Annotated in this window: 43 protein-coding genes and 4 pseudogenes (2 of these 47 cut by a window edge); 19 read left to right on the top strand and 28 right to left on the bottom strand. The window is 72.3% G+C overall.

The annotated features are described in order from the left end of the window. Window positions 1–382, top strand: partial view of a DUF2254 domain-containing protein gene (locus DC008_RS28900; protein WP_108709470.1) — the 3' end only. 953 nt of this gene lie to the left of the window's left edge; only the last 382 of its 1,335 coding nucleotides appear in the window; its start codon lies off the left edge, out of view; its stop codon occupies window positions 380–382. A 190-nt stretch (window positions 383–572) separates the two neighbouring features. Here the strand turns inward: DC008_RS28900 and DC008_RS28895 are convergent, their stop codons facing one another. From DC008_RS28895 to sucC, 3 genes are all read right to left on the bottom strand, one after another. Beyond that, window positions 573–2,114, bottom strand: coding sequence for an aldehyde dehydrogenase family protein (locus DC008_RS28895; protein WP_108709469.1), 1,542 nt, complete (start codon window positions 2,112–2,114; stop codon window positions 573–575). 109 nt (window positions 2,115–2,223) lie between these two features. Continuing rightward, the gene (gene sucD / locus DC008_RS28890; RefSeq protein ID WP_108709468.1) at window positions 2,224–3,108 is read right to left on the bottom strand and encodes a succinate--CoA ligase subunit alpha; all 885 of its coding nucleotides are present in this window, start codon (window positions 3,106–3,108) and stop codon (window positions 2,224–2,226) included. 14 nt (window positions 3,109–3,122) lie between these two features. After that, window positions 3,123–4,256: an ADP-forming succinate--CoA ligase subunit beta gene (sucC, locus tag DC008_RS28885; RefSeq protein ID WP_108709467.1), complete on the bottom strand. Its 1,134-nt coding sequence runs from the start codon at window positions 4,254–4,256 to the stop codon at window positions 3,123–3,125. Window positions 4,257–4,401: 145 nt separating this feature from the next. Between sucC and DC008_RS28880 the strand changes: the two genes are divergently transcribed. From DC008_RS28880 to DC008_RS28865, 4 genes are all read left to right on the top strand, one after another. After that, window positions 4,402–6,084 (top strand): thiamine pyrophosphate-binding protein, encoded by a 1,683-nt coding sequence (locus DC008_RS28880; protein WP_108709466.1) that lies wholly within the window; start codon window positions 4,402–4,404, stop codon window positions 6,082–6,084. A gap of 10 nt (window positions 6,085–6,094) precedes the next feature. Beyond that, window positions 6,095–7,345: a formyl-CoA transferase gene (gene frc / locus DC008_RS28875; RefSeq protein WP_108710915.1), complete on the top strand. Its 1,251-nt coding sequence runs from the start codon at window positions 6,095–6,097 to the stop codon at window positions 7,343–7,345. A 4-nt stretch (window positions 7,346–7,349) separates the two neighbouring features. Next, complete coding sequence (locus DC008_RS28870) at window positions 7,350–9,494, top strand: acetate--CoA ligase family protein (RefSeq protein WP_108710914.1); 2,145 nt, start codon at window positions 7,350–7,352, stop codon at window positions 9,492–9,494. Window positions 9,495–9,615: 121 nt separating this feature from the next. After that, window positions 9,616–10,995 (top strand): OFA family MFS transporter, encoded by a 1,380-nt coding sequence (locus DC008_RS28865; RefSeq protein WP_164492392.1) that lies wholly within the window; start codon window positions 9,616–9,618, stop codon window positions 10,993–10,995. Between the two features lie 86 nt (window positions 10,996–11,081). Here DC008_RS28865 and DC008_RS28860 read toward each other — a convergent pair whose 3' ends face one another. The 19 genes and pseudogenes from DC008_RS28860 to DC008_RS28775 form a co-directional block, all read right to left on the bottom strand. Next, window positions 11,082–12,287 (bottom strand): sugar phosphate isomerase/epimerase family protein, encoded by a 1,206-nt coding sequence (locus DC008_RS28860; RefSeq protein WP_374207385.1) that lies wholly within the window; start codon window positions 12,285–12,287, stop codon window positions 11,082–11,084. Window positions 12,288–12,402: 115 nt separating this feature from the next. Continuing rightward, window positions 12,403–13,833, bottom strand: a complete 1,431-nt coding sequence (locus DC008_RS28855; RefSeq protein ID WP_108709465.1) for an alkaline phosphatase family protein — start codon at window positions 13,831–13,833, stop codon at window positions 12,403–12,405. Further along, window positions 13,830–14,999 (bottom strand): metabolite traffic protein EboE, encoded by a 1,170-nt coding sequence (gene eboE / locus DC008_RS28850; protein ID WP_108709464.1) that lies wholly within the window; start codon window positions 14,997–14,999, stop codon window positions 13,830–13,832. The genes DC008_RS28855 and eboE overlap by 4 nt, the downstream gene beginning before the upstream one ends. Before the next feature lie 3 nt (window positions 15,000–15,002). Next, entirely contained in the window at window positions 15,003–15,923 is a 921-nt protein-coding gene (locus DC008_RS28845) for a TatD family hydrolase (protein ID WP_108709463.1), read from the bottom strand. A gap of 25 nt (window positions 15,924–15,948) precedes the next feature. After that, the gene (locus DC008_RS28840) at window positions 15,949–16,737 is read right to left on the bottom strand and encodes an EboA domain-containing protein (protein ID WP_108709462.1); all 789 of its coding nucleotides are present in this window, start codon (window positions 16,735–16,737) and stop codon (window positions 15,949–15,951) included. After that, window positions 16,734–17,753, bottom strand: a complete 1,020-nt coding sequence (locus DC008_RS28835; RefSeq protein ID WP_108709461.1) for a sugar phosphate isomerase/epimerase family protein — start codon at window positions 17,751–17,753, stop codon at window positions 16,734–16,736. The genes DC008_RS28840 and DC008_RS28835 overlap by 4 nt, the downstream gene beginning before the upstream one ends. After that, on the bottom strand, window positions 17,750–18,688 hold the full coding sequence (locus DC008_RS28830; RefSeq protein WP_108709460.1) for an SCO3242 family prenyltransferase: 939 nt from the start codon (window positions 18,686–18,688) through the stop codon (window positions 17,750–17,752). The genes DC008_RS28835 and DC008_RS28830 overlap by 4 nt, the downstream gene beginning before the upstream one ends. After that, window positions 18,685–19,982: pseudogene (locus DC008_RS28825) on the bottom strand (inositol-3-phosphate synthase). Before DC008_RS28825 ends, DC008_RS28830 begins: the two are co-directional and overlap by 4 nt. An 86-nt stretch (window positions 19,983–20,068) precedes the next feature. Next, window positions 20,069–23,745, bottom strand: a pseudogene (locus DC008_RS28820) (ThuA domain-containing protein). 312 nt (window positions 23,746–24,057) lie between these two features. Further along, complete coding sequence (locus DC008_RS28815) at window positions 24,058–25,056, bottom strand: sugar phosphate isomerase/epimerase family protein (protein ID WP_108709459.1); 999 nt, start codon at window positions 25,054–25,056, stop codon at window positions 24,058–24,060. Window positions 25,057–25,070: 14 nt separating this feature from the next. Continuing rightward, window positions 25,071–26,303 (bottom strand): Gfo/Idh/MocA family protein, encoded by a 1,233-nt coding sequence (locus DC008_RS28810; RefSeq protein ID WP_108709458.1) that lies wholly within the window; start codon window positions 26,301–26,303, stop codon window positions 25,071–25,073. Window positions 26,304–26,505: 202 nt separating this feature from the next. Continuing rightward, complete coding sequence (locus DC008_RS28805; protein WP_108709457.1) at window positions 26,506–27,543, bottom strand: substrate-binding domain-containing protein; 1,038 nt, start codon at window positions 27,541–27,543, stop codon at window positions 26,506–26,508. A 17-nt stretch (window positions 27,544–27,560) separates the two neighbouring features. Continuing rightward, window positions 27,561–28,580, bottom strand: coding sequence for an ABC transporter permease (locus DC008_RS28800; RefSeq protein WP_108709456.1), 1,020 nt, complete (start codon window positions 28,578–28,580; stop codon window positions 27,561–27,563). Continuing rightward, window positions 28,577–30,097 carry a sugar ABC transporter ATP-binding protein gene (locus DC008_RS28795; protein ID WP_108709455.1) on the bottom strand — a complete coding sequence of 507 codons (1,521 nt, stop codon included), beginning with the start codon at window positions 30,095–30,097 and terminating at the stop codon, window positions 28,577–28,579. Before DC008_RS28795 ends, DC008_RS28800 begins: the two co-directional genes overlap by 4 nt. Window positions 30,098–30,393: 296 nt before the next feature. Continuing rightward, window positions 30,394–31,575 (bottom strand): ROK family protein, encoded by a 1,182-nt coding sequence (locus tag DC008_RS28790; protein WP_055619298.1) that lies wholly within the window; start codon window positions 31,573–31,575, stop codon window positions 30,394–30,396. 279 nt (window positions 31,576–31,854) lie between these two features. Beyond that, a complete protein-coding gene (locus DC008_RS28785; RefSeq protein ID WP_108709454.1) occupies window positions 31,855–32,529 on the bottom strand; it encodes a GntR family transcriptional regulator in 675 nt (224 codons plus the stop codon). Between the two features lie 142 nt (window positions 32,530–32,671). Further along, the gene (locus DC008_RS28780) at window positions 32,672–33,610 is read right to left on the bottom strand and encodes a beta-ketoacyl-ACP synthase III (protein ID WP_108709453.1); all 939 of its coding nucleotides are present in this window, start codon (window positions 33,608–33,610) and stop codon (window positions 32,672–32,674) included. Window positions 33,611–33,808: 198 nt separating this feature from the next. Beyond that, window positions 33,809–33,937, bottom strand: a complete 129-nt coding sequence (locus tag DC008_RS36295) for an MFS transporter small subunit (protein ID WP_258873026.1) — start codon at window positions 33,935–33,937, stop codon at window positions 33,809–33,811. Continuing rightward, entirely contained in the window at window positions 33,927–35,249 is a 1,323-nt protein-coding gene (locus DC008_RS28775; RefSeq protein WP_108709452.1) for an OFA family MFS transporter, read from the bottom strand. Before DC008_RS28775 ends, DC008_RS36295 begins: the two co-directional genes overlap by 11 nt. A gap of 271 nt (window positions 35,250–35,520) precedes the next feature. Here DC008_RS28775 and DC008_RS28770 point away from each other — a divergent pair, with 271 nt between their 5' ends. The 6 genes from DC008_RS28770 to DC008_RS28745 all read left to right on the top strand — a co-directional run bounded on the left by DC008_RS28770 (window position 35,521) and on the right by DC008_RS28745 (window position 43,397). Further along, the gene (locus DC008_RS28770) at window positions 35,521–36,492 is read left to right on the top strand and encodes a 2-dehydropantoate 2-reductase (protein WP_108709451.1); all 972 of its coding nucleotides are present in this window, start codon (window positions 35,521–35,523) and stop codon (window positions 36,490–36,492) included. After that, a complete protein-coding gene (locus DC008_RS28765) occupies window positions 36,489–38,483 on the top strand; it encodes a molybdopterin oxidoreductase family protein (RefSeq protein ID WP_244221435.1) in 1,995 nt (664 codons plus the stop codon). The genes DC008_RS28770 and DC008_RS28765 overlap by 4 nt, the downstream gene beginning before the upstream one ends. Before the next feature lie 5 nt (window positions 38,484–38,488). Continuing rightward, window positions 38,489–40,312 (top strand): NADH-ubiquinone oxidoreductase-F iron-sulfur binding region domain-containing protein, encoded by a 1,824-nt coding sequence (locus DC008_RS28760; protein ID WP_108709450.1) that lies wholly within the window; start codon window positions 38,489–38,491, stop codon window positions 40,310–40,312. Further along, window positions 40,309–41,169, top strand: coding sequence for a 2Fe-2S iron-sulfur cluster-binding protein (locus DC008_RS28755; RefSeq protein ID WP_108709449.1), 861 nt, complete (start codon window positions 40,309–40,311; stop codon window positions 41,167–41,169). The genes DC008_RS28760 and DC008_RS28755 overlap by 4 nt, the downstream gene beginning before the upstream one ends. A gap of 16 nt (window positions 41,170–41,185) precedes the next feature. Next, the gene (fdhD, locus tag DC008_RS28750) at window positions 41,186–42,034 is read left to right on the top strand and encodes a formate dehydrogenase accessory sulfurtransferase FdhD (RefSeq protein WP_108709448.1); all 849 of its coding nucleotides are present in this window, start codon (window positions 41,186–41,188) and stop codon (window positions 42,032–42,034) included. 127 nt (window positions 42,035–42,161) lie between these two features. Further along, entirely contained in the window at window positions 42,162–43,397 is a 1,236-nt protein-coding gene (locus tag DC008_RS28745) for a DUF4185 domain-containing protein (protein ID WP_108709447.1), read from the top strand. On the opposite strand, the gene DC008_RS28740 is transcribed toward DC008_RS28745, so the two are convergent. Then, entirely contained in the window at window positions 43,333–44,394 is a 1,062-nt protein-coding gene (locus tag DC008_RS28740; protein WP_108709446.1) for a bile acid:sodium symporter family protein, read from the bottom strand. The genes DC008_RS28745 and DC008_RS28740 overlap by 65 nt on opposite strands. Window positions 44,395–44,556: 162 nt before the next feature. On the opposite strand from DC008_RS28740, the gene DC008_RS28735 reads away from it, so the two are divergent. The 3 genes from DC008_RS28735 to DC008_RS28725 all read left to right on the top strand — a co-directional run bounded on the left by DC008_RS28735 (window position 44,557) and on the right by DC008_RS28725 (window position 48,503). Next, a complete protein-coding gene (locus DC008_RS28735; RefSeq protein WP_108709445.1) occupies window positions 44,557–45,420 on the top strand; it encodes a LysR substrate-binding domain-containing protein in 864 nt (287 codons plus the stop codon). Between the two features lie 329 nt (window positions 45,421–45,749). Next, window positions 45,750–47,576, top strand: coding sequence for an AMP-dependent synthetase/ligase (locus DC008_RS28730; protein ID WP_108709444.1), 1,827 nt, complete (start codon window positions 45,750–45,752; stop codon window positions 47,574–47,576). Window positions 47,577–47,669: 93 nt separating this feature from the next. After that, complete coding sequence (locus tag DC008_RS28725; protein ID WP_108709443.1) at window positions 47,670–48,503, top strand: aldo/keto reductase; 834 nt, start codon at window positions 47,670–47,672, stop codon at window positions 48,501–48,503. Between the two features lie 80 nt (window positions 48,504–48,583). Here the strand turns inward: DC008_RS28725 and DC008_RS28720 are convergent, their stop codons facing one another. The 4 genes from DC008_RS28720 to DC008_RS28705 all read right to left on the bottom strand — a co-directional run bounded on the left by DC008_RS28720 (window position 48,584) and on the right by DC008_RS28705 (window position 51,294). Next, window positions 48,584–49,285, bottom strand: a complete 702-nt coding sequence (locus tag DC008_RS28720; protein ID WP_108709442.1) for an SDR family oxidoreductase — start codon at window positions 49,283–49,285, stop codon at window positions 48,584–48,586. A gap of 88 nt (window positions 49,286–49,373) precedes the next feature. Next, on the bottom strand, window positions 49,374–50,240 hold the full coding sequence (locus DC008_RS28715) for a class I SAM-dependent methyltransferase (protein ID WP_108709441.1): 867 nt from the start codon (window positions 50,238–50,240) through the stop codon (window positions 49,374–49,376). 5 nt (window positions 50,241–50,245) lie between these two features. Continuing rightward, on the bottom strand, window positions 50,246–50,986 hold the full coding sequence (locus tag DC008_RS28710; protein ID WP_108710910.1) for a class I SAM-dependent methyltransferase: 741 nt from the start codon (window positions 50,984–50,986) through the stop codon (window positions 50,246–50,248). A gap of 5 nt (window positions 50,987–50,991) precedes the next feature. Continuing rightward, on the bottom strand, window positions 50,992–51,294 hold the full coding sequence (locus DC008_RS28705; RefSeq protein ID WP_055619313.1) for a 4a-hydroxytetrahydrobiopterin dehydratase: 303 nt from the start codon (window positions 51,292–51,294) through the stop codon (window positions 50,992–50,994). 118 nt (window positions 51,295–51,412) lie between these two features. Here DC008_RS28705 and DC008_RS28700 point away from each other — a divergent pair, with 118 nt between their 5' ends. After that, the gene (locus tag DC008_RS28700) at window positions 51,413–52,234 is read left to right on the top strand and encodes a helix-turn-helix domain-containing protein (RefSeq protein WP_108710909.1); all 822 of its coding nucleotides are present in this window, start codon (window positions 51,413–51,415) and stop codon (window positions 52,232–52,234) included. Here the strand turns inward: DC008_RS28700 and DC008_RS28695 are convergent. Further along, window positions 52,216–52,641, bottom strand: a complete 426-nt coding sequence (locus DC008_RS28695) for a hypothetical protein (protein ID WP_108709440.1) — start codon at window positions 52,639–52,641, stop codon at window positions 52,216–52,218. The two genes, DC008_RS28700 and DC008_RS28695, sit on opposite strands and share 19 nt — an antisense overlap. 249 nt (window positions 52,642–52,890) lie before the next feature. Between DC008_RS28695 and DC008_RS28690 the strand changes: the two genes are divergently transcribed. The 4 genes and pseudogenes from DC008_RS28690 to DC008_RS28675 form a co-directional block, all read left to right on the top strand. Further along, entirely contained in the window at window positions 52,891–53,754 is an 864-nt protein-coding gene (locus tag DC008_RS28690) for a helix-turn-helix domain-containing protein (protein WP_108709439.1), read from the top strand. 38 nt (window positions 53,755–53,792) lie between these two features. Next, a complete protein-coding gene (locus DC008_RS28685; protein ID WP_108709438.1) occupies window positions 53,793–54,608 on the top strand; it encodes an SAM-dependent methyltransferase in 816 nt (271 codons plus the stop codon). A gap of 93 nt (window positions 54,609–54,701) precedes the next feature. Beyond that, window positions 54,702–57,333 (top strand): annotated as a pseudogene (locus tag DC008_RS28680) (molybdopterin-dependent oxidoreductase). Window positions 57,334–57,335: 2 nt separating this feature from the next. Then, window positions 57,336–57,671: pseudogene (locus DC008_RS28675) on the top strand (nitrate reductase subunit beta); its annotated part runs 657 nt beyond the window's last position; the annotation flags it as partial.

Raw genomic sequence — 57,671 nt, 5'->3', positions numbered from 1 at the left:
CCCGGCGGTGAACGACCCGACGACGGCCGTGCAGGCGCTCGACCGGATCGTGCAGTTCCTCGCGGCGCTGTCCCGGCGGCCGCTGGACGAGGCCGTGCACCGGGACCGGGGCGGGGCCGTGCGGCTGGTGCTGCCCGTGCCGGGGTGGAACGAGTTGGTGGATCTCGGGTTCGCTGAAGTGCGGGGGTGCGCGGTCGGGAGTCCACAGGTGTCGCGGCGGCTGCTGGCCGGCCTTGACGATTTGCTACTGCTCGCTCCCCCTGGGCGGCGGGAGCCTTTGCTGCGGCACCGGGAGCTGTTGCGGCAGGCGGTCGAGGAGGCCGCCCAGAGCGCCCCCGATCGGGAGTTCGCGCTGCGCCCGGACCGGCAGGGCATCAGCTGACCGTCACCGGATCCCCCGGCTCGCTGATGCCCCGGTCGGTGCGGGTGCCCTTGGTCAGGGGAGCAGCCGGTACTCCGGGGAGTTCCCGGCAGCCGCTCCCCCGCCCGCCCCGGTGCTCGTACTCAGGGGAGCAGCCGGTACTCCGGGGAGTTCCCGGCAGCCGCTCCCCCGCCCGCCCCGGTGCTCGTCCTCAGGGCAGCAGCTGGTACTCCGGGAAGTTGCCCGGCAGGCGCTCACCCTCCGGGCCGATCGTCACCGCGCGTACCAGCAGGTCGCCGCCGACGAACGCGCCGCGCCAGGACGCGCCGAATCCGCCGAACAGTTCGTCCCGGTCGCCGCGTGAGCGGGGTGTGCCGTGGCCGACCTTGAACGCGCGGATCTGCGGGGCCAACCGGTCGTAGGTCGCCCGGTCGTCGGTGGAGAGCGTGGCGACGAGCGCCCCGTTGGAGGCGTTCATGGCGGCCAGCAGTTCCGCCTCGGTGTCGACCAGGACGATCGTGTCGACCGGGCCGAAGGGTTCCGCGTGGTGCAGCGGGGAGGACCGCGGCGGGTTGAGGAGGGTGACGGGCTGCACGTATGCCGAGGTGTCCTGGCCGGGGAGGAAGCGGGTGTCGGAGAGCCGGCCGCGGTGCAGCGGGACGGCGCCCCGGTCGATCGCCTCGGCCACCTGGTCGTGGAGCTCCTTGGCCTTGGCGGCGTTGATCACCGGGCCGAAGTCCAGGCTGGGGAATGGGTCGTGGGGTTGTTCGACGGCCAGGGGGTGGCCCGTCCGCAGGGTGCGGACCGCCGGAAGGTAGGCGGCCAGGAAGTCGTCGAACAGCTCGCGCTGGACGACGAAGCGCGGGTAGGCCGTGCAGCGCTGTTTGCCGTAGTCGAAGAGCTTGGGGACGACCGAAGTGAGCGTGTCCCAGTCCGAGTAGTTCCAGATGCCCCAGGTGTTGAGTCCTTCCTGTTCGAGGATGTGGCGCTTGCCGAGGTCGGCGACGGCCGTGGCCACCGCCGCGCCGGTGTCGCGGCCGCCGACGAAGGACACGCAGCCGATCTCGGGCGCCCGCACCAGCGCCTGGGACAGCTCGCCCCCGCTGCCACTGACGAGGGTGACCGGGATCCCCTCGCGGGCGGCGAGCGCGCAGGCCAGGGTCAGACAGGCGACACCGCCGTCGGTCGGGGTCTTGGCGATGACCGCGTTGCCCGCCAGGGCCTGTACCAGCACTGCGTGGACGAGCACGCTCATCGGGTAGTTCCAGCTGGCGATGTTGGACACGGGTCCGTCGAGCGGGGTGCGGCCGGCGGTCATCGGTTCGATGCCGTCGACGTACCAGCGGACGCCGTCGATGGCGCGGTCGACGTCCGCCGTCGCGAGCCGCCAGGGCTTGCCGATCTCCCAGACGAGGAGCAGGGCGAGCAGGTCGCGGTGGTGGGCGAGGGCGTCGAGGGTGGCGGCGACACGGGCCCGCCGTTCGTCGAGGGGCACGTGCCGCCAGGCGCGGTGCTGGTCGAGCGAGGCGCGTACGGCCTGGTGGGCGGTGGCCCCGTCCAGGCGGGGCGGGCCGGCCACGGGGCTGCCGTCGACGGGGCTGGTGGCGGGCAGCGCGCGGCCGTCCGCCTGCCAGGAGCCGTTCCAGAGGTTGAGGACCCGGTCGTCCCGGAACGCCTCCGGGGCGACGGCGAGGCAGCGCTGCCAGGCGTCGGCCCAGGAGGTGCCGGTTTTGAGGGTGAGGGTGGTGGCCAAGGGTTCTCCGCTCTCGGTGCACAGTCGGGGGCGGTGGAGAGATGGCTGGGGGGACGCTAGCGAGGGGCGCGCGCACCCGTAAGTGAGCGCGCGTGGACTATGAGTGACGTCACGCGCCGGTGGTGAGCCGGTCCAGGACGAGGCGCGCGGTCTCGGTGGGGGTGCCGCCGACCCGTACGCCGACGGCCTCCAGGGCCTCCTTCTTCGCGGCGGCCGTACCGGAGGAGCCGGAGACGATCGCGCCGGCGTGTCCCATGGTCTTGCCCTCGGGGGCGGTGAATCCGGCGATGTAGCCGACGACGGGTTTGGTGACGTGGTCGCGGATGTGGGCGGCCGCGCGTTCCTCGGCGTCGCCGCCGATCTCCCCGATGAGCACGATCAGTTCGGTGTCGGGGTCGTCCTGGAACGCGGCGAGGCAGTCGATGTGGGTGGTGCCCACGACGGGGTCGCCGCCGATGCCGACGCAGGTGGAGAAGCCGATGTCCCGCAGTTCGTACATGAGCTGGTAGGTGAGGGTGCCGGACTTGGAGACCAGGCCGATCCGGCCGGGCTTGGTGATGTCGGGCGGGATGATGCCGGCGTTGGACTGGCCGGGGGTGATGAGGCCGGGGCAGTTGGGGCCGATGACCCGGGTGCCGCGTGCGGTGGCGTGGGTGGTGAAGGCGACGGTGTCGTGGACGGGGATGCCCTCGGTGATGACGACGGCGAGCTGGATGCCGGCGTCGGCGGCCTCGGTGACGGCCGCCTTGGCGAAGGCGGGCGGGACGAAGACGACGGTGACGTCGGCGCCGGTCGCGTCGATGCCCTCGGCGACGGAGCCGAAGACGGGGACGGCGCGGTCGTCGAAGTCGACGGTGTGGCCGGCCTTGCGCGGGTTGACGCCGCCGACGACATTCGTGCCGGCGGCGAGCATCCGCCGGGTGTGCTTCATGCCCTCGCCGCCGGTCATGCCCTGGACGAGGACCTTGCTCTCCTTGGTGAGATAGATGGCCATGTCGTCGTGTCTCCTCAGGCGGTGGTGGCGGCGAGTCGGGCGGCGCGCGCTGCGGCGCCGTCCATGGTGGTGGCCTGCTGGACCAGCGGGTGGGCGTGCTCGTCGAGGATGGCCCTGCCGCGGGCGGCGTTGTTGCCGTCGAGGCGGACGACGAGCGGTTTGGTCAACCGGACGGTGTCCAGGGCGCGGACGATGCCGTCGGCGACGGCGTCGCAGGCGGTGATGCCGCCGAAGACGTTGACGAGGACGGATTTCACGTCCGGGTCGGACAGGATGACGGAGAGGCCGTCGGCCATGATCTGGGCGGAGGCTCCGCCGCCGATGTCGAGGAAGTTGGCGGGCCGGGCGCCGCAGCCGGCGACGACGTCGAGGGTGGACATGACGAGGCCGGCGCCGTTGCCGATGATGCCGACCTCGCCGTCGAGCTTGACGTAGTTGAGGCCCTTGGCTGCGGCGGCGGCCTCCAGGGCGTCGTCGTGCTCGACGCCGTCGGCGCCCCAGCGGGCCTGCCGGAAGCGGGCGTTGTCGTCGAGGGTGACCTTGCCGTCGAGGGCGAGGATCTGCCCTTGCGCGGTGCGCACGAGCGGGTTGACCTCGACGAGGAGGGCGTCCTCGCGGACCAGTACCTCCCAGAGGCGGACGAGGACGTCGACGGTCTGCGGCGGCAGTCCGGCGGCCTCGGCGATCTCGCCGGCCTTCGCGGAGGTGACGCCCTCGGCGGGGTCGACGGGGATGCGTGCGACGGCCTCCGGCCGGGTGGCGGCGACCTCCTCGATCTCCATGCCGCCCTCGGCGGAGGCAATGGCGAGGAAGTGGCCGGCCGCGCGGTCGAGGACGTAGGACACGTAGAACTCGGCCTCGATGTCGACGGGTTCGGCCAGCATGATCGTGCCGACGGTGTGGCCCTTGATGTCCATGCCGAGGATCTGACGGGCGGTGAGTTCGGCGGCCGCGGGGTCCGCGGCGAGCTTCACACCGCCCGCCTTGCCCCGGCCGCCGGTCTTCACCTGTGCCTTGACGACGACTCGGCCGCCGAGCCGGCGGGCGATGTCGCGGGCTTCCTTGGACGAGTCCGTGACCTCCGCCCGTGGCACCAAGATGCCGTGTTCTGCGAAGAGTTCCCTTGCCTGGTGTTCGTACAGGTCCATTTCGGCTCCTGACTCGAAAGTGCCGCACGCCCCCTGGACACCACCCACCGGATGCGGGATAACAAGGTTCATACAGTATTCGTCGACTGTATGCAATGTACCGCGAGAGCCGCTCCCACCCCCTACGAAGGGACAGGACTTCGCCATGCCCGACGACACCCAGGACGTCATCTCCGGTGGTCATCTCGTAGCCAAGGCGCTGAAGGCCGAGGGGGTCGACCGCATCTACACTCTCTGCGGCGGCCACATCATCGATATCTACGACGGCTGCGTCGACGAGGGCATCGAGGTCGTCGACGTCCGTCACGAGCAGGTCGCCGCCCACGCCGCCGACGGGTACGCCCGTATCACCGGCAAGCCCGGCTGCGCCGTCGTCACCGCCGGACCCGGCACCACCGACGCCGTCACCGGCGTCGCCAACGCCTTCCGCGCCGAGTCACCGATGCTGCTCATCGGCGGCCAGGGCGCCCTCACCCAGCACAAGATGGGGTCCCTGCAGGACCTGCCGCACGTCGACATGATGACGCCGATCACCAAGTTCGCGGCGGCCGTGCCGGACACGGCGCGCGCCGCGGACATGGTCTCGATGGCGTTCCGCGAGTGCTACCACGGCGCCCCCGGGCCCTCCTTCCTGGAGATCCCCCGCGACGTCCTCGACGCCAAGGTGCCGGTGGCGAAGGCGCGGGTGCCCCAGCCGGGCGCCTACCGTGCCTCCACCCGCTCCGCCGGCGACCCGGAGGCCGTGGAGCGGCTCGCCGATCTGCTCGTCCACGCCGAGAAGCCGGCCATCCTGCTCGGCAGCCAGGTGTGGACGACGCGGGGCACCGAGGCGGCCGTCGAACTCGTACGCACCCTCAACATCCCCGCCTATATGAACGGCGCCGGCCGCGGCACCCTGCCGCCCGGCGACCCGCACCACTTCCAGCTGTCCCGCCGGTACGCCTTCTCCAACGCCGACGTCATCGTGATCGTCGGCACGCCCTTCGACTTCCGCATGGGCTACGGCAAGCGGCTGTCGCCGGACGCGACCGTCGTGCAGATCGACCTCGACTACCGCACCGTCGGCAAGAACCGCGACATCGACCTCGGCATCGTCGGGGACGCCGGTCTGGTGCTGAAGTCGGTGACCGAGGCCGCCTCCGGGCGCGTCAACGGCGGCGCGTCCAAGCGCAAGGAGTGGCTGGACGAGCTGCGCGCGGCCGAGCAGACCGCCCTGGAGAAGCGGCTGCCCAGCCTGAAGTCGGACGCCTCGCCGATCCACCCGTACCGGCTGGTCAGCGAGATCAACGACTTCCTCACCGAGGACTCCATCTACATCGGCGACGGCGGCGACATCGTCACCTTCTCCGGTCAGGTCGTGCAGCCCAAGTCGCCCGGGCACTGGATGGACCCGGGTCCGCTCGGCACGCTCGGCGTCGGGGTGCCGTTCGTGCTCGCGGCCAAGCAGGCGCGGCCCGACAAGGAGGTCGTCGCGCTCTTCGGCGACGGCGCGTTCTCCCTGACCGGCTGGGACTTCGAGACCCTCGTCCGCTACGACCTCCCCTTCGTCGGCATCGTCGGCAACAACTCCTCGATGAACCAGATCCGCTACGGCCAGGCGCAGAAGTACGGCCTGGAGCGCGAGCGGGTCGGCAACACCCTGGGCGACGTCCACTACGACAAGTTCGCTCAGATGCTGGGCGGTTACGGCGAGGAGGTCCGCGACCCCGCCGACATCGGCCCCGCGCTGCGGCGCGCCCGTGAGTCCGGGAAGCCGTCGCTGATCAACGTCTGGGTCGATCCCGACGCGTACGCCCCCGGAACCATGAACCAGACCATGTACAAGTGAGGTGGCCTGCATGACCGGCACGACGGATACTCCGTCCAAGGCTCTCGAAGGCATCCGCGTCCTGGACATGACGCATGTGCAGTCCGGGCCGTCCGCGACCCAGTTGCTCGCCTGGCTCGGCGCGGACGTCGTCAAGCTGGAGGCGCCGACCGGTGACATCACGCGCAAGCAGTTGCGCGACCTCCCGGACGTCGACTCCCTCTACTTCACGATGCTCAACTGCAACAAGCGGAGCATCACCCTGAACACCAAGACCGAGCGCGGCAAGGAGATCCTGACCGAGCTGATCCGGCGCTCCGACGTCATGGTCGAGAACTTCGGGCCGGGCGCGGTCGACCGCATGGGCTTCACCTGGGACCGCATCCAGGAGATCAATCCTCGGATCGTCTATGCCTCCATCAAGGGGTTCGGCGACGGCCCGTACACCGACTTCAAGGCGTACGAGGTCGTGGCGCAGGCCATGGGCGGGTCGATGTCGACCACCGGTTTCGAGGACGGGCCGCCGCTGGCGACGGGGGCCCAGATCGGGGACTCGGGCACGGGTGTGCACGCCGTGGCCGGGATTCTCGCGGCGCTCTTCCAGCGCGAGTCCACCGGGCGCGGGCAGCGGGTCAATGTGGCCATGCAGCACGCCGTGCTCAACCTCTGCCGGGTGAAGCTGCGCGATCAGCAGCGCCTGTCCCACGGTCCACTTCCCGAATATCCCAACGACGACTTCGGCGACGAGGTTCCCCGCTCCGGGAACGCGTCCGGCGGAGGCCAGCCGGGCTGGGCGGTCAAGTGCGCGCCGGGCGGCCCGAACGACTACGTGTACGTCATCGTGCAGCCCGTCGGCTGGAAGCCGATCAGCGAGCTCATCGGCCGGCCCGAGCTGGCCGACGACCCCGAGTGGGCGACGCCGGAGGCCCGGCTGCCCAAGCTGAGCAAGATGTTCCAGCTGATCGAGGAGTGGTCCTCGACGCTGCCCAAGTGGGAGGTGCTGGAGCGGCTGAACGCCCACAACATCCCGTGCGGGCCGATCCTCTCCACGAAGGAGATCATCGAGGACTCCTCGCTGGTCGCGAACGAGATGGTGGTCACCGTCCCGCACCCCGAGCGCGGCGACTTCGTGACCGTGGGCAGCCCGCTCAAGCTGTCCGACTCTCCGGTGGAGGTGACCAGTTCACCGCTGCTCGGCGAGCACAACGCAGAGGTCTACGTCGGCGAGCTCGGCCTCGGCGACGAGGAGCTGCGCCTGCTCAAGTCGAACGGGGTGATCTGACGTGATGGCCGAGGACCGCGTCATCCGGGTGCGGACGCTGCTCGACGCGGTGCGGGCCGAGGGCCGTACCGCGCTGACCGCGCCCGAGGGCAAGGTGATCGCCGACGCGTACGGGATCGCCGTACCGGGCGAGGAGCTGGCGAGGGACGTCGACGAGGCGGTGGCGTACGCGGCGCGCTTCGGCGGGCCGGTCGTCATGAAGATCGTCTCCCCGGACATCCTGCACAAGACCGACGCCGGCGGGGTGATCGTGGGTGTCGAGGGGGCGGCGGACGTACGGGCGGCGTTCCACCGCATCGTCGACAACGCGCGCGCGTACGACGCGGGCGCCCGTATCGAGGGCGTCCAGGTGCAGGAGCTGCTGCCGCAGGGGCAGGAGGTCATCGTCGGCGCGGTCACCGATCCGACGTTCGGGAAGGTGGTCGCGTTCGGGTTGGGCGGGGTCCTGGTGGAGGTCCTGAAGGACGTCACCTTCCGGCTGGCGCCCGTGACCGCCGACGAGGCGCTGTCCATGCTGGACTCGATCCGCTCCGCGGAGATCCTGCGCGGGGTGCGCGGCCAGGCCGCCGTGGACCGGTGGGCGGTGGCCGAGCAGATCCGCCGGGTCGGCCAACTCGTCGCGGACTTCCCGGAGATCGCCGAGGTGGACCTCAACCCGGTCGTCGCCACGGCTGAGGGGGCGGTGGCCGCGGACATCCGGGTGATCCTGTCCACCGAGGCGCGCAAGGAGCGCAGGCGCTACACGCGCGCGGAGATCCTCACCTCCATGCGCCGGCTGATGCAGCCGTCGTCGGTCGCCGTGATCGGCGCGTCCAACGAGCAGGGCAAGATCGGCAACTCGGTGATGCGCAATCTGGTCGACGGTGGTTTCGCCGGGGACATCCATCCGGTGAACCCCCGGGCCGATGACATTCTGGGCCGCAAGGCGTACAAGAGTGTCACGGACGTACCCGGTGAGGTGGATGTGGCGGTCTTCGCCATCCCCGCGAAGTTCGTGGCGTCGGCACTGGAGGAGGTGGGGCGCAAGGGCATCCCGAACGCCGTGCTGATCCCCTCCGGGTTCGCGGAGACCGGTGAGCACGCCCTCCAGGAGGAGATCGTCGCGATCGCCGAGCGGCACGGCATCCGGCTGCTCGGGCCGAACATCTACGGCTACTACTCGACGTGGCAGGACCTGTGCGCCACGTTCTGCACGCCGTACGACGTCAAGGGCGGGGTGGCGCTGACCAGTCAGTCCGGCGGCATCGGCATGGCGATCCTGGGCTTCGCGCGGACCACGAAGACCGGTGTGTCGGCGATCGTCGGGCTCGGCAACAAGTCGGACCTGGACGAGGACGACCTGCTGACCTGGTTCGGCGAGGACCCGCACACCGAGTGCATCGCGATGCACCTGGAGGACCTGAAGGACGGCCGCGCCTTCGTCGAGGCGGCGCGGGCGACCGTGCCGAAGAAGCCCGTCGTGGTCCTGAAGGCGGGGCGGACGGCCGCCGGCGCCAAGGCCGCCGGGTCGCACACCGGGGCCCTCGCGGGCGACGACGCCGTGTACGACGACATCCTCCGGCAGGCCGGTGTCATCCGGGCTCCCGGGCTCAACGAGATGCTGGAGTACGCGCGCGCGTTGCCGGTCCTGCCCACGCCGCAGGGGGACGACGTCGTGATCATCACCGGTGCGGGCGGCAGCGGTGTGCTGCTGTCGGACGCGGTGACGGACAACGGCCTGTCCCTGATGGAGATCCCGCCGGATCTGGACGAGGCGTTCCGCCGGTTCATCCCGCCCTTCGGCGCGGCGGGCAACCCGGTGGACATCACCGGGGGCGAGCCGCCGTCGACGTACGAGGCGACGATCCGGCTCGGCCTGGAGGACCCCCGGATCCATGCGCTGGTCCTCGGCTACTGGCACACCATCGTCACTCCCCCGATGGTCTTCGCGGAGCTCACCGCGCGCGTGGTGGCCGAGTTCCGTGAGCGGGGCATCGAGAAGCCCGTCGTGGCGTCGCTCGCGGGCGACGTGGAGGTCGAGGAGGCCTGCCAGTACCTCTTCGAGCGGGGAGTCGTGGCGTACCCGTACACGACCGAGAAGCCGGTGGCCGTGCTGGGCGCCAAGTACCGGTGGGCGCGGGCGGCGGGACTGCTGGGGGGCGGCTCATGAGGTGAGGCTGCGGGGGGCCGGCCGACGGTGCGCGTCGGCCGGCCCCGGGACCCGTGCGCGCACGAAAGGCATTGGACAGGGGGCGCTGGCCAGAACTTTCGACGCAAGGGGTGCAAACAACGTGACAACTACCGACGTTACGCGGGTCGCCACCTACCGGGAGGTGACCGACAGGAACGGACGCGTCTACCGTGTCGGCGAGACCGACGTCGACATCATGGGCCGCAAACGCAAGTGGATGGTGATCCTGCCCTGGGTGGGCATGATGGGCATCTCGTCCGCCGAGTACGCCTTCGCGTCCGCCGAGGACACGCTGCACGAGGCCCACCAGTGGTCCAGCAGCAGCATCTACTGGATGATGACCGCCTGGGTGTTCTGCCAGGCCGCGGTGGCCTTCCCGGCGGGACGGCTGCGGGAGAACGGCAAGCTGCCCGCGCGGTGGGCGATGATGCTGGGTGCGGTCGGCACGCTGCTCGGCTATCTGTCGCTGGCCTTCGCGCCGCATGTCGCCCTCGCCTTCCTCGGGTTCGGCGTCTTCAGCGGGATGGGCGCGGGCATGGTGTACGCGACCTGCGTCAACATGGTCGGCAAGTGGTACCCGGAGCGCAAGGGCGGCAAGACCGGCTTCGTCAACGGCGGTTTCGCCTACGGCTCGGTACCGTTCGTCTTCATCTTCCACGGCTACATGGACGGCTCGAACTTCCGCTGGGTGCTGGTCTCCTGCGGTCTGTTCCTTGCCGCGGTGGTGGCCGTCGCCGGGTTCTTCTTCCGTGACCCGCCGAAGAACTGGTGGCCCGACACCATCGACCCGCTGAACCCGCCGGACGACCCGCGGGCCCGGCGTTCGCTGGAGAAGAACCCGCCGGCCGTCAAGCAGTACTCACCCCTTGAGGCCTGGAAGACCGGCCGGGTCGCGCTGATGTGGTTCTGTCTCGCCTGCACCTCCGGCGTGAACATCTTCGGCATCGCGTTCCAGGTCGACATCGGCGAGGACGCGGGCTTCGCGGCCGGCATCGTGGCCACCGCCATGTCGCTGAAGGCGATCGTCAACGGCACCGGGCGCGGTGTGATCGGCTGGCTGTCCGACCTCTACGGCCGCAAGCAATGCCTGTTGTACGTGTGTCTCATCCTGGGGCTGGCCCAGTTCGGCATCATCTGGTCGGCGGAGATCAAGAACCTGCCGCTGTTCCTGATCTTCTCGGCCATCTCCGGCTTCGGCGGCGGCGCCATCTTCCCGATGTTCGCGGCGATGACCGCGGACTACTTCGGTGAGAACAACAACGCCACCAACTACGGGATGGTCTACAGCTCCAAGCTGGTCTCCGGCCTGGGCGCGGGCATGGGTTCCATGGTCGTCGCCGCGTGGGGCTTCAACGGCGCCTTCGGGCTGGCGGGCGGTATCTCGCTGTTCGCCGGAGTGGTCGCGCTGTTCCTGCAACCGCCGGGGCGCACGAAGAGCAAGAAGGTGACGCCGAACCCCCGCCCGCTCGGGGAGGGCTGAGCCGGGTACCTCTCCGCACCACCGCACGGACCGGGCGGCCCCTCCCGCACCTCGGGAGGGACCGCCCGGTCCGCGTCGCGTGCCGCTCAGCAGCGCCGCTTGCGCAGGGCCGCCATGTTGTCGTAGCTGATCTTGGCCTCGCGCAGCGACTGCGCGGGGTCGGTGGCGCTCGGGGAGTTGTCGTCCTCCACCATCGGGTTGCGGTAGTTGCTCAGCCCGACGCGGGAGAAGAACGTCGTGTAGTCGATGTCGCCGGTGCCGAACGGCACCATGTCCCAGCCCATGCCGTTGGTGGTGCTGACGACGCCGTCCTTGGCGTGGAACAGCGGGTAGCGCTTGTTGTGCCGGGCGACGAGGGCCGCCGGGTCGAAGACGCTCTTGCGGGTGGAGCCGTCGTGCGCGGTGTAGGTGTGGAACTTGTACTGGGCGACGTGCGCCCAGAAGATGTCCATCTCCAGCCAGACCACCTTCGGGTCGGTGACCTTGAGGAAGTACTCCAGCTTCCGGATGCCCGAACTGCGGGTCGGGCGGCCCTGGTCGTCCAGCGGGCCGCCGTCGAGCAGGAAGCCGTAGGCGCTGTCGTGGTTGTGGGTGTAGAGCTTGATGCCCTCGCGGCGGGCTATCTCACCGAGAGCGTTCCACTTGTCGGCGGCCACGTCCCAGTCGGCGCGGTAGGAGCTGCCGGTGGGGTCGCCGCCGGTGCCCATGTGGTCCATGCCGAGGATGTTGGCGATCTCCAGGTGCTTCTTGAAGGTGTCCTTGTCGGCCTCGGTCAGCGGCCAGGACGACGGGATGAAGCCGTGGTTGCCCTGGGCGCGCAGCCCGTACTCGTCGAGCCAGCGGCGCAGGAGCCTGGCGCCCTCGACCGACTCCAGGCCGGCGCCGCCGGGGGCGTTCGCGTGCTGGTTGTAACCGGCGAACTCGACCTGCCGGTAGCCGTGCCGGGCGAGCTGCTTGAACACCTCGCGGAAGCCGGACGGCAGGTCGCTGGCCAGCGGGTCGCGGGCGGTGGCGTCGCGGACGGTGTAGAGGATGATGCCGCGCTTGTGCGGCGGTACGAGCACCTGGCCGCGGCCGTGGTCATGGCCGTGGTCTCTGCCCCGGTCCTGGGCCAGGGCGGGGGCGGCGCCGAAGACCGGGGCGGCGACGGCGCCGGCGGCCACGGCGGTGCAGGTGCTGAGGAAGCGGCGGCGGCCCACGCCGAGGCTGCGGCGCAGCGCCTCGTCGGGGGTGGCGGTGAGGGGCTCGGCCGCGGTGCCGGAGGGATCGGAGTGCTGGGAGTACGGGGTCACGGGTGCCCTGCCTTCTCGGTCGTGGCCGGTCCCGATGGCGCCGGGACGGGCCGTTGTCAGTGCCGTGTGTTTCACTCTCGGTAGTCGGATTTCGGCGGCCGTGCGTCGTGCGGTGTCAGCCGAGTCCGGCGAGCCGGAGCAGGAGTTGCTTGACGTCGGTGGCCGCGACGCGGTCTCCGACAGCGCGGGGGGTGGAGCAGATGAGGAGCGGACCTTCGTCGTCGCTCGCGGGGAGGCGGCCGTGGCTGCCTCGAATAGGTGACGGATCCAGGGGCACGACCGCCATGCGGTAGCGCATGCCGAGTTTCTTGCGGGCGAGCGCGGTCGCGGCCTTCACCTTGACGTAGGGGTCGAGGGGGTCCATGAAGAGTTCGACCGGGTCGTAGCCGGGTTTGCGGTGGATCTCGACGAGCTGCGCGAAGTCGGGCGCGCGGTCGTCGTCGAGCCAGTAGTAGTAGGTGAACCAGGCGTCGGGCTCCGCGACGGCGACCAGTTCGCCCGCGCGGGGGTGGTCGAGATGGTGGGTCTTCTTGCCCTCGTCGTCGAGGAGCCGCTCGATGCCGGGCAGGTCCTTCAGGGCTTCCCTGGTCGCGTCGAGGTCCTCGGGCCTGCGGACGTAGATGTGTGCGATCTGGTGGTCGGCGACGGCGAAGGCGCGGGACGCCATCGGGTCCAGGTACTCCATGCCGTCCTGGGTGTGCACCTCGAGGAGTCCGGCGCGGCGCAGGGCCCGGTTGATGTCGACGGGCCGGTCGGCGCGGGTGATGCCGTACTCGGAGAGGGCGACCACGGTACGGCCCTGCTCGCGGGCGTCGTCCAGGAGCGGGGCGAGGGCCGTGTCCAGGTCGGTGGCGGCCTGCAGGGAGCGCGGGTCGTCGGGGCCGAAGCGCTGCAGGTCGTAGTCGAGATGAGGGAGGTAGCACAGGGTCAGGTCGGTGTCGCGGGTCCGCATGATGTGCCGGGTGGCGTCGATGATCCAGCGGCTGGACACCAGGTCGGCGCCGGGACCCCAGAAGTGGAACAGCGGGAAGGTGCCGAGCTTGTCGGTGAGTTCGTCGTGCAGGGCCGGGGGCCGGGTGTAGCAGTCGGGTTCCTTGCGGCCGTCGGCGTAGTAGACGGGGCGGGGGGTGACGGTGATGTCGGTGTCGGCGCCCATGGCGTACCACCAGCAGATGTTGGCGACGGTGTAGCCGGGGTGGGCGCGGCGGGCGGCGTCCCACAGCTTGTCGCCGGAGACCAGTCCGTTGTGCTGGCGCCACAGCAGGACGTCGCCGAGTTCGCGGAAGTACCAGCCGTTGCCGACGATGCCGTGCTCGGAAGGGTGGGTGCCGGTGAGGAAGGTGGACTGGGCGGCGCAGGTGACGGCGGGCAGGACGGTGCCGAGCGGTGCCTGGGAGCCGGACTGGGCGAGCTTCTTGAGGTGGGGCATGTGGTGCAGCAGACGGGGGGTGAGGCCGACGACGTCGAGGACGAGGAGGGGCGTGGGGCGGCCGCCGGCGCCGGAGGGGTCGCCGTGCCCGGGGGACGGGTCGAGTCGCTCGGTCATGGCAGCTCCTTCAGGCCGAGGTCGGTCAGCAGGTCGCGGGCGAGGGTGAGCTCGGCGGCGATGCCGTCGGCGAGCTGGTTGCGGGCGCGGGGCCGCAGCTCGGGCGGCAGGGCCTGCCAGGTGTAGGTCTCGACCTCGAGGTGGTGGGTGAGCGGCCTGGGTCCGCCGGCCAGCCGGGTCAGTACGGACTTGAGCACGGGGAGGGTGGAGGTGAGGGGCGCCGCGGGCTCGGCGTGCAGCGGTACGTGGAAGTGGGCGCGCCATGGCGCGGCGTCGGGCAGGGCGTCACCGGTGAGGGCCTCGCCGAGGTCGTCGGTGCCGCGCAGGCCGGCGGCGGTGTCGACGCGGGTCTGGTGCAGGAAGCGGGGTTCGTCGAAGGCGGCCAGGGCCTCGCGGACCTCGGGGAGGTGCGGGTGTTCGGCGTGCAGCGCGGCGGACAGCTGGGACTTGACGACGGGGACGCCGGCCGCGGTGAGGGCGTCCAGGGCGGTGTGCGGATCTTCGAAGGAGGTGGCGAGGTGGCAGGTGTCGACGCAGATCCCGATACGGGGGTGTCCGATGGCGGCGAGCGGGGCGAGGGCGTCGCCGGTGGTCTCGACGACACAGCCCGGTTCGGGTTCGAGGCCGACGCGGATGTCCCGGCCGGTGAGTTCCTGGAGGGCGTCGAGGCGTTCGCCGAGGGTGGCCAGGGCGGTGCGGGCGGCTTCGGCACGCCGGTCGTCGTAGGCGGTGCGCCAGGCCAGCGGCAGGGTGGAGATGGTGCCGCGGGTGACGTCGTCGGGCAGCAGGCCGGCGAGGACCCGGGCCAGGGCGGTGGTGTGTTCCAGGCGCTCGGGGTCGGCCCAGTCCGGTTTGTAGACGCGGTACTTGACCTGTTCGGCGCCGAACCCCTCATAGGGGAAGCCGTTGAGGGTGACGACCTCCAGTCCGCGCCGGTCGAGTTCGGTGCGCAGTCCGCGCAGGGCGGACGGGTCGGAGACCAGGGCCCGGGCGGCGTCCTTGGCGAGCCAGAGGCCGATGCCCAGGCGGTCGCGTCCGAGTCGGCGGCGGACGGGCTCGCAGTGGTCGCGCAGCTGGGCGAGGACGCCGTCGAGGGTCTCCGCCGGGTGCACGTTGGTGCAGTAGGCGAGGTGGACGGTGGAGCCGTCGGGGTGGCGGAAGCGCATGGGTCACGCCCCCGGGACGGCGGACGCCTCGGGCCGGTCGGCCGGTGTATCGGAATCCCTCGGTGCGCCGGGGTCCTTCGGTACGCCGCGCAGGATGGAGTTGCCCTCGTGGGTGGCGTCCGTCGTGGTCACGTCGAGGGTGAGGCGGCCGCTCAGCCCGTAGAAGGCGACGGGGTTGCGCCACAGCACGCGGTCGACGTCGTCCTCGTCGAAGCCCTCGGCCAGCATCAGATCGGCGACCTTGCGGGTCTTGAGGGGGTCGCTGCGGCCCCAGTCGGCCGCGGAGTTCACCAGGACCCGCTCGGGGCCGTAGGCGCGCAGGATGGCGACCATCCGTTCCTCGTCCATCTTGGTGTCGGGATAGACGGAGAAGCCCAGCCAGCAGCCGCTGTCCTTGGCCTCCTTGACGGTGGTCTCGTTCAGGTGGTCGATCAGCACATGGTCGACGGGCAGGGCGGACTCGCGGACGACGTCGAGGGTGCGGCGCAGGCCGGCGAGCTTGTCGCGGTGCGGGGTGTGGACCAGGGCGGGCAGTTCGTGGGCGGCGGCGAGTTCGAGCTGGGCGGCGAGAGCGGTGTCCTCGGCGGGGGTCATCGAGTCGTAGCCGATCTCGCCGACGGCGACGACCTGGTCCTTGACGAGGTAGCGGGGAAGTTCGTCGAGGACCGGGACGCAGCGCGGGTCGTTCGCCTCCTTGGGGTTGAGGGCGAGCGTGCAGTGGTGGGCGATGCCGTGCTGGGCGGCGCGGAAGGGCTCCCAGCCGAGGAGGGCGTCGAAGTAGTCGAGGAAGGAGGCGGGAGAGGTGCGGGGCTGGCCGAGCCAGAAGGAGGGTTCGACGACGGCACGGACACCGGCGGCGTACATGGCCTCGTAGTCGTCGGTGGTGCGCGACGTCATGTGGATGTGGGGGTCGAAGAGGCGCATCGGGACTCCTTGCCGTCGGGTGCGCTCAGCCGTGGTCGGCGGCGGGCGCGGAGGGGGTGGCTGGGGGGTCGGTCAAGGTCAGCACGCGGTGCAGGTCGGCGGGGACGGTACGGCCGGCGGCGGTGCGCTCGGCCGCGTAGTCCGTGAGCATGCGGGCGAGTTCGGTGTCGCCTTCGGCCCTGCGGTCCAGGTCGGCGACGGCGTCCACGGGCACCCCGGTGAACAGGCACTTCAGGAGGGCGTGCCGCCACTGGTGGGCGTCGAGGTGCCGGGCGGCGTAGGGGCCGACGGCGGCGGTGAGGAGCCGGGTGTCGTTGGTGCGCAGGGCGTCCTCGACGAGCGGCAGTCCCTCGGGGCCGGGCACCAGGTGCGGCAGGGCGTACAGGACGGCGCGGCGTTCGGCGCCGGTGCCCTGGTAGTAGACCCGGCTGAGCGCCTCGGCGTCGGCGCGGGCCGCGTGCAGGATGAGGACGCGGGCGGCGTCGGCGTGCTCGGGACCGCAGCGGCGGCCGGCCTCCGCGATGCGCAGCTCCCATACGGAGATGGGCCCGTGGGTGCCCGGGTGGGCGGTGGCCTCGTCGAGGGCGCGGCGCAGCCAGCCGCGGGCGGGGTCGTCGAGCCGGGCGGTGACGTGGTCGCGCAGCTCGGCGGGGGTGGTGGCGGCGAGGGTCGTGGTGTCGGGGGCCGTGGTGCCGGGGACCGGTTGGCTCGGGCCGGCCGCGGGTCTGGGTCCGGCGCCGGTGGCGTGGTCCGTGAGGGGGTCGGCGGCGGTGTCCGCGCCCGGGGTCGCCGGGCTGGTGCGGGGGTGGGTCATGAGGTGCTCCCTTCGGGGGTGGCGGAGGGATCGCCGTGAGAGGGGACGGGGACGGATGAGGCGAGGGCGGTGGCCTCGGCTCGGCGGAGGAACGGGAGGGAGAGTTCGGCGTGGTGAGGGCCGGCGTGGGAGTGGCGGGGCAGTTCGACGACGGTCAGGCCCTGGTAGCCGGTCGCGGCGAGGGCCGCGAGGACGGGAGGGAAGTCGATCTCCCCCTCCCCGAACGGCAGATGCTCGTGGACGCCGCGCCGCATGTCCTCGATCTGCACATGGCGCAGCCAGGGCGCGGCGGCGCGTACGCAGTCGGCGGGAGAGTCGGCTTCCAGGCACTGGCAGTGGCCGATGTCGAGGGTGAGCCCGAGCGGGGCCGGGTCGCCCAGGATGCGGCGCAGCCGGTGGAAGTCGTCGAGGCGGGCCACGAGGTGGCCGGGTTCCGGTTCGACGGCGAGGGGGACGCCGGCGGCAGCGGCGGTGTCCAGGACCGGGGCGAGGCTGTCGGTCAGGCGCTTCCACGCCGTGTCCTCGTCCGTGCCGGGTGGGAGGACGCCGCTGAAGCAGTGCACGGCGTGGGCGCCGAGCTCGGCGGCGACGCGGACGGCCCGCAGCAGCAGGTCCACGCGGCGGGCGCGGCCGTCGGGCTCCGGGTCCAGCAGCGAGGGGCCGTGCTTGCGGCGGGCGTCGAGCACATAGCGGGCGCCCGTCTCCACGGTGACACCGAGGCCGAGTTCGGCCAGTCGGCGGGCGAGACGGGCGGTGCGCGCGGCCAGGTCCGGGGCGTACGGGTCGAGATGCATGTGATCGAGCGTCAGCCCGAGCCCGTCGTACCCGAGGTCGGCGAGCAGCCCGAGTGCGTCGTCGAGCCGGAGATCGGCGAGGCCGTTGGTGCCGTAGCCGAAACGGAGGGGGGTGGGAGGGGCGGTGGCGGAGGCTGGCGCAGGGGGCTGTGCCGGTTCCGGGCCGGCGGCTCCCCCGGCGGGCCGTACCGGGGCCGGGAACGGATCGGGCCAGGAGCTCATGTGATGCTCACCTTCTTCGCGTACCTCCGCCCGAGCGGGGCGAGCGCGGCGATGGCCAGGGCGGTGAGCCCGGCTCCGGCGCGGGCCGCGAGTGCCGCCTGGAGCGGGATGGTGGCCCGGATGCCGCCGCCGACCGCCCGCTGGGTGAGGGGCGGTGAGGGGTTGAGCGCGGCGTGTGCGTACGGGCGCCCGGCGGTGACGGCGTAGGTGGCGGCCAGGGCGGTGCGCAGGGCTTGGGCGGGGGTGGGGCCGCCCCGCAGGGGGCCCCGCTGGGAACCACCGCCTCGCAGGGAGGGAGCACCCTGCGCCCCGGCAGCCTCCTCGCGCCTCCCGCCCGCCACCAACCGCGCCAGCACAGCCGTGGCCCCCAGGGCCGCCAGGGGTGGCAGGGACGTGCCGCCCTGCGTCTCGCGGCGGGAGACGGCCGTCACCGCCAGGGTGTGGGTGCCGAGCAGGGCCGCCGAGGGCAGGGCCGCGCGGGGGCGGCCGGTGGTGGCGGCCGCGCCGAGGAGATGGTCGAGGCCGCGGGCGGCGGCCATGGCGACGGGCCCGGCGGGGGTGTGCTTCAGGCCGAGGTCGTACGCCCAGACGGTGGCGGCCAGCGGGGTCGCCACCGCCAGGGCCGGGCGGCCGGCGCCGGCGGCGAGGCCCAGACCGGCGGCGGTCAGGGCGCAGGCCGCCGTGAAGGCGGAGGACGGCCGGATGCGGCCGGAGGGGAGCGGGCGGTGCGGGCGTTCCACGGCGTCCTCGGCGCGGTCCGCCCAGTCGTTGAGGGCCATGCCGGCCTCGTAGAGGCAGAGGGAGGAGCCGATGGCGAGCAGGGTGCGGGGGCCGGGCCGGGCCCCGGCGGCGACGGCACCGCTCAGGGCGTCACCGGGGACGGTGAACAGGGCCGGAAGGCGCAGCAGTTCGGCCCAGGCACGGCGACGGCTCACGAACGCCCCTCCGCGACGGAGTCGGCGGACTCGGAGCCGACAGAGTCGGAACCCGCGGAGTCGGAGCCCGCAGACCCCGAGCCCGAGCGACCGGCGTCAGCCGAGGACAACCGCTCCCTGGAAGGCAACCGCTCCCCGGACGACATCCCCTCCCCCGCCCCGAGCCGCTCCCCCCACCCCGTCAACACCGCGTACTGCTCCCCCAAGCTCGCCGGTCCGTCCCCCTGTGGGTCCTTGAAGTAGAAGCCGAGGGGGCCAGCGGGCCGGAGAGGCCGGTTTCGTGGGCGCGGGCGGTGAGGCGGGCCAGGTCGAGGACGAGGGGGGCGGCGAGGGCCGAGTCGCAGCCCTGCCAGATGGTCTGCAGGACCATACGGGTGCCGAGGAAGCCGTCGAAGGCGATGTGGTCCCAGGCGGTCTTCCAGTCGCCGAGCGCCGGGACGTCGTCGATGTGGACCTCGCCCTCGGGGACGGTGCCGAGGGTGTCGGCGAGGACGCGTTCCTTGCCGGCGTTCTTCGCGGCGGCGGCGGCCGGGTCGGCGAGGGCGGCGCCGTCGCCGCCGCCGAGCAGGTTGGTGCCGGACCAGGCCCGGACGGTCAGGGCGCGCTGGGCGAACATCGGGCCCAGCACGGCCCGCAGCAGGGTCTGCCCGGTCTTGCCGTCCCGGCCGGCGTACGGCAGGCCGCTGCGTTCGGCCTCGCGGGCGGCGACGGGGTGGTGCATGCCCTCGGACGGGGTGAAGTTGACGTAGGGGCAGCCGGCGCGAAGGGCGGCGAGGGCGTAGAGGGTGCTGGCCGGGAGGGGCGCGCCCGCGCGGCCTTCGGAAGCGGGTTCGGTGGAGGCGACGTTGACCACGACCGTCCGCTCCAGGCCGTGGCGGCGGGTGAAGTCGCGGATGTCGGCGGCGAACGCGTCGATCAGTTCGGCCTCGGTCCGGGTGTCCCCGCGGGTGGGGCCGCCAGGCCTGATCTCACGGTCGGCGGCGGCGAGTTCGGAGGCCACGGCGGTGGCGACGCCGGGTGGGAGGACTCCCCCGGCGGTCAGGGTCTCGGCGCGCTTGGGGAGCGGGCAGTCGAGGGTGTCGTGACCGCCGAAGACGAGGTCGGACAGGGCGGGCAGGCCGCTGTCGGCGAAGGCGGGGGTCTCGGTCACCATGCCGGTCGGCGGGTGCAGTCCGGCGGCGATGGCGGCGCACCCCGTGACGACGGTGGTGGCGACGGAGCCGCGGGCTCCGATCAGCCACACCCCCGTTCGCGGGCGGGGCTGGGGCGCGGAAGGGGACGCGGACGCGGACATGGGCAGCCTCCTGGTCGTGCGCGAACACCGGGGGGGGAGGGCGAGGGACGGCGGGCGGGGGTCCGGCGTCCCCCGCCCGCCGCCGTTCAGTCGCCCTGGACGGGCAGTTCCTTCAGCTGGATGTTGCGGAAGGAGACCTGGTCGTCGGCACCGTGGTTCTGCAGGCCGATGTAGCCGTCGGTCAGGCTCCGCTCGGGGTCCTTGTTGGTGAAGTCGTTGATCTTGACTCCGTTGAGGAACACCTGGAGGCGTTCGCCCTGGACCTTGATCTCGTAGGAGTTCCACTGGCCGGGCGGCCGCAGGACCTGGTCACGGGCCTTGATGTTCGCCGACTTGAACGAGTAGACGGAGCCCGTGGTGCGGTCGGGCGCGTCCGTGGCGTCGATCTGGATCTCGTAGCCCTTGTCGACCGCGGACCAGGGGTCGTCGGAGGCCGGGAAGCCCACGAAGACACCGGAGTTGTCGTCGCCGCTCATCTTCCAGTCGAGCTTGAGCGAGTACGACTTCAGCTCCTTGGCCTGGTACCAGAGCAGGCCCATGCCGCCCTCGGTGTCCATGACCCCGCCGTCCTTGACGACGAACCTGCCGGGGCCGGCCTGCTTCCAGCCGTCCAGGGTCTGGCCGTTGAAGATCTTCCGGTAGCCCTTGTCCGGCTTGCAGTCCGCCTTGACCTGGCCGGTGGCGTACTGGAGGCCGCCGAGCAGATGGGCGCGGAACGCCTCGTCCGCGTAGGACTCCTTGGTGTGGCCGCCGCCGGTGTAGAAGGAGCGGCCGCCGCCGTAGGTCTGGCACCAGGCGATCGGGTGGTCGCCCTTCATGGTGCCGCCCTGGTAGGTGGTCTCGTCCAGGGTGGCGAGGACCTTGGCCTTCTCCCGCGGGTTGGTGCGGTAGTTGTACCACTCGTCGGTGCGCTCCCAGGTCTCGTCCAGGTGCGCGGTGGCCGGGTGGTCGTGGTCCTCGACGCGGACGGTGGCCTTCTGGATGGCCGGGTGGGACTGGAAGTAGGCGCCGACGAGTCCGCCGTAGAACTCCCAGTCGTACTCGGTGTCGGCGGCGGCGTGGATGCCCATGTAGGCGCCACCGCCGGCCACATAGTCCTCGAACGCCTTCTGCTGCTCGGCGTTCAGGACGTCACCCGTGGTGGAGAGGAACGCCACCGCGTCGTACTTGGCGAGGTTGGTGGTGGTGAACTGGCGGGCCTCCTCGGTCGCGTCGACCGTGATGCCGGACGGGGCGCCGAGCTCCTTCAGCGCGGCGACGCCGGCCGGGATGGAGTCGTGCCGGAAGCCGGCGGTCTTCGAGAAGACGAGGACCTTCTTGCCGCCCTTGAACGGCTGGGTGGAGAACTCGAAGTCGTCCACGTCGTACAGGGCGCCCTCGCCGCCCTTGAAGACCAGGTAGATCTCGGTGGTCTTCTTCGGCAGGGCCCTCAGCGGCACGTCGACGTCCTGGAACGTGTCCCAGCTGCCGGTCGGCGGGATGTACGCGGAGCCGTGCAGCGGTCCGTCGGGCGAGCCGGTGCGCAGCTCGATGAAGCCGCCGGAGCCGCCGGAGGAGGCGCGTACGGTCATCTTCTTCTGCCCGTCGAAACGGTAGGGGCTGAAGGAGATCCAGTCGCCGTCGTTGATGTCCCCGACCGTCTTGCCTCCGTGGGCCGTCGCCTTGTCGAAGGTGTTGACGCCGGACTGGGCGGTGAAGTGCTCGGCCTGGCGGTGCAGCGGCTGGAGCACGGTGCGGGCGGTGCCGGTCAGGGCCTCCTGGCCGTTGGCCCCGCCGTCGGTGTAGCTGGCGCCGACGACGCCGTAGATGTCGGCGTTGGGGTCGTGCCCGCCGTCACCGGGGGCGGGGTCAGGGTGCCCTCGCAGCCCATCTCGCTGGTGAGTTCATGGGCGTGGGAGTCGTGGCCGAGGCTGTAGACGACCTTGACCTTGGAGCAGTCGACGGTCTCCTCGGGGTCGGTGACCGTCACCTTGAACGGCACGGGCTTGCCGAACTCGGCGAGCGCTCCGTTGCCCGGGATGTCGATGCGCACCTTGGGTTCGGTGTTGCCGACGACGATCCGGACGCTGGCGTTGCCCGTGTTGCCCTCGGGGTCCTTGGCGGTGAAGGTCGCGCTGTAGGTGCCGACCTTCTTGTACTGGTGGGTGGGGGTCAGGCCCTCGCCCTTGGTGCCGTCGCCGAAGTCCCAGCTGTAGGTGAGGTCGGTGGAGTCGGCGTCCTTCGCGGAGCCGGTGAAGTTGACCTTGAGGCCGGCCGCGCCGGACGTCTTGTCGGCGCTCACCTCGGCGATCGGGGAGAAGCCGTCCTCGGCGTTCTCGATCCGGTACAGCGCGGAGTGCTCGTCGCCCTGGAACCAGGAGACGCCGTAGTCGAGGACGTAGAGCGCGCCGTCGGGGCCGAACTCCATGTCCATGATCTGGGTGCCGGTCCACGGGAAGTCGTTGATCTTCGCGACCGAGCCGTCCTCGTTCTGCTCGATCCGCTTGATCCAGCGGCGGCCGAACTCGCCGGCGAAGAAGTCGCCGTCAAACTCCTCCGGGAACTTCACCTTGGAGTCGAGGTCGGGGTCGTAGCGGTAGACCGGGCCGCCCATCGGGGACTCGGAGCCGCTGCCGAACTCGGGCAGGGAGCCGCCGTCGTACGGGATCCAGGCGGGCTGCGCGGGCGGCAGCTCGGTCAGGCCCGTGTTGTGCGGCGAGGTGTTCTTCGGGGCGTCGCAGTCGAACGTCTCACCGGAGGCGCCGGTCTCGAAGTCGTAGTCGACGTACGGGTCGTTGTCGCCGGTGCAGAACGGCCAGCCGAAGTTGGCGGCCTTGGTGACCTTGGCGAACTCGACCTGGCCGCCCGGGCCGCGGGTGGGGCTGGCGGTGCCGGCGTCGGGGCCGTAGTCACCGACGTAGACGATGCCGGTCTTGTCGTCGACGCTCATCCGGAACGGGTTGCGGAAGCCCATCGCGTAGATCTCGGGGCGGGTCTTCTCGGTGCCCGGCGGGAAGAGGTTGCCCTCGGGGACGGTGTACGAGCCGTCCTCGGCGACCTTGATGCGCAGGATCTTGCCGCGCAGGTCGTTGGTGTTGCCGGAGCTGCGGCGCGCGTCGAAGGCCGGGTTGCGGTTCGGCCGGTCGTCGATGGGCGTGTAGCCGTCGGAGGCGAAGGGGTTGGTGTCGTCGCCGGTGGACAGGTAGAGGTTGCCCTCGGCGTCGAAGTCGATGTCGCCGCCGACGTGGCAGCAGATGCCGCGGGAGGCCGCGACGTCGATGACCTTCTTCTCGCTGGCCAGGTTCAGGGTGCCGTTGGCGTTCAGCGTGAAGCGGGAGAGGCGGTTGACGCCGTCGAACTTCTTGAAGTCGTCGGCGGTGCCGGTCTCGGGGGCGTCGCCGGCCGGGGTGTCCAGCGGCGGGGCGTAGTACAGGTAGATGGCCCGGTTGTTCTTGAAGTCCGGGTCGACGCCGACGCCCTGGAGGCCCTCCTCGTCGTGGTTGTAGACGTCGAGGCGGCCGGCGATCTTGGTGACGCCGCCCTGGTCGGTCAGGCGCAGCGTGCCGTCGCGCGAGGTGTGCAGGACGCTGCGGTCGGGGAGCACGGCGAGCGACATCGGCTCGCCCATCTCGGGTTCGCCCTTGGCGAGCGGCACCTGCTGGAACTGGCCCTCGGCGGCGGCGGGTTCCGCCTGCTCCGATTGGCCGGGCTGGGCGCCGGCGACAGTGGCCGGGGTACCGACGGCCAGGAGCAGGCCGGTGAACAGGGCGACGGTGGTGCGCAGTGTGCGACGCCTGGGGGTGCGGGTGTCTCTGAGTCCGGTTCTGTGCGCGAAGTCCCTCCGGGAACGGAATGGGGCCGTACGGGTGGGTGCTGGAGACGTGCGGTGCGGGCGCCGGGGTGCGCCGTCACCCCGGAGATAGGTGTGTCCTGAACACCTCAAGGACGGTAACCGGGTCCGTGCGGGGCGAACACCCCTTGCACCCGATTCGGTTGAACTTTTTCCCATCCGAGGACAAAGCCGTATCCGCGCAGGTCGGAGGGGGGATCGGCGGTGTCGCCGATCCCCGTCCCCGGCCTGCGGCCGGCTACTGGCTCAGCTGTTGAACGCGGCGTCGAAGGACGCGCTGGGCGGCTCGAAGTCGAAGGCCTTCAGCCGGCTCAGGGCCTCGGGGGCGCCCTGCAGCCGGTCCATGCCGGCGTCCTCCCACTCCACGGAGATCGGCCCCTTGTAGTCGATGGACCGCAGCATCCGGAAGACGTCCTCCCAGGGGACGTCCCCGTGCCCGGCCGACACGAAGTCCCAGCCGCGGCGCGGGTCGCCCCAGGGCAGATGGGAGCCGAGCCGGCCGTTGCGCCCGTCGAGCCGCCTGCGGGCCTCCTTGCAGTCGACGTGGTAGATCCGGTCGCGGAAGTCCCACAGGAAGCCGACCGGGTCGAGGTCCTGCCACACGAAGTGCGACGGGTCGAAGTTCAGCCCGAACGCGGGCCGGTGGTCCACCGCCTCCAGGGTGCGTACGGTCGTCCAGTAGTCGTAGGCGATCTCGCTCGGGTGGACCTCGTGGGCGAAGCGCACGCCCTCGGCGTCGAAGACGTCAAGGATCGGGTTCCAGCGCTCGGCGAAGTCCTCGTACCCCCGCTCGATCATCGACTCGGGGGCGGGCGGGAACATGGCGACCAGATGCCAGATGGCCGAGCCGGTGAACCCGATCACCGTGTCCACGCCGAAGGCCGCGGCGGCGCGCGCGGTGTCCTTGATCCGCTCCGCGGCCCGCCGGCGCACCCCCTCCGCCTCGCCGTCGCCCCAGATGTCGGCGGGCAGGATCGCCTGGTGGCGCTCGTCGATGATGGCGTCGCAGACGGCCTGGCCCACCAGGTGGTTGGAGATGGCCCAGCACTTCAGGCCGTACTTGTCGAGGAGCTGGTGCCGGGACTCGACGTACCCGGGGTCGCTCAGCGCCTTGTCGACCTCGAAGTGGTCGCCCCAGCAGGCGAGTTCCAGCCCGTCGTAACCGAAGTCGCGGGCGAGCCGGCAGACCTCCTCCAGCGGCAGGTCGGCCCACTGGCCGGTGAACAGCGTGAACGTGCGCGGCATTCTCGTTGGCCTCCTCAGACGGCTATCGGGGTGAAGACGGAGTTCTTCTCGGCGCTCTCCTCGACCGCCGCGAGGACGCGCTGCACCTGGAGTCCGTCGGCGAACGTGGGCTGCGGCGAGCGGCCCTCGGCGACGGCGTGGACCAGGTCGCGGGCCTGGTGCACGAAGGAGTGCTCGTAGCCCAGGCCGTGGCCCGGCGGCCACCAGGCGTCCAGGTAGGGGTGGTCGGGTTCGGTGACGAGGATGCGGCGGAACCCGGCGTGCGTGCCCGGCTCCCGGCCGTCGTGGTACTCGAGTTCGTTGAGCCGCTCCAGGTCGAAGGCGAGCGAGCCGTGCTCGCCGTTCAGTTCGATGCGCAGGGCGTTCTTGCGGCCGGTGGCGTAGCGGGTGGCCTCGAAGGAGGCGAGCGCGCCGGATGCGAAGCGGCCCGTGAACAGGGCGGCGTCGTCCACGGTGACCGCGCCGGTGGCCTCGCCGGCCTCCACTGCGGACAGTCCGCTCGCCGCGCCGCCGGGCAGCGGGCGTTCCCGGACGAAGGTCTCCGTCACAGCGGACACCCCGGTCAGCCGCTCCCCCGCGAGATGCTGGGCGAGGTCGACGATGTGCGCGCCGAGGTCGCCGAGCGATCCGGACCCGGCCGACTCCCTGCGCAGCCGCCAGGTCAGCGGGAACTGCGGGTCCACCAGCCAGTCCTGGAGGTAGGTGACCCGCACATGGCGGAGCCGGCCCAGCCGTCCCTCGGCGACCATGTCGCGGGCCAGCGCGGTGGCGGGCAGCCGGCGGTAGTTGAAGCCGACCATCGCGACCTGGCCGGCGGCCTGCGCCCGTGCGGCCGCCGCGGCCATCGCCTCGGCCTCCTCGACGGTGTTCGCCAGGGGCTTCTCGCACAGGACGTGCTTGCCGGCGGCGAGCGCCGCGAGCGCGATCTCGGCGTGGCTGTCGCCGGGGGTGCAGATGTCGACGAGGTCGATGTCGTCGCGGGCGATCAGGGTGCGCCAGTCGGTCTCCGCCGACGCCCATCCGTGCCGGTCGGCGGCGGCGCGTACGGCGCCGGCGTCCCGGCCGCAGATCGCGGCCAGCACCGGGGTGCGGGGCAGGTCGAAGACCCGGCCCGCGGTGCGCCAGCCCTGCGAGTGGGCCGCGCCCATGAAGGCGTACCCGACCATGCCGACGCGCAGGGGCGGTGCGCCTGACCCGGCGGCCCCTGCCTCCGCCTCGGCCTGGCCGGGCTGCTGCGGCTGTCCCATGCGATAGTCCTCCTCGTCGTCGTGCCGCGGTGGGGGGTGGGGGGCGTGCCGGGACCCCGGTCGACGCGCGTACGGGCCGGGACGCCGGCCCGTGTGCCGTCCGCCGCGCGCCGGCCGGCGGTGTGCCCGCCGGCCGGTGCCCGCCCCGGCCGCCCCCGGCCCTGCCCGACGGACTCCCCGTCCCCGTCGGGCAGGGGGCGCCTCACTTGAAGCCGGTGGACATGTACTGGTCGACGTTGTCCTTGTCGACGACGGCCGAGTAGAGCGTGATCGAGGCGGGGATCTCGAACTCGGCCATGCCGCCGACGCCCTTGCCCTGGCCCAGCACACGGGCCAGGTCGATGGCGGACGCGGCCATGGTCGGCGGGTACAGCACCGTGGCCTTGAGGACGCCGTCGTCCTTCTTGATGGCCTGGAAGGCGGAGAGCGCTCCGGCGCCGCCGACCATGAGGAAGTCGTCGCGGCCGGCCTGCTCGATGGCGCGCAGGGCGCCGACGCCCTGGTCGTCGTCGTGGTTCCACAGCGCGTCGAACTTCGACTGCGCCTGCAGCAGTTGGGCCATCTTGGACTGACCGGACTCGACGGTGAACTCGGCGGCCTGGCGGGCCACCTTCTTGATGTTCGGGTAGTTCTTCAGGGCGTCGTCGAAGCCCTGGGTGCGCTGCTTGGTCAGTTCCAGGTTGTCCAGGCCGGCCAGCTCGATGACCTTGGCGTCGGACTTGCCCTTGAGCTTCTCTCCGATGTAGTGGCCGGCGTTGAGGCCCATCCCGTAGTTGTCGCCGCCGATCCAGCAGCGGTACGCCTGCGGGGTGTTGAAGATCCGGTCGAGGTTGATGACCGGGATGCCGGCGCGCATCGCCTTCAGGCCGACCTGGGTGAGGGCCTTGCCGTCGGCGGGCAGGATCACCAGGACGTCGACCTTCTTGTTGATGAGGGTCTCGATCTGGCCGATCTGCTGGGCGGTGTCGTTGGAGCCCTCGGTGATCTCCAGCGTCACGTCGGAGTACTTCTTGGCGCGGCTCTTGGCGTTGTCGTTGATCGCGTTGAGCCAGCCGTGGTCGGCCTGGGGTCCGGCGAAGCCGATGGTGACCTGCTTGCCGGGCTTGTCGTCGGCGGCCGGCTGGTCGTTCGCGGCCGGTTCGTCCTTGGACTCGTTGCTCGTGCAGCCCGTGAGGAGGGCTCCGGCGCCCACGGCGGCGGTTCCGAACAGCAGCCCTCTGCGGCTGGTGAACTCTGGCATGGCGGTGAACCCTTTCCTCAGGTCGTGCTCGCGGTACGGCGCTGGACCAGCACGGCGGCGACGATGATCGCGCCCTTGGCGATCTGCTGGACGTCGCTCTGCAGGTTGTTCAGGGCGAAGATGTTGGTGATGGTGGTGAAGATCAGGACGCCGAGCACCGAGCCGACGATGGTGCCGCGGCCTCCGGTGAGCAGCGTGCCGCCGATGATCGCGGCCGCGATGGCGTCGAGTTCGTAGAGGTTGCCGTTGGTGTTCTGACCGGAGCCGGACAGGATGATCAGCAGGAACGCGGCGATGCCGCAGCACAGTCCGGACAGTAGATAGAGGTAGAGGCGCTGGCGGCGGACGTCGATGCCGGCGAGCCGGGCCGCCTCCGGGTTGCCGCCGACGGCGACCGTGCGCCGGCCGAAGGTGGTGCGGTTCAGCACCAGCCAGCCGATGATCGTCACGACCGCGAACACCATGACCAGCGGCGGGATGCCGAGGACATAGGCGTCGCGCTCACCGAGGTCGAGGACCGAGGGGATGGTGACGATCTGCGTCTTGCCGTCGGTGATCTGCAGCGCCAGGCCGCGCGCGGAGGCCAGCATGGCGAGCGTCGCGATGAACGGCACCATCGCGCCGTAGGCGATCAGCACCCCGTTGACCAGCCCGCATCCCACTCCGACGATGACCGCCGTGAAGAGGATGCCGGCGAAGCCGTACTCCTGGGTGGCGACCGTGGTCGCCCACACCGAGGCCAGAGCGACGATCGCACCGACGGAGAGGTCGATGCCGCCGGAGATGATGACGAAGGTCATGCCGACGGTGACGACACCGATCACGGACGCCTGGGTGAGCACCAGTTGGAGGTTGCGGGTGTCGAGGAACTCGTCCGGCTTGGTGATGCCGCCGATGAGGATCAGCGCGGCGAGGACGCCGAGCAGGGACAGGGTGCGCACGTCGGCGTGGGCCATCAGGCCGCGCCAGGCGGGCGCCGCACCGGTCGGGGGCACCTTGTCGGTGCTGTCCCGCGGCGGGGAGGCGTGCTGCGTCATGACGCCGGGCTTCCTTCCATGACGAGGTCGAGTACGCGGTGTTCGTCGAGTTCGGGGGCGGGGGCCGTGTGGACGACACGGCCCTCGCGCAGCACCAGGACGCGGTCGGCGAGCCCCAGCACCTCGGGCACTTCGCTGGAGACCAGCAGCACGCCCAGCCCTTCGTCCGCCAGCCGCCGCACGACCGCGTACAGCTCGGCGCGGGCGCCGACGTCGACGCCCCGGGTGGGTTCGTCGAGCAGCAGGACACGGCAGCCGCGCAGCAGCCAGCGGGCCAGGACGGCCTTCTGCTGGTTGCCGCCGGACAGGGTGCGCACCGGCACCGACGGGTTGTCGGGGCGCAGGGACAGTTCGCGGGTGGCGGCGCGGGCCGCGCCGCGTTCGGCGGCCCGGTCGATCCAGCCGCCGCGTGCGAAGCGGGACATGGACGACACGGACACGTTGCGGGTGACGGACTCCAGCATCAGCAGGGCCTGCGCCTTGCGTTCCTCGGGGGCGAGCCCGAGTCCGGCGCGTACGGCGGCCCGTACGCTGCCCGGCCGCAGCGGGCGCCCGTCGACGAGGACCTGGCCTGCGGTGGGCCGCCGGGCGCCGTAGATCGTCTCCAGGATCTCGGAGCGTCCCGAGCCGACGAGTCCGGCGAGCCCGACGATCTCCCCGGGCCGCACGGTCAGGTCGAGGGCCTCGAACTCGCCGTCGCGGGCGAGGCCGCGGACCTCGAGGAGCGGGTCGCCGCCGGCCGCGTCCCGCACGGGCCGCTCGGGGAAGACGTACTCGACGTTGCGTCCCGTCATCATCGCCACGACGTCACGGGTCGGCGTGGACTTGGCGGGCAGTCCGCCGGCCACGGCCCGGCCGTCCTTGAGGACGGTCACCCGGTCGCCGATCCGGCGGATCTCCTCCAGCCGGTGCGAGATGTAGACGACGGCGACGCCCTCGGCGGTGAGGTCGCCGACGATCCGGAAGAGGTTGTCGACCTCGTCGGGGTCGAGGGCTGCGGACGGCTCGTCCATCACGATGAGCCGGACGTCGTGGGAGAGGGCGCGGGCCATGGAGACGATCTGCTGCTGCGCGGCCGACAGATCGCCGACCAGCCGTCCGGGATCGATCTCGGGGTGCCCGAGCCGCTTGAGGAGCTCGGCCGTCGAGGTCCGCGCCGCCCGGCCGCGCACGATGAAGCCGGCGGTGGTCGGCTCGTGCCCGAGGTGGACGTTCTCGGCGACCGACAGATGCTCCACCAGGTCGAGTTCCTGGTAGATGGTGGCGATGCCGAGGCGCATCGCGGCGATCGGCGAGCGGAGGGTGACCTCCTCGCCGCGCCAGCGGATGGTGCCGGTGTCGGGCTGGTGGGCGCCGGCCAGGACCTTGATGAGCGTGGACTTGCCGGCGCCGTTCTGGCCGAGCAGGCAGTGGACTTCACCGGCCTGGACGTCGAGGTCGACGCCGTCGAGGGCGCGGACTCCGGGGAACGACTTGGTGATGCCGTTCATGGTGAGCAGCGGTGGTTCTGGTGCCATGAGGTCCCCTTGGCGGGCATGCGGGCCGGATTCAGGGCAGGGCGGATCAGGGCAGGGCGGGGCAAGACGGGGCGGTACGGGTGGTACGGCTCTGTGCGGCGAGGCAGTGCGGGTGGTGCGGCTCTGTGCGGCGAGGCGGTACGGGTGGTGCGGCTCTGTGCGGCGAGGCGGTACGGGTGGTGCGGCTCTGGTGCGGCTTCGGTGCGGCGAGGCAGTGCTTGGCGTGCGGGTGGAGCCGCCGCCCGGCGGGTGACCGGGCGGGTGGTGCCGGGGCCGGCCCGGGGGCCGGCGCGTGCCTAGGCGGGTGAGAACAGGTGGTCGCTGATGAGGCGGGCCGCGCCGATGACTCCGGCGGTGGGGCCCAACTCGCCCAGGACGATGGGGAGGTTGCCGGTCGCCAGGGGCAGCGACTGGCGGTAGACCTGGGTGCGGATGGCGGCGAGCAGGGTGTGGCCGAGGCCGGTCACACCGCCGCCGATCACCACCAGGCCGGGGTTGAAGAAGCTGACGAGTCCGGCGATGACCTGCCCGACCCGGTTGCCGCCCTCGCGGATCAGGTCGAGCGCGGTGGCGTCACCGGCGGCGGCGGCCGCCGCGACGTCGACGGCGGTGAGGGTGCCGTTCGCCTCCAGACGGGAGGCGAGCTCCACCGACCGTCCCTGCTCGGCCGCCTCGACGGCGTCCCGGGCGAGGGCCGCCCCGCTGAAGTGCGCCTCGAGGCAGCCGCGGTTGCCGCAGGCGCACGGACGTCCGTCGGGCACGGCCTGGATGTGCCCGATGTCGCCCGCGCTGCCGGTGACACCGCGGTGGACGTCACCGCCCGCGACGATGCCGCAGCCGATGCCGGTGCCGATCTTGACGCAGAGGAAGTCGCCGACGGACCGTGCTACGCCCGCGTGCTGCTCCCCCATCGCCATGAGGTTCACGTCGTTGTCGACCATGACCGGGCAGCCGAGCTCCTGGCTGAGCGCCTCCCGTACGGGGAAGCCGTCCCAGCCCGGCATGATCGGCGGCGCCACGGGGACGCCCTCGGGGAAGCGGACGGGTCCGGGGACGCCGATGCCGGCGCCGTCGAACCCCTCGGCGAGCCCCGAGGCCTTGAGCTTGGCGGCCATCGACAGGACCTGCTCGAAGACCGCGACCGGGCCCTCGCGGACGTCCATGGGCTGGTTGAGGTGCCCGAGGATCTCCAGTTCGGCGTTGGTGACGGCGACGTCGACCGAGGTCGCGCCGATGTCGACGCCGAGGAAGCGCAGCCCGGGGTTGAGCCGGATGTTGTGGGAGCGCCGGCCGCCGCGCGAGGCGGCGAGTCCGTCGGCCACGACGAGGTCCGTCTCCAACAGGCGGTCCACCTCGACGGCCAGTTTGGACCGGGAGAGGTCGATCTGATCGCCGAGCTGGGCCCGGGAGTTGGGCCCTCCGTCCCGCAGCAGCTTGAGCAGCCGGGCCTGATGGGCGTTCGCGGGTCGCGCCGTCATGCGTCTCACGTGCCCCTCCCCGCCTCGATCGGCCTGAGTGCCGGAATCCGGCCACCGCGGTGGCCGTGCTTTCGAGGGGAACGTAGCAGTGGCCGCCGGGAGTGGGAAGAACTTGAGCAGAGATTGCCGTCAACTTTTTCCACTCACAGGACAAAGCTGCCGACAGAGCAAAGGCACTCGCGGGACGAGCCGCTCACCGGACGAAGAGAGACCCCCGTGCCGGCCGCGGGGCCGTCACGGGGGTCCGTGCACGCGTGGAACTCCGGTCGCCGGAGGCCGTCACCGGCCCCGCTGGTGGTACGACCGGCGGGTGTGCTCGGTGTGTTCGCGCATCAGCTGGGTCGCCCGGGCCTCGTCCCGCTCGGTGATGGCGGCGATCAGCCCGCGGTGCTCGATCCAGGACTGGTGGCCGCGCTGCCGGGCGATCGGGGTGTAGTACCAGCGCACCCGCCGGTCGACCTGGGCGGCGAGCTCGGCGAGGACCGTGTTCCCGGCGAGCTCCATGATTGCCGTGTGGAAGCGGGCGTTGAGCGCGACGGCGGTGTCCACCTCGTCGTCGGCGACGGCCTGCTCGCCCTGGGCGCACAGCTCCTCCAGCGCGGCGATACCGGCGCTGTCCGCGTGGGCGGCGGCGAGCCGGGCCGCCTCGGCCTCCAGGAGCGTACGGACCGTCAGGAGCTGGTCGGCCTCCTCCTCGGTCGGCTCGTGCACGAACGCGCCCTGCGCGGGGCGCAGATCGACCCAGCCCTCGGTGTTCAGCCGCTGCAGCGCCTCCCGCACCGGCTGCCGCGACACCCCGAGATGGCCCGCCAGTTCGCTCTCGACCAGATGCTGCCCCGGCTGGAGAGCGCGGGTGGTGATGAGTTCGAGCAGCGCCTCGTAGACGCGGTCGCGCAGTGGGCCGGGCCGTTCGAGCTTGGGCACCGCGCCCTGCGGCAGTCCTGTCGACAACATCGGTTCCCCTCCTGGGCGAACACCGGGCGACTGCGCCCCCGTGGCCGGCCGTCAGCGCGAGCCCGTATCGATTGTCTTTCGTCTACAGTCTACGGCGCACTCGGGTCCGGAAAACTGAGGAGTCGGCCACATCCGGCCGCCGTCAGGGGCAGCGGACGACCTGTCCGCCGTAGGAGAGGTTGCCGCCGAAGCCGAAGAGCAGCACCGGGTCGCCGCTGGAGATCCGCCCCTGCTCCACGAGCTTGGAGAACGCCAGCGGGATGCTCGCCGCCGAGGTGTTGCCGGACTCGGTGACATCGCGCGCGACCACCGCGTTGACCGCGCCCAGCTTCTGCGCGAGGGGTTCGATGATGCGCAGGTTGGCCTGGTGCAGGACGACGGCGGCGAGGTCCTCGGGGGCGTATCCCGCGCGCTCGCAGGCGCCGCGGGCGATGGCGGGCAGCTTGGTCGTCGCCCAGCGGTAGACGCTCTGGCCCTCCTGGGCGAACCGCGCGGGCTGGCCCTCGATGCGCACCGCGTGCCCCATCTCGGGCACCGAGCCCCACAGCACCGGCCCGATCCCCTGCTCGCCGGACGCCTCCACGACGGCGGCGCCCGCCCCGTCCCCGACCAGCACACAGGTCGTCCGGTCGGTCCAGTCGGTGACGTCGGACATCTTGTCGGCGCCGATGACCAGCGCGCGGGTGGCCCCGCCCGCCCGCACCGCGTGGTCGGCCGTGGCCAGCGCGTGGGTGAAGCCGGCACAGACGACGTTGATGTCCATGGCGGCCGGCGAGGGGATGCCGAGCCGGGCCGCGACGCGCGCTGCCATGTTGGGCGAGCGGTCGACGGCGGTGGAGGTCGCGACGAGCACGAGGTCGATGTCGGCGGGCGTGAGACCGGCCGCCGCGAGCGCCTTGGCGGCGGCGTGGGCGGCGAGTTCGTCGACCGGCTCGTCGGGTCCGGCGATGTGGCGCGTGCGGATGCCGACCCGCGAGGTGATCCACTCGTCACTGGTGTCGACCATGCCCGCCAGATCCTCGTTGGTGAGGACGCGCGCGGGCTGGTAGTGGCCGACGGCGACGATGCGCGAGCCGTTCATATGATGGTGATCCCCTCGGACCTCGGGTAGCGGGACACACCAGTCTGATCAGTGACTCACCAGTACGACGGCACGTGATGCCACAGGAAACGGGCGCCCACGTTGTCCGCTTCTTGCAGGACCGCCGGGCGCCCGTCGAGCCTCGCGGAACCTACGGGACAGCCCTCAGGGGCTGTCCCGTGATTCCCGGTACAGCCCTTAGCCCGTGAACAGCTGCGTCGCCTTGCGGACGAGTTCGTAGAGCCCGTACGCGAGCGGTGCGCCCACCCACACCCAGGAGAAGGCGATCAGTCCGCGCCGGGCGGGCGGGGCGTCGTCAGCGGACATCGCTGGCCTCCTTCTCCTGCGGCCGCGCCACCGGTTCGTGGTGGCGGGGGTGGACGGGCCGGACGAGTTCGTTGGCGACGAACCCGACGGCGAGCAGCCCGATCATGATGAACAGGGACAGGGTGTAGAGGGACGAGCCGTCCTTGCCCGCCTCCTCCTGCCGGTCGGCGATCCAGTTGACGATCAGGGGTCCGAGGACGCCGGCCGTGGACCAGGCGGTGAGCAGCCGCCCGTGGATGGCCCCGACCTGATAGGTGCCGAAGAGGTCCTTCAGATAGGCGGGGACGGTGGCGAAGCCGCCGCCGTAGAAGGACAGGATGACCAGCGCGCACAGGATGAACAGCGGCTTGGAGGAGTCGCCGGCCAGCGCGATCAGGGCGTACATCAGGGCGCCGACGCCGAGGTAGACGCGGTAGATGTTCTTGCGCCCGATCAGGTCGGAGGTGGACGACCAGCCGATGCGGCCCGCCATGTTGGCGGCGGACAGCAGGGCGACGAAGCCGGCGGCGGCCGACACCGACACCGGGGTGGAGGTGTCCGCGAAGAAGTCCGTGATCATCGGCGCGGCCTTCTCCAGGATGCCGATGCCGGCGGTGACGTTCATGCAGAGCACGATCCACAGGCACCAGAACTGCGGGGTGCGCACGGCGCTGCGCGCGGACACCTGCGGCCCGTCGAGGACGGCGGGCCCGCCACCGTCCGTCTTCACCGGGCGCGGCACGCGGACCAGCAGGACGCCGAGCAGCATGAAGACCGCGTACGTCAGGCCGTGCACCAGGAACGCCAGGGCGATCCCGGAGCTGTCGGTGCCGAAGGACTCCAGCATCTGGGCCGACCACGGGGAGGCGATGAGGGCGCCGCCGCCGAAGCCCATGATGGCGATGCCGGTCGCCATGCCGGGCCGGTCGGGGAACCACTTGATCAGCGTCGACACCGGCGAGATGTAGCCGATGCCGAGGCCGATCCCGCCGACGAAGCCGTAGCCGAACACGATCAGCCAGTACTGCTCGACGGCCGCGCCCAGCGCGGCGAGCAGAAAGCCGGAGGAGAAGCAGACCAGGGCGACCGTCATCGCCCAGCGGGGCCCTTTGCGCTCCACCAGCGTGCCGCCGAACGCGGCCGACAGGCCGAGCATGACGATGCCGAGCTGGAAGGGCAGCGCGCTCTGGGTGCCGCTGAGGCCGAGGGCCGATTCCAGTGGGGGTTTGAACACGCTCCAGGCGTAGGCCTGGCCGATGGACAGATGGACCGAGAGTGCGGCGGGCGGAACCAGCCAGCGGCTCCATCCCGCGGGTGCCATGGGGGGACTCATGATCCCGCACGGTAGGCAGCACCGGGATGGTTGAGAAGGCAACGGGTCGACCGTATGCGGTGAACGGTATGCCGGACGCGACGAACGGTCGCCCGCCGACCGCACGTTGCCGCGCCAAGGCGTGCGCGGACCCTTGCTGACCCCCTATCCATACTGTAGACAATATTCAGTCGACGAGCTTCGACTCGTCCCATCCCGCCTCTCTTCCATCCCAACTTCTCCAGCACAGCCACCTCCGCGGTACTCCCTCGACCGAACGGAGCGTTCCGAAGTGAAAGTTGCAGTCCTCGGCGCCGGTGCCATCGGCGCCTACGTCGGAGCCGCGCTGCACCGCGCGGGTGCCGACGTGCACCTGATCGCCCGTGGACCGCACCTCGCGGCCATGAGGCAGCACGGGGTGCGGGTGCTCAGCCCGCGCGGCGACTTCACCGCCCGCGCCCACGCCACCGACGACCCGGCCGAGGTCGGTCCGGTCGACTACGTCTTCCTGGGCCTGAAGGCCAACGCGTACGCGGCGTGCGGGCCGCTGATCGCGCCGCTGCTGCACGAGCGCACGGCGGTCGTCGCCGCCCAGAACGGCATCCCCTGGTGGTACTTCCACCGGCACGGCGGCCCCTACGACGGGCACCGTCTGGAGAGCGTGGACCCGGACGGCGCGGTCAGCGCGGTGCTCGCGCCCGAACGGGCCGTCGGCTGCGTCGTGTACGCCGCCACCGAACTCGAAGGGCCGGGCGTCGTACGGCACTTGGAGGGCACCCGGTTCTCCGTCGGCGAGCCCGACCGCAGTGTGTCCCGGCGCTGTCTCGCGTTCAGCGAGGCCATGATCGCCGGCGGGCTGAAGTGCCCGGTCGAACCCGATCTGCGCAACGACATCTGGCTCAAGCTGCTCGGCAACATCTCCTTCAACCCGATCAGCGCGCTCGCCCGCGCCACCATGCGGCAGATGTGCCTGCACGGCGGCACCCGCAAGGTCATCGAGATCATGATGACCGAGACGCTGGCCGTCGCCACGGCGCTGGGCTGCGAGGTCGGCGTCTCCATCGAGCGCCGGCTCGCGGGTGCCGAGAAGGTCGGCGACCACCGCACCTCCACGCTCCAGGACCTGGAGCGCGGCAAGCCGCTCGAACTCGACGTGCTCCTCGCGGCCGTCGTCGAGCTGGCGGAGATCACCGGCGTCCCGGTGCCCACCCTGCGCACCGTGCACGCCATCTCGGACCTGCTCGCGCTGAGGAGCGCCGCATGAACGAACGACGTGATGACGAACGACGTGATGACGAACGCCGTAGCGACGACCGCCGTGGTGACGGCCGCCGTAAGAAGGACCGTGGTCGCAGGAACTACACCCGGCTGACCCACCCCCTGGTACGCGACTCCCGCGACGAGCCGTTCCGCCGGGCGACCTGGGACGAGGCCCTCGACCGGGCCGCCCGGGGCATCGAACGCAACCGCGGTGCGTTCGGCATGTTCTCCTGCGCCCGCGCCACCAACGAGATGAACTACGTGGCGCAGAAGTTCGCCCGCGTCGTCATGGGCACCAACAACGTCGACTCCTGCAACCGCACCTGCCACGCGCCCAGCGTGGCGGGCCTGTCGGCGGCCTTCGGGTCGGGCGGCGGCACCTCCTCCTACGAGGAGATCGAGCACACCGACGTCATCGTGATGTGGGGCTCCAACGCCCGCTTCGCGCACCCCATCTTCTTCCAGCACGTACTGAAGGGCATCAGGAACGGCGCCCGGATGTACGCGCTCGACCCGCGCCGCACCTCCACCGCCGAGTGGGCCGAGAGCTGGCTCGGCCTCAACGTCGGCACCGACATCCCGATGGCCCATGCGATCGGCCGCGAGATCATCCACGCGGGCCTCGCCAACGAGGCGTTCATCGAGCGGGCGACGACCGGCTTCGAGGAGTACAAGGCACTCGTCGAACCGTGGACCCTCTCCCTCGCCGAGAAGGTGACGGGCGTCCCGGCCGCCGCCATCCGGCAGGTCGCGCACGCCTACGCCCGCGCCGAACGCGCCCAGCTGTGCTGGACCCTCGGCATCACCGAGCACCACAACGGCACCGACAACGTCCGCGCGCTGATCAACCTGTCCCTGCTCACCGGGCATGTCGGCCGGTACGGCAGCGGGCTGCAGCCGCTGCGCGGGCAGAACAACGTGCAGGGCGGCGGCGACATGGGCGCCATCCCCAACCGGCTGCCCGGCTTCCAGGACATCCTCGACCCGGACACCCGCGCCAAGTTCGAGTCCGCCTGGGACACCGTCATCCAGCCCCACTACGGCCTCACCCTCACCGACATGTTCGAGGCGATGGAGGACGGCGACCTGCGGGCCGTCTACTGCATCGGCGAGAACCCGGCGCAGTCCGAGGCCGACAGCGAGCAGGCCGTACGGCGCCTGGGGCAGCTCGACTTCCTCGTCGTCCAGGACATCTTCCTCACGAGGACCGCCGAGCTGGCGGACGTCGTCCTGCCCGCCACCGCCGGCTGGGCCGAGACCGAGGGCACCACCACCAACAGCGAACGCCGGGTGCAGCGGGTGCGCCGGGCCGTCGCCCCGCCCGGCGAGGCCCGCGAGGACATCGACATCCTCTGCGACCTCGCGGGCCGGCTCGGCCACGACTGGAAGTACGCCGACGCCGAGGCCGTGTGGAACGAGCTGAGGTCGGTGTCGCCGGACCACCACGGAATGACGTACGGGCGGCTGGAGGAGCACCAGGGCATCCAGTGGCCCTGCCCCAGCACCGACGCACTCGAGCCGCCCTATCTGCACGGCAGGTTGTGGGAGAACGACCCGGACCGGCGTGGCACTCCGGCGCCGTTCGGGATCGTCCAGCACGATCCGCCGGTCGACCTCACCGACGAGCGGTACCCGATCCGGCTCACCACCGGGCGGCGGCTCGACTCGTACAACACGGGGGTGCAGAGCGGGAGTTTCGCCTCCCCGCTGCGGCGCGGCGAGTTCGTCGAGATCAGCCCGGAGGACGCCGAGCGGTACGGGGTCGTCGTCGGCGAGAAGGTCCAGGTGACCTCGCGGCGCGGCTCCGTGGTCGCACCGGTGTGGGTGGACCCCGCGCTGCGGCCCGGGCTCGCCTTCATGACCATGCACTTTCCCGACGAGGTGGACACCAACCAGCTGACGATCGAGGCGAACTGCCCGATCGCGGGGACCGCGGAGTTCAAGGCGTCGGCGATCCGGATCGAGAAGCTCCCCGTCGCGACCATCGTGAGGTGACGCAAGTGGACCTGCACTTCGGCGACAGCAAACCCACGGACGACGAACGGGCGGCCGTCGACGCCCTGCTCGGGCCGCCCGAGTCGTCCTGGGAGGGCGCCGACCGTTCCGATGCCGACCTGAGGTGGGCGCGCGGCGGCCGGGCCGCCCGTGACCGCCGCGACCTGCTGCTGCCGGGGCTGCACGCCCTCAACGACCGGATCGGCTGGATCAGCGAGGGCGCCCTCGACTATCTGTGCCGGCGGCTGACGGTGCCGCCGGCGGAGGCTTACGGGGTCGCCACCTTCTACGCCCTGTTCTCGGTGCGGCCGCGCCCCGCCACCGTGCTCCACGTGTGCACGGACCTGGCGTGCGCGGCGGCCGGCGCGAGCGAGCTGTGCGCCGGGATCGAGGGACGCCTCGGCCCGGGCAGCGGGGTGAGCGTGCAGCGCAGCCCCTGCCTGGGCCTGTGCGAACGGGCCCCCGCGGCCCTCGCGGTGAAGGCCGGCGACCCGGTGCGTACGGCGGTCTCGGCGCCGGCCACCGTGGAGCAGGCGGTGCTCGCCGCGAGCGCGCCCGACTCGGCGCCCGAGGAGCCGGCCGCGGTGATGGCGGTGCCGCAGGCCGGGGACCCCTCGCTGACGCTGCTGCGGCGCGTCGGCGTCGTCGACCCGGCCTCGCTGGACGACTACCGGGCCCACGGCGGGTACACCGCGCTGCGCCGGGCCTTCGAGCTCGGGCCCGCCGGGGTGATCCGGGAGGTCACCGACTCGGGCCTGGTCGGGCGGGGCGGCGCCGCCTTCCCCACCGGCCGCAAATGGCAGGCCACGGCGTCGCAGCCCGACCATCCGCACTACGTCGTCTGCAACGCCGACGAGTCGGAGCCCGGCACCTTCAAGGACCGGGTGCTCATGGAGGGCGACCCGTACGCGCTGGTCGAGGCCATGACGATCGCCGGGTACGCGACGGGCGCCCACCGGGGCTATCTGTATCTGCGCGGCGAGTACCCGCGCGCCCTGCGCCGTCTGGAGCACGCGATCGCGCAGGCCCGGGCGCGCGGCTTCCTCGGCGACGACGTCCTCGGCCAGGGGTACGCCTTCGACATCGAGATCCGGCGGGGCGCGGGCGCCTACATCTGCGGTGAGGAGACCGCGCTGTTCAACTCCATCGAGGGCTACCGGGGCGAGCCGCGCTCCAAGCCGCCGTTCCCGGTGGAGAAGGGGCTGTTCGGCAAGCCGACGGTGGAGAACAACGTCGAGACGCTGGTCAACGTCCTGCCGGTCCTCACCATGGGCGCACCGGCGTACGCGGCCGTCGGCACGGCGGGGTCGACCGGCCCCAAGCTGTACTGCGTGTCCGGCAGCGTGGACCGGCCCGGGGTCTACGAACTCCCCTTCGGCGCGACCCTCGGTGAGCTGCTGGAGCTGGCGGGTGTCCGGGACGGGCTGCGGGCGGTGCTGCTGGGCGGCGCGGCGGGCGGCTTCGTACGGGCCGACGAGATGGACATCCCGCTGACCTTCGAGGGCACCCGCGCGGCCGGCACCACGCTCGGCTCGGGGGTGGTCATGGCCTTCGACGGCACGGTGCCGCTGCCCCGGCTGCTGCTGCGCATCGCCGAGTTCTTCCGCGACGAGTCGTGCGGGCAGTGCGTGCCCTGCCGGGTCGGGACGGTCCGTCAGGAGGAGGCGCTGCACCGGATCGCCGAGCGCACGGGCGCGGCGGCCGCCGACGACATCGCCCTGCTCCGGGAGGTCGGCCGCGCCATGCGGGACGCCTCCATCTGCGGTCTGGGGCAGACCGCGTGGAACGCCGTGGAATCCGCGATCGACCGACTGGGGGCCTACGCATGACCGCGATACCGCTGGGAGTGCCGCGCCGGCTGGTGGAGTTCACCCTCGACGGGCAGGAGGCCCGGGTGCCGGAGGGCTCGACGATCCTCGACGCCTGCCGGGCCGCCGGGAAGGACATCCCCACCCTGTGCGAGGGCGACACGTTGCGGCCCAAGAACGCCTGCCGGGTGTGTGTCGTGGAGGTCGAGGGGTCCAGGACCCTGGTGCCGGCCTGCTCCCGCAAGGCCGAGCCGGGCATGGAGGTCAGCACCGGCACCGAACGCGCCCGGCACAGCCGCAAGATCGTCCTGGAGCTGCTCGCCTCCTCCGTGGACCTGTCGACGACGCCGCGGGTCGCCGGATGGCTCAAGGAGTACGAGGCGAAACCGGACCGCTTCGGCCCGGACGCCGCCCGGCTGAACGAGGAGCCGAAGGTCGACAACGAGCTCTACGTCCGCGACTACGACAAGTGCATCCTCTGCTACAAGTGCGTGGACGCCTGCGGCGACCAGTGGCAGAACACCTTCGCGATCTCCGTCGCAGGGCGGGGCTTCGACGCGCGGATCGCCGTCGAGCACGACGCCCCGCTGACCGACTCGGCGTGCGTGTACTGCGGCAACTGCATCGAGGTGTGCCCGACGGGAGCCCTGTCGTTCAAGTCGGAGTTCGACATGCGCGCGGCGGGTACCTGGGACGAGTCGGCTCAGACCGAGACGACCACCGTGTGCGCGTACTGCGGTGTGGGCTGCAACCTCACGCTCCATGTGCAGGACAATGAGATCGTGAAGGTCACCTCGCCGCACGACAACCCGGTGACCCACGGCAACCTGTGCATCAAGGGCCGCTTCGGCTACCAGCACGTCCAGAACCGGGACTGACGGGACTGATCGAGACATGGGACGAGTCACGGAACGACGCAAGGTGATCCGGATCCGGGACGGAGCGGTCTCCACCCGGCCGGACACCCTCGTCGCGGAGGAACCCCTGGAGATCCGGCTCAACGGCAAGCCGCTCGCCATCACCATGCGGACCCCGGGCGACGACTTCGCGCTCGCCGCCGGGTTCCTGGTGAGCGAGGGCGTCCTCGCCGAGCAGGCGGACCTGCAGAACATCGTCTACTGCGCGGGCGCGACCGCCGACGGGTCCAACACGTACAACGTGGTGGACGTGAAGACCGCGCCGGGCGTGACCGTCCCCGACATCACCCTCGAACGCAACGTCTACACCACCTCGTCCTGCGGGCTGTGCGGCAAGGCCAGCCTGGACGCGGTCCGTACGACGGCCCGCTGGCCGATCGCCGACACTCCCCCGGTCCGGGTCGACCCCGATCTGCTCGCGAGCCTCCCCGACCGGCTCCGCGCGGCCCAGCGGGTCTTCGACCGGACCGGGGGCCTGCACGCGGCGGCCCTGTTCTCCGAGGACGGCGAACTGCTCGACGTCCGCGAGGACGTGGGCCGGCACAACGCGGTCGACAAACTCGTCGGCCGCGCCCTGCAGAACGGCGACCTGCCGCTGTCCCGGGCGATCCTGCTGGTCTCCGGGCGGGCCAGCTTCGAGCTGGCGCAGAAGGCCGTGATGGCGGGCATCCCCGTCCTCGCGGCGGTCTCCGCGCCGTCGTCGCTCGCGGTCGACCTGGCCGCCGAGACCGGGCTGACCCTGGTGGGCTTCCTGCGGGGCAGCTCCATGAACGTGTACGCGGGAGACCACCGGCTCGCCCTGCGGGCCGCGGCCGCCCAAGGGTGACCGGCCCCCGCGACACGGCGGAGGGGCCCCGGCCGGCGGGGAGCGCCCCCTGCGCCGATCCCGGGGCCCCACTGTTCGTCTTTCGTCCCCATGGACCGGGCCGCCCCCGGCCACTACCGTCCCAGGGGTGCCCGACGACATCCGAGCACGGCGGCGCGCAGGCACCGGACTCGGTGTCCTGCTGGCCCTGGTCCTCGGGGCCGTGCTGCTCACCGTCCTCCCGGACGACGGCGAACGGGAGGGCGGTGCCGCGTGCGGGCCGCGCACGGTCCGGTCCTGGTCGGCCGAGCGGGCCCTGACGGCCGAGTTCGCCCGCTACGGCGACGACCCCACCCGCGCCGACGACTGGACCGGCGGCGACGGCACCCATTCGGTGCGGCTGCCGGACGGACGGCTGGTGTGGCTGTTCTCGGACACCTATCTCGGGCAGGTGCACCCGCCGCCCAATCCGTTCGGCGAGTCCTCCACCTGGCGCGAGGGCGCCGCCCCGCTGGTCCGCAACTCCGCCGTCGTCATGCGCGACGGACGGCTGGAGAGCACCCTGCCCGCCCCGCTCTTCCCCGACCCGGCGCCGGGCCAGTGGCGCTGGCCGGTCGCCGCCCACGTCGAACCCCGCTCCCCCGGCGCGCCGGAACGGGTGCTGCGGGTGCTGCTGTGGGTGCGCGCGACCGGTCCGTCGCCCTGGATCTACGGGGTGCCGGTCGCCACCGAGGTCGCCACGCTCTCCCTGCCGGACCTGAGGGTGGAGTCCGTCGTACGGGTCGCCGACCAGCAGGGCGTGCCGGACCCGTCCCGGCGGGTCCTGTACGGGACGACGCTGGTCGAGGAGGACGGCTGGACGTACGTGTTCGGGGGCGACGACCGCCGGGCCGCCTCCCGCCCGGTCTCGCGGGCGTATCTCGCGCGGGTGCCGCGGGGCCGGCTGGGCGAGCCGGGCGCCTGGCGGTACTGGGACGGCTCGGGGTGGGGCGGGCCGGGCGCGCGGCCCCGGCCGGTGCTGGGGGACGGCCGGCGCACCGGGGTGGGCAGCGCGTTCTCGGTGGCGCGGGCGGACGGGACGTACGTGCTGTTCACGATGGCGGCGGGGACGGCGGGGCTGACGACGGTGACGTCGTACTGGGCGTGCTCACCGACCGGCCCCTGGCACGGGCCCGGCCGGTCCTTCACCCCGGCGCTGCCGCCGGGTGGCGGCCTCGCCGCCTACAACCCGCAGACGCATCCCGGGCTGAGCGGCGACGGCCGTCTGGTGCTGAGCTACGACGTCAACTGGCTGGATCCCGCCGACGCCGCCGCCCAGCTCAACCGCGACGTGGCCCGGTACCGACCGCGGTTCGTGTCGCTGCGGCTGACTCCCGCCCGCTGACCGGGCCGGTGCCGTCGGAGCCGTCCTCGGCCTCCGGGTCGAGGGAGCGTCGTTTGGCGATGACCGCGCACACCATCAGCTGCATCTGGTGGAAGAGCATCAGCGGCAGCACGGCCAGCGAGGCGTGCGCGCCGAACAGGACGCTCGCCATGGGCAGCCCGGCGGCCAGGGACTTCTTGGAGCCGGCGAACTGGATGGCGATACGGTCCGCGCGGCCGAACCGCAGCGCCTTGGCGCCGTACCAGGTCAGGGCGAGCATCACGGCGAGCAGTACGGCCTCGACGCCGAGCAGCCCGGCGAGCCGGACGGGCTGGACCTGGTGCCAGATGCCCTGGACCATGCCCGCGCTGAACGCGGTGTAGACGACGAGCAGGATCGAGCCGCGGTCGACGAGCCCGAGGACCTTGCGGTGCCGGGTGACGAAGCCGCCGATCCAGCGGCGCAGCAGCTGCCCGGCGACGAAGGGCACCAGCAGCTGCAGCACGATCTTCACCACGGAGTCGGCGGAGAAGCCGGCGCTGCCGCCGAGCACGGCCGCCGCGAGCAGCGGGGTGACCACGATGCCGACGAGCGAGGAGAAGGAGCCCGCGCAGATCGCCGCCGGGACGTTGCCGCGGGCCATCGAGGTGAAGGCGATCGACGACTGGATGGTCGAGGGGACCAGGGTGAGGAAGAGCAGGCCCTGGTAGAGCGGGTCCGTCAGGATCACCGGGACGAGACCGCGGGCCGCGAGACCGAGCAGCGGGAAGACGACGAACGTGCAGGCGAGGACGGTGACATGGAGCCGCCAGTGCCGGAGCCCGTCGAGCGCCTCACGGGTGGACAGCCGGGCGCCGTAGAGGAAGAACAGGAAGGCGATGGCGGCCGTGGAGGCGCCCGAGGCCACGTCGGCGGCCGTCCCGCGCGCCGGGAGCAGGGCGGCGATGCCGACCGTCCCGAGCAGCAGCAGGATGTACGGGTCGATCGGCATCCACCGCGGCCAGTGCAGGCGTTTCACTGTGCTCCACTACTTCGCTCGTCGCTTCGCCGTACGTCGCGTACGTCGGGTTCCCGGCACGGACGTGCCCTCTCCATCGTCCTCCGGCGCGCTGCGATCGGGAATCCGGTATACCACTCTGACTGTCATCACGTTTCGCGATGACCGCGCTAGGCTCGATCCATGTACGACCCCTCCCAGCTACGCACTTTCCTCGCGGTGGCGCAGACGCTGAGTTTCACGCGGGCGGCCCGCCGGCTCGGCCTGCGTCAGTCGACCGTCAGTCAGCATGTGCGGCGGCTGGAGGACGCGACCGGGCGGCCGCTGTTCGCGCGGGACACGCACTCGGTGGAGCTGACCGAGGACGGTGAGGCGATGCTCGGCTTCGCGCGCCGGATCCTCGCGGTCCACGAGCAGGCGACGGCGTTCTTCACCGGGACCCGGCTGCGCGGGCGGCTGCGCTTCGGCGCGTCCGAGGACTTCGTCCTGACCCGGCTGCCGGAGATCCTGGAGGGCTTCCGCTACGAGCATCCCGAGGTCGATCTGGAGCTGACGGTCGAGCTGTCCGGCACCCTGCACGAGCAGCTGGCCGCCGGGAAGCTGGATCTGGTGCTGGCCAAGCGGCGGCCCGAGGATCCGCGGGGCGAGCCGGTCTGGCACGACCGGCTGGTGTGGATCGGCGCGGAGCGGCTGCGGCTCGAGCCGGACCGGCCGGTGCCGCTGATCGTGTACCCGCCGCCCGGGATCAGCCGGGCGATGGCGCTGGAGGCCCTGGAGCGGCAGGGCCGGCAGTGGCGGATCGTCTGCACGAGCGGCAGCCTCAACGGCCTGATCGCGGCGGCTCGCGCGGGGCTCGGTGTGATGGCGCACTCGCGGGGCCTGATCCCGCCCGGTCTGGTGCGGGTGCCGGAGCGGGCCGGGCTGCCCGCGCTGGGCGGGGTCGACTTCGTGCTGATGCACGGGCCGCGGCGGACGGCGGCCCAGTCGGCGGCCGACGCCCTGGCGGGGGCGATCCTGGCGGGCGGGGACCGGCTGCACCGGCGCTGAGCCGAGCCGCGCCGCCGGGGGGTGACACGTCGGGGCCCGTGTGCGCTGGAGGAGGAGAGGACGGTCCGGCCGGGCTCCGTCCCGAGATCGACCGGGCCTCCGTCCGGTAAGTGAGTCGGTCGGATTTGGTGGAGATTACGGGCCCGGAACTTACTCAACCGTCAGTTTTGTGTCCGACGCTGTCCGATGTGAGCGCATTTTCCTTTGCTGACCTGTGCAAACCTGAGCACCCGTCGATTTTCGGCCCCCTCCCGCCCGCATGACGGGTGGGGTAGCTTTCACGCCCTGTACTGAGCGTCAGCCGATGCATTCGGAGCGGGGAGCGGGGTTTGCGCGAGTTCACCAACCCTCCGTTGGCGTTGGCACCGCCCGTGGGCGGCCTGGCCGACGTCGTCTTCGAGCATGCCCAGGAGGATCCCCACTACGTGGTCCTCGGCCGCAAGGACGAGAACGACCAGTGGCAGGACGTCACCGCCGCCGAGTTCCGCGACGAGGTGCTGGCCCTCGCCAAGGGCATGCTCGCCCGGGGCGTCCGCTTCGGCGACCGGGTCGCGATCATGGCCCGCACCCGCTACGAGTGGACCCTGTTCGACTTCGCCCTGTGGACCATCGGCGCCCAGGTCGTCCCGATCTACCCGACGTCCTCGGCCGAGCAGTGCTTCTGGATGCTGTACGACGCCGAGTGCACGGCGGCGATCGTGGAGCACGAGGACCACGCGATGACGATCGCCACCGTCATCGACCGGCTCCCCCGGCTGCACGAGATGTGGCAGCTGGACGCGGGCGCCGTGCAGGAGCTGTACGAGGCGGGCGCCCACCTCGACGACGAGGTCGTCCACCGGCACCGGCAGGCGGTCACCCCCGAGTCGATCGCGACCGTGATCTACACGTCCGGCACGACCGGCCGCCCCAAGGGCTGTGTCATCTCGCACGGCAACCTGATGTACGAGGCGGACACCGTCATCGAGCGCTGGGAGCCGGTGTTCCACTCGAAGAAGGGCGACGAGGCGGCGACCCTGCTGTTCCTGCCGCTCGCGCACGTCTTCGGGCGGATGGTGGAGGTCGCCGCGATCCGCGGCCGGGTGCGCTTCGGCCACCAGCCGCAGATGCACGCGGCGGCGCTGCTGCCGGACCTCGCCGCGTTCCGGCCCACGTTCTTCCTCGCCGTGCCGTACATCTTCGAGAAGGTCTTCAACGCCGCCCGCCGCAAGGCCGAGAAGGAGGGCCGGGCCGGCGCCTTCGAGAAGGCCGTCGACGTGGCCGTGAAGTACGCCGACGCCGTCGAGGCCAAGGCGTGGGGCATCGGGCCCGGCCCCTCGGCGGGCCTGCGCATGCAGCACCAGCTCTTCGACAAGCTCGTGTACTCCAAGCTGCGCGCCGCCATGGGCGGCAGGATCCGGCACGCGATGTCGGGCGGCTCGGCCATGGACCGGCGGCTCGGGCTGTTCTTCGCGGGCGCGGGCGTGCAGATCTACGAGGGCTACGGCCTCACCGAGTCCACGGCGGCCGCCACGGCCAACCCGCCCGGCCGCACCCGGTACGGCACGGTCGGCCAGCCCATCCCGGGCGTCACCGTCCACATCGCCGACGACGGGGAGATCTGGCTGCACGGCGGCAACGTCTTCATGGGCTATCTGAACAACCAGAAGGCCACCGACCAGACGCTGCACGACGGCTGGCTCTCCACCGGCGACCTGGGCTCCCTCGACGAGGACGGCTTCCTCACCATCACCGGCCGCAAGAAGGAGATCCTGGTGACCTCCGGCGGCAAGAGCGTCTCGCCGGGCGTCCTGGAGGAGCGGGTGCGCGACCACCCGCTGGTCGCCCAGTGCATCGTCGTCGGCAACGACCGCCCGTACATCGCGGCCCTGGTCACCCTGGACCAGGAGGCCGTCGAGCACTGGCTGACGATGCGCGGCAAGCGCCCGATGGCTCCGGCGGACCTCGTGCGCGACCCGGATCTGGAGACCGAGGTGCGGCGCGCGGTCGTCGCCGCGAACACGCTGGTGTCGCAGGCCGAGTCCATCCGCACGTTCCGGATACTGGCCCAGCCGTTCACCGAGGAGCACGGGCTGCTCACCCCGTCGCTGAAGCTGAAGCGCAAGGCGATCGAGGGCGCGTACGCCAACGAGGTCGAGGCCCTGTACCGGGCCTGAGCCCCGCTTTTTTGCCGGTCAGGAATGCGTGACGGCCCGTGATCGTTGACGATGGGAGTCCAACCTGTCGGCAACCGTAAGGATCAAGAGCTCGTGAGCAGCAAGGTCCCCCCGATCATCCTCAACAACGGCGTCGAGATGCCCCAGCTGGGCTTCGGCGTCTGGCAGGTGCCGGACGACGAGGCCGAGCGTGCGGTCGCGACCGCCCTGGAGGCCGGGTACCGCAGCATCGACACAGCGGCGATCTACGGCAACGAAACGGGCACCGGCAAGGCCGTCGCCGCGTCCGGCGTCCCCCGCGAGGACGTCTTCGTCACCACCAAGGTCTGGAACAGCGACCACGGCTACGACTCCACCCTGCGCGCCTTCGACACCTCGGTGGAGAAGCTGGGCCTGGAGTACGTCGACCTCTACCTCATCCACTGGCCCACGCCGGCGCGCGGGACCTATGTGGACACCTACAAGGCGTTCGAGAAGCTGCTCGCCGACGGGCGGGTCCGCGCCATCGGAGTGTCCAACTTCCTCCCGGAGCACCTGGAGCGGCTGATCGAGGAGACCTCGGTCGTACCGGCGGTCAACCAGATCGAGCTGCACCCGCACCTCCAGCAGCACGCCTCGCGCGACTTCCACGCCGCGCACGGCATCGCGACCGAGGCGTGGTCGCCGCTCGGCTCGGGCAAGGGCCTGCTGGAGGTCCCGGCGATCGTCGCGATCGCCCGGAAGCACGGCCGGACCCCGGCCCAGGTCGTGCTGCGCTGGCATCTGCAGATCGGCAACGTGGTCATCCCGAAGTCCGTGACCCCGTCGCGGATCAAGGAGAACATCGACGTGTTCGACTTCAGCCTCGACGACGAGGACCTCGCCGCGATCAGCGCCCTGAACGAGGACCGCCGACTCGGCCCGGACCCGGCCGAGTTCAACGGCTGACGCGTTCCCGCACCAGGACGGCCCGGCCGCCACTCGCGCGAGGCGAGCGGCGGCCGGGCCGCTTCTGCTTCCTGACGTGGTCAGTTGGGCTGCCCGATCGGCCGTACGACGACGGTGTTGACGTCCACCCCTACGGGCTGGCGGACGGACCACACCACCGAGTCCGCGATCTGGTCGGCGGTCAGCAGGTGTCCCTCGGGCAGACCGCCGAGGCCGTCCCAGAACGGCGTCTCGACCCGGCCCGGCGCGACGAGCGTGACGCCGACCCCCCACTCGGTGACCTCGCGCCGGGTGTTCTCGGCGAGCCCGGTCACCGCCCACTTCGTGGCGCCGTAGAGGTTGCCGGGCGTCGGCACGAAGCCGGCGACGCTGCCGACCAGCACGATCCGGCCGCGGCTCTCCTTGAGCGCGTCGATCGAGGCGCGGATCAGCAGGGCGGGGCCGAGGACGTTGGTCAGCACCATCTCCGGCCAGCCGGCCGGGTCGCCCTGGGCGACGGAGTCGTGCGTGGCGAAACCGGCGTTGGCGACGACCGTGTCCAGCCGGCCGAACGCCTTGAGCGTGGCGTCCACCGCGGCCTGGACGTCCTCGTACCGGGCGGCGTCGCCCGCGAGGGTCAGCAGCCGGTCGGGGCGCCCGAGATCGTCGGCGAACCGCCGCAGGCGCTCCTCGCCCCGGCCGGTGACGGCGACACGGTGTCCGGCGTCCAGCAGACGCCGTGCGACGGCGGCGCCGATACCGCTGCCACCGCCGGTGATCAGTGCGGCCGGAGAGTCGGTCATGGTGGTCCCCCTGTGTCTCGTTGCGAACGACGGGGAGTTCATCACTTGAAGCGCTCTCGAAGTCAAGCAGCCGTTTCTCGAGGGGCCTTCACCGTGCGCGAACGGCCGTGAACACGGTCTGCGCGGCCAGCACGAACACGTCCGGGCGGTGGTGGACGCTCGCCTCGTCGCCGGGGTCGAGGAGCCGGTCGAGAGTGGCCCGGTCGTCGGCGTCCAGCCGGTCGCCGAGGACCTCGCGGGTGCGGGCGAGGGTGGCGGCGGCGTGGGCGCGGGCGCGGTCCGTGGTCGGGGCGGGCAGGTCCAGGAGGAAGGTCCGGGTGCCGCTGGGACGCAGGCCCGCCGCGGCGAGCAGCGCGGGCCAGTCCTCGGTCTCGGCGATGGAGCCGGGCAGCTCGGCCCGCATCCGCGCGAACCACTCCGCCTCCACCACGTCGAGCCGCGCCTGGAGCCCAGGCCGCCCGAACCCGATGTCGCGCGGCAGGAACCGCGACGGCAGACCGCCCTCCTGCAGGGCGAGGGTGCCGCCGAAGGAGAGCCGCTCGGCGAAGGCGGCCAGCGCGGCCCGCTGGTCCCCCAGATGGTGCAGGCTGCGCCCGGCCCACAGCAGATCGGCCGGGTAGTCCAAATCGCCCAGGACACCGGGCAGTTCACCGGTCAGCGTGTCGAAGCGGTCGGCGACCCCGAGCCGCTCGGCCCGCGTCCTGGCCCGGTCCAGCAGCGGCCCCGAGGCGTCGACGGCGACGATCCGGGCGCCCGGGAAGGTGTCGGCCAGCAGACAGGCCACGACACCCGGCCCACTCCCCGCGTCGACGACCAGCCCCGGCTCGGTCTGCCGCTTGGCGAGCCACGCCAGCGCGTGCTCGTACAACGGCGTGAACAACTCGGCCTGCGCCTCGAGCCGCGGCCCCATCTCGTCCCAGTCGACATCGGTGTGATCGTGGTGATGATGCGCCATGCCCCTCAGCCTCCCTTGCGAAATGCCACCAGCGTGAAGACCGGGTCCGGGCGGGGGCGGTCCTGGTCGGGGAGGGTCGACAGACGGGCGGCGAACTCCTCGGAGAGGGGGGCGCCGGGGGGCAGGGTGCCGAACCAGCCGCGGCGCAGGTCGGCCACCGTGCGCCGGGGGCTGCGGCCCTGGCCGTGCCCGGTGAAACGGGTCCGGCCGGCGGGCAGGAGGCCGTGGTCGTGGGCGTAGGACCGTACCCGCGCGGCCTCGTCCATGGCCAGGCCGCGGGGGCGGGCCGCGAGGACGGCGTCGATGTCGGAGCCGACGTTGTGCGCGGCGGCCTTGTCGACGGTGGTGACGTACACCCCGCCGGGCCGCAGCACGCGGGCGCACTCGCCGACGAGTCTGCGCACGTCCTCGGGGGTCGCCGCCAGGTGGAGCAGCCACACACTGCCGACGGCGTCGAAGCAGCCGTCCCGGAACGGGAGTCTGCGGGCGTCGCCGAGGAGTATCGAGCCGGGCAGCCGGGCCGCGGCCCGCCGGGCCATGGCGAGCGTCAGGTCGACGCCGGTCACCGACAGTCCGTCCGCGGCCGCGAGCCGCCGGGTCACGATGCCGGTGCCGCAGGCCACGTCCAGCAGCCGCCGGGTGCCCGGCGGGAGGAAGCCCAGCACGGCCTCGGCCGCTGCCGCCGCCCTGGCCTCGCCGCCGCGCGAGGCGTCGTAGCGCTCCGCTTCCTTGTCGTAGTCCAGCACGGGCGTCACTGCGCGCCGTGGACGGGGGCCAGGGCCTCGATCCGCCGGGCGAGCGCGAAGTCCTTCTCGGTCACCCCGCCCACGGTGTGGGTGTTCACGGTGAGCGACACCGTGTTGTAGCCGAGGGTGAGGTCGGAGTGGTGGTCGAGCTCCTCCTGGACCTGGGCGATGTGCACGACCATCGCGGTGGCCGCGAAGTGCGAGGCCAGCCGGTAGGACCGGGCGATGCGGTCGCCGTCCGGGGACCAGCCGGGCAGCTCGGAGAGGCGGTCCTCGATCTCCTTCTGCGACAGCGGTTCGACAGCCATGGGCCTCGCTCCTTCCAGCACACGGGAGGGTTCGTCCTCAGCCTGCCACAGGCCTGGTCCCATGGTCCTGATCGGTGAGGCGCACGGCGGGGCCGTCGCCTCGGCTACGGTCGCCTCCATGACCAGCCATCCGTCCGGCCCGGGCGCCCCATCCGACGAGGGCGTGGGCCCTCTGCTGCGGGCCTGGCGCGAGCAGCGCCGGGTCAGTCAGCTGGAGTTGGCGTTGCGCGCCGGCTCCTCGGCCCGGCACATCAGCTTCGTCGAGACGGGCCGCTCCCGGCCCAGCGAGGAGATGGTGCTGCGGCTCGCCGAGCACCTGGACGTGCCGGTGCGTGAGCGCAACGCGCTGCTGCTCGCCGCGGGCTACGCCCCCCGCTATCCGCACACCCCGCTGGACGACCCGGCGCTGGACGCGCTGCGCGCGGGCATGGAGCGCCTGATCCAGGGCTACGAGCCCTACCCGGCGCTTGTCGTCGACGCGCTGTACGACGTCCAGGCGGCCAACCGGGGGGTGCTGATGCTCCTCGACGGCATCCCGGAGCATCTGCTCCGGCCGCCGCTCAACGCGATGCGGCTGACCCTGCACCCGGAGGGCCTGGCGCCGCGCATCGTCAATCTGCCCGAGTGGCGGGGACATCTCCTCGCGCAACTGGAGCGGCAGGTCGCGCTGCGCCGCTCCGAGCCGCTGCGCCGGCTCCACGAGGAGGTGTCCGCCTACCCGGTGCCCGAGCGGGCCGGACGGGCCGAGGAGCCGGCGGACCCGCTCGCGTACTTCGCGCTGCCGATGCGGATCGAGCACGAGGGCCGTGTGCTGTCGTTCACCTCGTCCATCTCCACCTTCAACACCCCGATGGACGTGACCGTGGCCGAGCTGGCCATCGAGACGCTGCTCCCGGCCGACCCGGCGACGGTCAAGTACCTTCAGTCGATGGACTCCTGACGCAGTCTCAGCGCCGTGTGCTGCAGCACCGCGAAGGCGGCGACGACGGCCGCCTGGAGGCAGATCCACACAGTGCCCGTGACGGTCGGCGTCAGCCACAGCGCGAGCGCGGCGATGCTGAGCACCGCATAGGCGAGGTTCGCCTCCACGACGGCCCGGACCCCGGTGGCGGCCGGGCGGGCCCGCGCGGCGAGCAGCGCCACACCGCCGGCGTACAGCGCGAGGAGCGCGCCGAGCGTGAGCAGCAGCCCCTGGCCCACGCCGAGGAGACGGCCCAGTGGGCCGGAGGCCACGAGGTAGGCGAGCCCGTTCGCCCCGGTCACCACGGCGTCGAGGGCGAGGAAGCGGCGCAGCGCGGTCCCCGGGTGGGAGGTCCGGGCCAGTGCGGTGAACGAGGTGGCGGACATGATCAATCACCCTCCGTCGGATCGAGTGGCGGTGCGGGGGCCGGATCCCGGGCCGGAGTGCGCCGGCCCGGAACCCGGTGCCCCCACGGTCCCGCGCCACGGCCCGCCGGTCGATTACCTGCCGGGTCATGACAGCCGTACGGGACGCCCCGGGTGGGCCCCGTGGGACGGCCCGGACGCCCGTGCCCCACCGTGCGCCGGCTCGTGGCAGACTGCCTCCGTGACTTCCGGCGCGTGGGGAGGCGTGGCGTGAGTGAGCGGCGTCCCGCGCCGACCGTGGGCCAGGTGGTGCTCGGCAAGCGCCTCCAGGAGCTCCGCGAGGCGGCCGGACTGACCCGCGACGAGGCGGCGCGGGCCCTGCGGGTGGCGGCGGCGACCGTCCGGCGGATGGAGACGGCCGAGGTCGCGCTGAAGATCCCGTACGTGCAGGTGCTGCTGGAGACGTACGGCGTCCCGGACGACGAGACGGCCGCGTTCCTGTCGCTGGCCGAGGAGGCCAACGAGCCCGGCTGGTGGCAGCGGTTCCACGACGTGCTGCCCGACTGGTTCAGCCTGTACGTGAGCCTGGAGGGCGCCGCCCGCATCATCCGCTCCTACGAGCCGCACTTCGTGCCCGGCCTGCTGCAGACCGAGGCGTACGCACGCGACGTGATGATGAACGGGACCCTCGCCCAGAAGGGACCCGAGGCCGTCGAGCGGCATGTGTCGCTGCGGATGGAGCGGCAGCGGCTGCTGGAGCGCCCCGACCCGCCCCACCTGTGGGTGATCATGGACGAGACGGTGCTGCGCCGCCCGGTCGGCGACACCTCCGAGGTGATGCGCGACCAGGTCGACAAGCTGCTGGAGTTCGCCGAACGCGACCGGGTGACCCTGCAGATCGCCGAGTTCGCCTCGGGCCCGCACCCGGGGACGTACGCGCCCTTCTCGCTGTTCCGCTTCGCCGAGCCGGAGCTGCCCGACATGGTCACCACCGAGTATCTGTCCGGCGCGCTGTACCTGGACTCGCGGGAGGAGGTCGCCGCGCATCTGGAGGTGCTGGACCACATGTCCACGGCCGCCGCGTCGGCGGAGCGCACGAAGAAGCTTCTGCGGGAGTTCCGCGAGGAGTACTGAGCCGCCCCCGTCCGTCGAGCGTCCGAGGAGTGCACCGCATGTCCGGTACCGAGTCCGCGCCCACCCGGGTCGACACCAGCCGGCCGCATCCGGCCCGCGTCTACGACTGGTGGCTGGGCGGCAAGGACAACTACCCCGTCGACGAGGAGCTGGCCCGCCGGATCCTCGCCGTGGACGGCACGGTCGTCCGGGGCGCCCGCGCCAACCGCCGCTTCATGCACCGGGCCGTGCGCACGGTCGCCGAGGCCGGGGTGCGGCAGTTCCTGGACATCGGCACCGGCATACCCACCGAACCGAACCTGCACCAGGTCGCACAGGGCGTCGCCCCCGAGTCCCGGGTGGTGTACGCGGACAACGACCCGATCGTGCTCCGGCACGCCGAGGCACTGCTGCACGGCTCGCCGCAGGGCACCACCGCCTACGTCCACGCGGACGTCCGGGACGTCGACGCCCTGCTGTCCCGGGCGGCCGAGACGCTGGACCTCACGGCGCCGGTCGCGCTGTCGCTGGTCGCGCTCACCCACTACCTGGACGACGACCCGGCGGGCGACGACGTGTACGGGCTGCTGGAGCGGTACGTGGCCGCGCTCGCCCCCGGCAGCCATCTGATCCTGTCGCAGGTCACCGCGGACCTCAGCCCGGCGGCCGTGGAGCAGGCGGCGGAGAACTTCCGGCGCGGCGGCCAGCCCTTCCACCCGCGCCCCCTCCCCGCGTTCCTCCGCTTCTTCGACGGTCTGGAGCTGCTCGGCCCCGGTGTCATCCCCGTCCACGGCTGGCGCCCCGAGCCGCAGGACGTGGCCGCGCAGGCCGAGGGCATCGTGCCGGTGTACGCGGGGGTCGCCCGCAAGCCCTGACCCGTACGGGCGCCGTGAACAGGTGCGCTCCCCCGCTCCGCCCTAGGTTCGTACACCAGGGCAAGCAAGGGAGCGCCTGTGACCGACACCCGGATATCGCCCGCGCCGCCCGAGGCGCCGGGCCCGGCACCGCCGACGGCGGACCGGCTCCGGCAGCCGCGGGTGCGCGCGGCGCTCCTGGAGATGTACCGGGAGGCCAGGCAGCGGCTCGGTGACCCGGTGCAGGCCTGGGCGGACATCCAGGGCGACCCGGAGCTCCGCCGCCGCCACCGGCGGACGCGCGGCTCGGGCGGGCTGGTGCGGGCACGGGAGGACGAGGCCGTCGAACTGGTCGCGGCGGCGTACGTCCACACCCTCGGGGCGTACGGCCCCGACCGGATCGCCTGCCTGTCCCCGGCCGGTGCGCCGGGCGCCCGCTTCCACGCCCTGCTCGGCGCCCCGGTGCTCGAATCCCCCGAGCCCGCCCCGGGGGACGACTGGGCGGACGCGGCGTATCTGCTGCTGTGGGGCGGGGACGTCCCCGTGACCCGCGCCCCGGACGCGCCGCGGCTGGCGCGGGCCCGCTACCGGGGCCAGAAGGCCGTCGCCGTCGCCCCGGCCCCCGCGGACGGCACCCGGTTCGCCGACGAGGTGCTGCATCCGCACCCCGGCACGGACGGGGCGCTGGCCCTGGCGATGGGGCATGTGATCCTCCGCGAGTTCCTCGTCGACCGGGAGACACCGTTCTTCACCGAGCACGCGCGCCGGGCCACGGACCTCCCCTTCCTGGTCACGCTGGAGGAGCGCGGCGACGGGACGTACGCGCCGGTCACGTTCCTGCGCGCGGCCGACCTGGGGCGCCGGGGCGAGAACGCCGCGTGCCGCGCGGTCGTGCTGGACGAGGACACCGGCCGCGCGGCCGTCCCCGAACCCGGGCTCATACACCCGGTGTTGAGCCTGTACGGCCGTGAGGTGTCGGCCGGGGTCGAGGTCCTGCTCCCCGACTTCGGCGCCGACGGCCGCCCGGGTGCCGTACGCCGGGGCATTCCGGCCACCCGGCTCGGCGGTGCGGGCGGGACGCTGGTGACCACCGTGTTCGACCTGCTGCTGGCCCGGTACGGGGTGGACCGGCCGGGGCTCCCGGGCCGGTGGCCCGCCTCCTACGCCGACGCCGACGCACCGGGCACGCCCGCCTGGCAGGAGGCGCACACCTCCGTCCCGGCCGCCGTGTGCGTACGGATCGCCCGCGAGTTCGCACGGACGGCGGAACGGTCGAAGGGGCGCTGCGCGATCGTCATGGGCGCCGACACCGGCCGTCACCTCCACGGGGACACCCTGCGTCGCGCGGTCCTCGCGCTGCTCCGGCTGACCGGCTGCCCCGACCCCGGCGACCGGGACATCCCCGGCGCCCCGGACGACGACGCACGCCGGATGGACCCGGCGGTGTACGGGTATCTGCACACCGGCCGCCGGCGGTCCGAGCGCTCCACGGCCGACGTCCTCGCCTCACCGCTCGGCCGGGGGCGGCTCGCGGGCCTGACGGGGGCGGACTGCCTCGCGCTGGCGGCGCGCACGGGCTGGACGGCCGTGTATCCAGCGTTCGACCGCAACCCGCTGGACCTGGGCGACACCTTCGGCGATCCGGTGGCCCGGGTGGTCGCCGATCTGCGCGCCGGTGACCTGGGCGTGGCCTGCGAGGACCCGGACGCGCCGGAGAACCGGCCCCGGGTGCTGACGCTGGGCAGCGGTGACGCGCTCGACGAGCACGGCCTGCGGTGCCTGGTCGGCACCGCCTCCCCGGCGCGGGCACCCGAGGGCATACGGCCGCGCGACGTGACCTGGCGCGAGCCCGCACCGGAGGGCCAACTCGACCTGCTGGTGTCCCTGGACGGCACGGACACGGCGGCCGCCCAACTCGCCGATGTCGTCCTGCCGACCGCCACCGCGGACGGGGAACCGGGCCCGGCCCGCACCGAGTTCGAGACGTTCGCGGCGCTGGCCGAGCGCATCGGCGCCCTGGCCGTCCGGCACCTCGGCGTCCGCAAGGACCTGGTGGCGACCCCGCTCCGGCACGGCTCCCCCGACGGCACCGCACCCCCGGGGCCGTCCTGGACTGGCGGCACGGCGACTGCACCCCGGTGCCGGGGCGGAGCCTGCCCCACCTGACCGTCGTCGAGCGGAACTACCCGGCGCTCGCGGCCGACTTCGCGGCGCTCGGCACACCGGCACCGGACGACACGCGGCCCCGCCCGGACGCCGGTACTTCTTCCTGGACCACGACTGGGCGCACGAACTCGGCGAGTCCCTGCCGGTGTACCGGCCGCCTTCGGACGTACGGGCGCTGCTCGGGCCCTCCGAGCGGCCGCACGTGACGGTCCGGCGGCTCACCCCGCACGAGCAGTGGTCCGTCCACTGCGCGTACCCGGACGCCCTGTTCCTGCCGGCCCTCGCGAGCGGCGGCCGGTATCTGTGGCTGTCCCCCGAGGACGCCGGGGCGATCGGCGTCGCCGAGGGCGACCGGGCGGAGGCCGTCTCCGGCGACGGTCTGATCGTGGCGCGGGCGGTCGTCTCCGACCGTGTGCCGGCCGGGACCTTCTACACGCGCCGCAAACCCGAGGCCACCCCCGTCGAGACCCCCGCGATCCTCAAGCCGACCCGTCTCCTCGGCCACCACGGCGGGCTGTTCACGGGTGGACCCGGTGCCGAGGTGACCGTGGTCCGCCGCCATGGCGGGGAGGTCGAGTAGCGATGCGTCCCATGGCCCGGATCGCGACGGTGATCAACCTCGACACCTGCGTCGGCTGCCCCGCCTGTTCGGACGCCTCCCCCACGACGGCGACCGGACCGCGCGGCGGCTGGGAGCTGACCTGGCGCGGCCGGCTGCGGCCGCGGGACGGCGGACGGCTGCGCAGACTCAGCGACGTGCTTGCCCGGCCAGGCCGACTCCCGTCCGTCCAGGCCCCGGACGAGCCGCGGTCGTACCGCGGACATGCCCCGGCGGCCACGGCGCGCCTCGCGTTCGAGCAGACTTTCCGGCTGCCTCTCCTCCCGTCCTGCGCGCAGTGCCTCAACCCGTCCTGCGGG

Origin of the sequence: Streptomyces nigra, assembly GCF_003074055.1 — a bacterium.
GTDB lineage: Bacteria > Actinomycetota > Actinomycetes > Streptomycetales > Streptomycetaceae > Streptomyces > Streptomyces nigra.
The sequence above is the reverse complement of the archived record's forward strand: the minus strand, read 5'-3'. Positions and strand labels throughout refer to the sequence as shown.

What these genes read in the sequence shown, in the direction of transcription:
- DC008_RS36295 (WP_258873026.1), bottom strand. Translation starts at nt 33,937, where the DNA reads ATGTCCGCTGACGACGCCCCGCCCGCCCGGCGCGGACTGATCGCCTTC.
- DC008_RS28795 (WP_108709455.1), bottom strand. Translation starts at nt 30,097, where the DNA reads ATGGCACCAGAACCACCGCTGCTCACCATGAACGGCATCACCAAGTCG.
- DC008_RS28790 (WP_055619298.1), bottom strand. Translation starts at nt 31,575, where the DNA reads ATGACGGCGCGACCCGCGAACGCCCATCAGGCCCGGCTGCTCAAGCTG.
- DC008_RS28755 (WP_108709449.1), top strand. Translation starts at nt 40,309, where the DNA reads ATGACCGCGATACCGCTGGGAGTGCCGCGCCGGCTGGTGGAGTTCACC.
- DC008_RS28805 (WP_108709457.1), bottom strand. Translation starts at nt 27,543, where the DNA reads ATGCCAGAGTTCACCAGCCGCAGAGGGCTGCTGTTCGGAACCGCCGCC.
- eboE (WP_108709464.1), bottom strand. Translation starts at nt 14,999, where the DNA reads ATGCGCTTCCGCCACCCCGACGGCTCCACCGTCCACCTCGCCTACTGC.
- DC008_RS28785 (WP_108709454.1), bottom strand. Translation starts at nt 32,529, where the DNA reads ATGTTGTCGACAGGACTGCCGCAGGGCGCGGTGCCCAAGCTCGAACGG.
- DC008_RS28775 (WP_108709452.1), bottom strand. Translation starts at nt 35,249, where the DNA reads ATGAGTCCCCCCATGGCACCCGCGGGATGGAGCCGCTGGCTGGTTCCG.
- DC008_RS28695 (WP_108709440.1), bottom strand. Translation starts at nt 52,641, where the DNA reads ATGTCCGCCACCTCGTTCACCGCACTGGCCCGGACCTCCCACCCGGGG.
- DC008_RS28845 (WP_108709463.1), bottom strand. Translation starts at nt 15,923, where the DNA reads ATGCGCCTCTTCGACCCCCACATCCACATGACGTCGCGCACCACCGAC.
- DC008_RS28720 (WP_108709442.1), bottom strand. Translation starts at nt 49,285, where the DNA reads ATGACCGACTCTCCGGCCGCACTGATCACCGGCGGTGGCAGCGGTATC.
- frc (WP_108710915.1), top strand. Translation starts at nt 6,095, where the DNA reads ATGACCGGCACGACGGATACTCCGTCCAAGGCTCTCGAAGGCATCCGC.
- DC008_RS28800 (WP_108709456.1), bottom strand. Translation starts at nt 28,580, where the DNA reads ATGACGCAGCACGCCTCCCCGCCGCGGGACAGCACCGACAAGGTGCCC.
- DC008_RS28685 (WP_108709438.1), top strand. Translation starts at nt 53,793, where the DNA reads ATGTCCGGTACCGAGTCCGCGCCCACCCGGGTCGACACCAGCCGGCCG.
- DC008_RS28870 (WP_108710914.1), top strand. Translation starts at nt 7,350, where the DNA reads ATGGCCGAGGACCGCGTCATCCGGGTGCGGACGCTGCTCGACGCGGTG.
- DC008_RS28700 (WP_108710909.1), top strand. Translation starts at nt 51,413, where the DNA reads ATGACCAGCCATCCGTCCGGCCCGGGCGCCCCATCCGACGAGGGCGTG.
- DC008_RS28735 (WP_108709445.1), top strand. Translation starts at nt 44,557, where the DNA reads ATGTACGACCCCTCCCAGCTACGCACTTTCCTCGCGGTGGCGCAGACG.
- sucD (WP_108709468.1), bottom strand. Translation starts at nt 3,108, where the DNA reads ATGGCCATCTATCTCACCAAGGAGAGCAAGGTCCTCGTCCAGGGCATG.
- sucC (WP_108709467.1), bottom strand. Translation starts at nt 4,256, where the DNA reads ATGGACCTGTACGAACACCAGGCAAGGGAACTCTTCGCAGAACACGGC.
- DC008_RS28780 (WP_108709453.1), bottom strand. Translation starts at nt 33,610, where the DNA reads ATGAACGGCTCGCGCATCGTCGCCGTCGGCCACTACCAGCCCGCGCGC.
- DC008_RS28835 (WP_108709461.1), bottom strand. Translation starts at nt 17,753, where the DNA reads ATGAGCTCCTGGCCCGATCCGTTCCCGGCCCCGGTACGGCCCGCCGGG.
- DC008_RS28715 (WP_108709441.1), bottom strand. Translation starts at nt 50,240, where the DNA reads ATGGCGCATCATCACCACGATCACACCGATGTCGACTGGGACGAGATG.
- DC008_RS28880 (WP_108709466.1), top strand. Translation starts at nt 4,402, where the DNA reads ATGCCCGACGACACCCAGGACGTCATCTCCGGTGGTCATCTCGTAGCC.
- DC008_RS28815 (WP_108709459.1), bottom strand. Translation starts at nt 25,056, where the DNA reads ATGCCGCGCACGTTCACGCTGTTCACCGGCCAGTGGGCCGACCTGCCG.
- DC008_RS28840 (WP_108709462.1), bottom strand. Translation starts at nt 16,737, where the DNA reads ATGACCCACCCCCGCACCAGCCCGGCGACCCCGGGCGCGGACACCGCC.
- DC008_RS28810 (WP_108709458.1), bottom strand. Translation starts at nt 26,303, where the DNA reads ATGGGACAGCCGCAGCAGCCCGGCCAGGCCGAGGCGGAGGCAGGGGCC.
- fdhD (WP_108709448.1), top strand. Translation starts at nt 41,186, where the DNA reads ATGGGACGAGTCACGGAACGACGCAAGGTGATCCGGATCCGGGACGGA.
- DC008_RS28855 (WP_108709465.1), bottom strand. Translation starts at nt 13,833, where the DNA reads ATGACCGAGCGACTCGACCCGTCCCCCGGGCACGGCGACCCCTCCGGC.
- DC008_RS28705 (WP_055619313.1), bottom strand. Translation starts at nt 51,294, where the DNA reads ATGGCTGTCGAACCGCTGTCGCAGAAGGAGATCGAGGACCGCCTCTCC.
- DC008_RS28765 (WP_244221435.1), top strand. Translation starts at nt 36,489, where the DNA reads ATGAACGAACGACGTGATGACGAACGACGTGATGACGAACGCCGTAGC.